Source organism: Corynebacterium frankenforstense, from assembly GCF_030211955.1.
In the GTDB taxonomy this organism is placed as follows: Bacteria; Actinomycetota; Actinomycetes; order Mycobacteriales; family Mycobacteriaceae; genus Corynebacterium; species Corynebacterium frankenforstense_A.
In genome coordinates this window covers 1-55,632 of record NZ_JASODI010000001.1, presented here as the reverse complement: position 1 = coordinate 55,632, position 55,632 = coordinate 1, and the positions used below count along the sequence as shown (strand labels likewise).

Annotated in this window: 54 protein-coding genes and 1 tRNA gene (1 of these 55 only partly in view); 24 read left to right on the top strand and 31 right to left on the bottom strand. The window is 72.0% G+C overall.

Annotated features, from left to right (window positions below; translation table 11 throughout):
* Nucleotides 1-318 carry the beginning of a Bax inhibitor-1/YccA family protein gene (locus QP119_RS00275; protein ID WP_284772861.1) on the bottom strand. It extends 552 nt beyond the left edge of the window, so only the first 318 of its 870 coding nucleotides appear in the window; it begins with the start codon at nt 316-318; the stop codon falls past the left edge of the window.
* Nucleotides 319-618: 300 nt separating this feature from the next.
* On the opposite strand from QP119_RS00275, the gene QP119_RS00270 reads away from it, so the two are divergent.
* Nucleotides 619-1,281, top strand: coding sequence for an Ltp family lipoprotein (locus QP119_RS00270; protein WP_284772860.1), 663 nt, complete (start codon nt 619-621; stop codon nt 1,279-1,281).
* A 24-nt stretch (nt 1,282-1,305) separates the two neighbouring features.
* On the opposite strand, the gene QP119_RS00265 is transcribed toward QP119_RS00270, so the two are convergent.
* The 7 genes from QP119_RS00265 to QP119_RS00235 all read right to left on the bottom strand — a co-directional run bounded on the left by QP119_RS00265 (nt 1,306) and on the right by QP119_RS00235 (nt 7,059).
* A tRNA-Leu gene (locus QP119_RS00265) sits at nt 1,306-1,379 on the bottom strand.
* 98 nt (nt 1,380-1,477) lie between these two features.
* Nucleotides 1,478-2,431 carry a Ppx/GppA phosphatase family protein gene (locus tag QP119_RS00260; RefSeq protein WP_284772859.1) on the bottom strand — a complete coding sequence of 318 codons (954 nt, stop codon included), beginning with the start codon at nt 2,429-2,431 and terminating at the stop codon, nt 1,478-1,480.
* Nucleotides 2,428-3,012 carry a DUF501 domain-containing protein gene (locus QP119_RS00255; RefSeq protein ID WP_284772858.1) on the bottom strand — a complete coding sequence of 195 codons (585 nt, stop codon included), beginning with the start codon at nt 3,010-3,012 and terminating at the stop codon, nt 2,428-2,430. The genes QP119_RS00260 and QP119_RS00255 overlap by 4 nt, the downstream gene beginning before the upstream one ends.
* Nucleotides 3,013-3,061: 49 nt before the next feature.
* Complete coding sequence (locus tag QP119_RS00250; protein ID WP_284772857.1) at nt 3,062-3,688, bottom strand: septum formation initiator family protein; 627 nt, start codon at nt 3,686-3,688, stop codon at nt 3,062-3,064.
* A 12-nt stretch (nt 3,689-3,700) separates the two neighbouring features.
* Nucleotides 3,701-4,399, bottom strand: a complete 699-nt coding sequence (locus QP119_RS00245; protein WP_284773049.1) for a metal-dependent transcriptional regulator — start codon at nt 4,397-4,399, stop codon at nt 3,701-3,703.
* Nucleotides 4,400-4,523: 124 nt separating this feature from the next.
* A complete protein-coding gene (gene eno, locus QP119_RS00240; RefSeq protein ID WP_284772856.1) occupies nt 4,524-5,801 on the bottom strand; it encodes a phosphopyruvate hydratase in 1,278 nt (425 codons plus the stop codon).
* Between the two features lie 466 nt (nt 5,802-6,267).
* Nucleotides 6,268-7,059 carry a lytic transglycosylase domain-containing protein gene (locus QP119_RS00235; protein ID WP_423777730.1) on the bottom strand — a complete coding sequence of 264 codons (792 nt, stop codon included), beginning with the start codon at nt 7,057-7,059 and terminating at the stop codon, nt 6,268-6,270.
* A gap of 189 nt (nt 7,060-7,248) precedes the next feature.
* Between QP119_RS00235 and QP119_RS00230 the strand changes: the two genes are divergently transcribed.
* Nucleotides 7,249-7,638 carry a hypothetical protein gene (locus tag QP119_RS00230; protein ID WP_284772854.1) on the top strand — a complete coding sequence of 130 codons (390 nt, stop codon included), beginning with the start codon at nt 7,249-7,251 and terminating at the stop codon, nt 7,636-7,638.
* 51 nt (nt 7,639-7,689) lie between these two features.
* Here QP119_RS00230 and QP119_RS00225 read toward each other — a convergent pair whose 3' ends face one another.
* On the bottom strand, nt 7,690-8,364 hold the full coding sequence (locus QP119_RS00225) for a MazG nucleotide pyrophosphohydrolase domain-containing protein (RefSeq protein WP_284772853.1): 675 nt from the start codon (nt 8,362-8,364) through the stop codon (nt 7,690-7,692).
* Nucleotides 8,365-8,568 (bottom strand): antitoxin, encoded by a 204-nt coding sequence (locus QP119_RS00220; protein WP_284772852.1) that lies wholly within the window; start codon nt 8,566-8,568, stop codon nt 8,365-8,367.
* Between the two features lie 79 nt (nt 8,569-8,647).
* Here QP119_RS00220 and QP119_RS00215 point away from each other — a divergent pair, with 79 nt between their 5' ends.
* Nucleotides 8,648-10,135, top strand: a complete 1,488-nt coding sequence (locus tag QP119_RS00215; protein WP_284772851.1) for an amino acid permease — start codon at nt 8,648-8,650, stop codon at nt 10,133-10,135.
* 3 nt (nt 10,136-10,138) lie between these two features.
* Here QP119_RS00215 and QP119_RS00210 read toward each other — a convergent pair whose 3' ends face one another.
* Nucleotides 10,139-11,530, bottom strand: a complete 1,392-nt coding sequence (locus QP119_RS00210; protein ID WP_284772849.1) for an FtsX-like permease family protein — start codon at nt 11,528-11,530, stop codon at nt 10,139-10,141.
* Nucleotides 11,527-12,228, bottom strand: coding sequence for an ABC transporter ATP-binding protein (locus QP119_RS00205; protein WP_284772846.1), 702 nt, complete (start codon nt 12,226-12,228; stop codon nt 11,527-11,529). The genes QP119_RS00210 and QP119_RS00205 overlap by 4 nt, the downstream gene beginning before the upstream one ends.
* Before the next feature lie 110 nt (nt 12,229-12,338).
* Between QP119_RS00205 and QP119_RS00200 the strand changes: the two genes are divergently transcribed.
* Together QP119_RS00200 and QP119_RS00195 are read left to right on the top strand one after the other, a co-directional pair.
* The gene (locus QP119_RS00200) at nt 12,339-13,094 is read left to right on the top strand and encodes a sensor histidine kinase (RefSeq protein ID WP_423777729.1); all 756 of its coding nucleotides are present in this window, start codon (nt 12,339-12,341) and stop codon (nt 13,092-13,094) included.
* Nucleotides 13,094-13,792 carry a response regulator transcription factor gene (locus tag QP119_RS00195; RefSeq protein WP_284772842.1) on the top strand — a complete coding sequence of 233 codons (699 nt, stop codon included), beginning with the start codon at nt 13,094-13,096 and terminating at the stop codon, nt 13,790-13,792. The genes QP119_RS00200 and QP119_RS00195 overlap by 1 nt, the downstream gene beginning before the upstream one ends.
* 8 nt (nt 13,793-13,800) lie before the next feature.
* Here QP119_RS00195 and mfd read toward each other — a convergent pair whose 3' ends face one another.
* From mfd to QP119_RS00170, 5 genes are all read right to left on the bottom strand, one after another.
* Nucleotides 13,801-17,478, bottom strand: coding sequence for a transcription-repair coupling factor (mfd, locus tag QP119_RS00190; RefSeq protein WP_284773046.1), 3,678 nt, complete (start codon nt 17,476-17,478; stop codon nt 13,801-13,803).
* A 54-nt stretch (nt 17,479-17,532) separates the two neighbouring features.
* A complete protein-coding gene (locus tag QP119_RS00185; RefSeq protein WP_284772841.1) occupies nt 17,533-18,186 on the bottom strand; it encodes a TetR/AcrR family transcriptional regulator in 654 nt (217 codons plus the stop codon).
* A gap of 233 nt (nt 18,187-18,419) precedes the next feature.
* Entirely contained in the window at nt 18,420-18,917 is a 498-nt protein-coding gene (locus QP119_RS00180) for a hypothetical protein (RefSeq protein ID WP_284772840.1), read from the bottom strand.
* Nucleotides 18,918-18,967: 50 nt separating this feature from the next.
* Nucleotides 18,968-19,525 (bottom strand): hypothetical protein, encoded by a 558-nt coding sequence (locus QP119_RS00175; RefSeq protein ID WP_284772839.1) that lies wholly within the window; start codon nt 19,523-19,525, stop codon nt 18,968-18,970.
* Between the two features lie 23 nt (nt 19,526-19,548).
* A complete protein-coding gene (locus QP119_RS00170; RefSeq protein WP_336620388.1) occupies nt 19,549-21,096 on the bottom strand; it encodes a multicopper oxidase family protein in 1,548 nt (515 codons plus the stop codon).
* A gap of 113 nt (nt 21,097-21,209) precedes the next feature.
* Here QP119_RS00170 and QP119_RS00165 point away from each other — a divergent pair, with 113 nt between their 5' ends.
* The 4 genes from QP119_RS00165 (at nt 21,210) to QP119_RS00150 (ending at nt 26,099) form a co-directional block, all read left to right on the top strand.
* A complete protein-coding gene (locus QP119_RS00165) occupies nt 21,210-22,466 on the top strand; it encodes an MFS transporter (RefSeq protein ID WP_284772838.1) in 1,257 nt (418 codons plus the stop codon).
* A gap of 170 nt (nt 22,467-22,636) precedes the next feature.
* Nucleotides 22,637-24,133, top strand: a complete 1,497-nt coding sequence (glmU, locus tag QP119_RS00160) for a bifunctional UDP-N-acetylglucosamine diphosphorylase/glucosamine-1-phosphate N-acetyltransferase GlmU (RefSeq protein ID WP_284772836.1) — start codon at nt 22,637-22,639, stop codon at nt 24,131-24,133.
* Nucleotides 24,134-24,140: 7 nt separating this feature from the next.
* The gene (locus QP119_RS00155) at nt 24,141-25,118 is read left to right on the top strand and encodes a ribose-phosphate diphosphokinase (protein ID WP_284772834.1); all 978 of its coding nucleotides are present in this window, start codon (nt 24,141-24,143) and stop codon (nt 25,116-25,118) included.
* 342 nt (nt 25,119-25,460) lie between these two features.
* Nucleotides 25,461-26,099, top strand: coding sequence for a 50S ribosomal protein L25/general stress protein Ctc (locus QP119_RS00150; protein ID WP_284772833.1), 639 nt, complete (start codon nt 25,461-25,463; stop codon nt 26,097-26,099).
* A 103-nt stretch (nt 26,100-26,202) separates the two neighbouring features.
* Here the strand turns inward: QP119_RS00150 and purU are convergent, their stop codons facing one another.
* On the bottom strand, nt 26,203-27,072 hold the full coding sequence (gene purU / locus QP119_RS00145) for a formyltetrahydrofolate deformylase (protein WP_284772832.1): 870 nt from the start codon (nt 27,070-27,072) through the stop codon (nt 26,203-26,205).
* A gap of 44 nt (nt 27,073-27,116) precedes the next feature.
* Here purU and pth (QP119_RS00140) point away from each other — a divergent pair, with 44 nt between their 5' ends.
* Genes pth (QP119_RS00140) through QP119_RS00125 form a run of 4 tightly spaced genes read left to right on the top strand, consistent with a single transcriptional unit; the run spans nt 27,117 to nt 33,010 of the window.
* Nucleotides 27,117-27,698 (top strand): aminoacyl-tRNA hydrolase, encoded by a 582-nt coding sequence (pth, locus tag QP119_RS00140; protein ID WP_284772831.1) that lies wholly within the window; start codon nt 27,117-27,119, stop codon nt 27,696-27,698.
* Nucleotides 27,699-27,757: 59 nt separating this feature from the next.
* On the top strand, nt 27,758-30,397 hold the full coding sequence (locus QP119_RS00135) for a GNAT family N-acetyltransferase (protein ID WP_284772830.1): 2,640 nt from the start codon (nt 27,758-27,760) through the stop codon (nt 30,395-30,397).
* A gap of 36 nt (nt 30,398-30,433) precedes the next feature.
* Nucleotides 30,434-32,143, top strand: a complete 1,710-nt coding sequence (locus QP119_RS00130; RefSeq protein WP_284772829.1) for a dihydroxyacetone kinase family protein — start codon at nt 30,434-30,436, stop codon at nt 32,141-32,143.
* 36 nt (nt 32,144-32,179) lie between these two features.
* Nucleotides 32,180-33,010 (top strand): fumarylacetoacetate hydrolase family protein, encoded by an 831-nt coding sequence (locus QP119_RS00125; RefSeq protein ID WP_284772827.1) that lies wholly within the window; start codon nt 32,180-32,182, stop codon nt 33,008-33,010.
* A gap of 25 nt (nt 33,011-33,035) precedes the next feature.
* On the opposite strand, the gene QP119_RS00120 is transcribed toward QP119_RS00125, so the two are convergent.
* Nucleotides 33,036-33,302, bottom strand: coding sequence for a hypothetical protein (locus QP119_RS00120; protein WP_284772826.1), 267 nt, complete (start codon nt 33,300-33,302; stop codon nt 33,036-33,038).
* Nucleotides 33,292-34,341 (bottom strand): NAD(P)H-dependent flavin oxidoreductase, encoded by a 1,050-nt coding sequence (locus tag QP119_RS00115; RefSeq protein WP_284772824.1) that lies wholly within the window; start codon nt 34,339-34,341, stop codon nt 33,292-33,294. The genes QP119_RS00120 and QP119_RS00115 overlap by 11 nt, the downstream gene beginning before the upstream one ends.
* Here QP119_RS00115 and pth (QP119_RS00110) point away from each other — a divergent pair.
* From pth (QP119_RS00110) to QP119_RS00100, 3 genes are read left to right on the top strand one after another with little or no spacing between them, the layout of a single operon-like run.
* Nucleotides 34,340-34,978 carry an aminoacyl-tRNA hydrolase gene (pth, locus tag QP119_RS00110; protein WP_284772822.1) on the top strand — a complete coding sequence of 213 codons (639 nt, stop codon included), beginning with the start codon at nt 34,340-34,342 and terminating at the stop codon, nt 34,976-34,978. The genes QP119_RS00115 and pth (QP119_RS00110) overlap by 2 nt on opposite strands.
* A gap of 6 nt (nt 34,979-34,984) precedes the next feature.
* A complete protein-coding gene (locus QP119_RS00105) occupies nt 34,985-36,628 on the top strand; it encodes a peptide chain release factor 3 (protein ID WP_284772820.1) in 1,644 nt (547 codons plus the stop codon).
* Nucleotides 36,628-37,014, top strand: coding sequence for a hypothetical protein (locus QP119_RS00100; RefSeq protein ID WP_284772819.1), 387 nt, complete (start codon nt 36,628-36,630; stop codon nt 37,012-37,014). The genes QP119_RS00105 and QP119_RS00100 overlap by 1 nt, the downstream gene beginning before the upstream one ends.
* Here the strand turns inward: QP119_RS00100 and QP119_RS00095 are convergent.
* Complete coding sequence (locus QP119_RS00095) at nt 37,011-37,673, bottom strand: hypothetical protein (protein WP_284772818.1); 663 nt, start codon at nt 37,671-37,673, stop codon at nt 37,011-37,013. The genes QP119_RS00100 and QP119_RS00095 overlap by 4 nt on opposite strands.
* Before the next feature lie 280 nt (nt 37,674-37,953).
* On the opposite strand from QP119_RS00095, the gene QP119_RS00090 reads away from it, so the two are divergent.
* From QP119_RS00090 to QP119_RS00080, 3 genes are all read left to right on the top strand, one after another.
* The gene (locus QP119_RS00090; protein ID WP_284772817.1) at nt 37,954-39,192 is read left to right on the top strand and encodes an NAD-dependent epimerase/dehydratase family protein; all 1,239 of its coding nucleotides are present in this window, start codon (nt 37,954-37,956) and stop codon (nt 39,190-39,192) included.
* The gene (locus QP119_RS00085; RefSeq protein ID WP_284772815.1) at nt 39,192-40,334 is read left to right on the top strand and encodes a glycosyltransferase family 4 protein; all 1,143 of its coding nucleotides are present in this window, start codon (nt 39,192-39,194) and stop codon (nt 40,332-40,334) included. The genes QP119_RS00090 and QP119_RS00085 overlap by 1 nt, the downstream gene beginning before the upstream one ends.
* A gap of 112 nt (nt 40,335-40,446) precedes the next feature.
* Nucleotides 40,447-41,055, top strand: a complete 609-nt coding sequence (locus QP119_RS00080; protein WP_284772814.1) for a TetR/AcrR family transcriptional regulator — start codon at nt 40,447-40,449, stop codon at nt 41,053-41,055.
* On the opposite strand, the gene QP119_RS00075 is transcribed toward QP119_RS00080, so the two are convergent.
* Complete coding sequence (locus QP119_RS00075) at nt 41,048-42,085, bottom strand: 3-hydroxyisobutyryl-CoA hydrolase (protein WP_284772812.1); 1,038 nt, start codon at nt 42,083-42,085, stop codon at nt 41,048-41,050. The genes QP119_RS00080 and QP119_RS00075 overlap by 8 nt on opposite strands.
* Nucleotides 42,086-42,164: 79 nt before the next feature.
* Between QP119_RS00075 and QP119_RS00070 the strand changes: the two genes are divergently transcribed.
* Nucleotides 42,165-42,971 (top strand): HAD family hydrolase, encoded by an 807-nt coding sequence (locus tag QP119_RS00070; protein ID WP_284772810.1) that lies wholly within the window; start codon nt 42,165-42,167, stop codon nt 42,969-42,971.
* 16 nt (nt 42,972-42,987) lie between these two features.
* On the opposite strand, the gene QP119_RS00065 is transcribed toward QP119_RS00070, so the two are convergent.
* The 9 genes from QP119_RS00065 to QP119_RS00025 form a co-directional block, all read right to left on the bottom strand.
* Nucleotides 42,988-43,575, bottom strand: a complete 588-nt coding sequence (locus QP119_RS00065) for a DUF1648 domain-containing protein (RefSeq protein WP_284772809.1) — start codon at nt 43,573-43,575, stop codon at nt 42,988-42,990.
* A gap of 1 nt (nt 43,576) precedes the next feature.
* Nucleotides 43,577-44,485 (bottom strand): polyphosphate kinase 2, encoded by a 909-nt coding sequence (ppk2, locus tag QP119_RS00060; RefSeq protein ID WP_284772807.1) that lies wholly within the window; start codon nt 44,483-44,485, stop codon nt 43,577-43,579.
* Between the two features lie 40 nt (nt 44,486-44,525).
* The gene (locus tag QP119_RS00055; RefSeq protein WP_284772805.1) at nt 44,526-44,849 is read right to left on the bottom strand and encodes a putative quinol monooxygenase; all 324 of its coding nucleotides are present in this window, start codon (nt 44,847-44,849) and stop codon (nt 44,526-44,528) included.
* Between the two features lie 19 nt (nt 44,850-44,868).
* The gene (locus QP119_RS00050) at nt 44,869-46,575 is read right to left on the bottom strand and encodes an alpha/beta hydrolase (RefSeq protein WP_284772803.1); all 1,707 of its coding nucleotides are present in this window, start codon (nt 46,573-46,575) and stop codon (nt 44,869-44,871) included.
* Entirely contained in the window at nt 46,576-48,417 is a 1,842-nt protein-coding gene (locus tag QP119_RS00045; protein WP_284772801.1) for an ABC-F family ATP-binding cassette domain-containing protein, read from the bottom strand.
* A gap of 6 nt (nt 48,418-48,423) precedes the next feature.
* Nucleotides 48,424-49,317 (bottom strand): 4-(cytidine 5'-diphospho)-2-C-methyl-D-erythritol kinase, encoded by an 894-nt coding sequence (locus QP119_RS00040; protein ID WP_284772800.1) that lies wholly within the window; start codon nt 49,315-49,317, stop codon nt 48,424-48,426.
* Nucleotides 49,318-49,325: 8 nt separating this feature from the next.
* Nucleotides 49,326-50,183, bottom strand: a complete 858-nt coding sequence (rsmA, locus tag QP119_RS00035) for a 16S rRNA (adenine(1518)-N(6)/adenine(1519)-N(6))-dimethyltransferase RsmA (protein ID WP_284772799.1) — start codon at nt 50,181-50,183, stop codon at nt 49,326-49,328.
* A gap of 3 nt (nt 50,184-50,186) precedes the next feature.
* Nucleotides 50,187-51,323 carry a transglycosylase family protein gene (locus QP119_RS00030; RefSeq protein ID WP_284772798.1) on the bottom strand — a complete coding sequence of 379 codons (1,137 nt, stop codon included), beginning with the start codon at nt 51,321-51,323 and terminating at the stop codon, nt 50,187-50,189.
* A gap of 213 nt (nt 51,324-51,536) precedes the next feature.
* The gene (locus QP119_RS00025) at nt 51,537-52,373 is read right to left on the bottom strand and encodes a TatD family hydrolase (RefSeq protein ID WP_284772796.1); all 837 of its coding nucleotides are present in this window, start codon (nt 52,371-52,373) and stop codon (nt 51,537-51,539) included.
* 32 nt (nt 52,374-52,405) lie between these two features.
* Here QP119_RS00025 and QP119_RS00020 point away from each other — a divergent pair, with 32 nt between their 5' ends.
* The 4 genes from QP119_RS00020 to QP119_RS00005 all read left to right on the top strand — a co-directional run bounded on the left by QP119_RS00020 (nt 52,406) and on the right by QP119_RS00005 (nt 54,486).
* Nucleotides 52,406-53,392, top strand: coding sequence for a zinc-binding alcohol dehydrogenase family protein (locus QP119_RS00020; RefSeq protein WP_284772794.1), 987 nt, complete (start codon nt 52,406-52,408; stop codon nt 53,390-53,392).
* A gap of 291 nt (nt 53,393-53,683) precedes the next feature.
* On the top strand, nt 53,684-53,806 hold the full coding sequence (locus QP119_RS00015) for a hypothetical protein (RefSeq protein WP_284772793.1): 123 nt from the start codon (nt 53,684-53,686) through the stop codon (nt 53,804-53,806).
* Nucleotides 53,764-53,907: a hypothetical protein gene (locus tag QP119_RS00010; protein ID WP_284772792.1), complete on the top strand. Its 144-nt coding sequence runs from the start codon at nt 53,764-53,766 to the stop codon at nt 53,905-53,907. The genes QP119_RS00015 and QP119_RS00010 overlap by 43 nt, the downstream gene beginning before the upstream one ends.
* A 6-nt stretch (nt 53,908-53,913) precedes the next feature.
* Nucleotides 53,914-54,486 carry a DUF981 family protein gene (locus QP119_RS00005; protein ID WP_284772791.1) on the top strand — a complete coding sequence of 191 codons (573 nt, stop codon included), beginning with the start codon at nt 53,914-53,916 and terminating at the stop codon, nt 54,484-54,486.
* The last annotated feature ends 1,146 nt before the right edge of the window (nt 54,487-55,632 follow it).

The window sequence follows — 55,632 nt, the reverse complement described above, 5'->3', positions numbered from 1 at the left end:
GAAGCCGCCGATGCCGCCCACGCCCGTCAGGATCAGGGTCAGACCCGGGTTGACCAAGGACAGGCCGAAGTTGATCAGGGCGAAGAGCACGATCACGCCGAGGGTGATGCCGGTCTTGGTCACCACGTCGTCGACGGTCATCGGGCGCTCGGAGTCCTGGCGGCCGCCGAAGGCCGGCTGACCGTAACCGCGGTCCTGGCCGGCCTGGGCGCCGTAGCTGTCGAACTGATTCTGGAAGCCCTGCTGGTAGGCCCCGGCGGACTGGTTGCGGTTGAAGTCGCTGCCGAGGTTCCGCATGACGGGGTTGGAACTGCGCACTCCGCGGTCCTCTCTTTCGTCGGTGTCGCCTGTTGTGCGACGTCGTCTTCTTCGTGTGATTTACGTGTGTTCGCGCGCGCCCTCCGGGCGCGTCCACTTTGTTCAACGCATCGGCCCCCGCGGAAGTTCCCCGCCGGCGGGCCCAGACGGGAGTCTCTCACGTTTCTGCCGCTCATGCTGGCGATCGCGGTCGGGACTCGAACACCTTTCCTAGCGGGCGGACAGTTCTGTCCCGGCCCTCTCCTAGGTTGTGTGCGTGGCGGTCACAGGGACCGTCCCCACTTTCCGGAAAGGAAAACCATGACCCAGCCCTCCCAGACTCCGGTCCACCCCAGCGCGAACTACCCCGGCGGCGCCCCGGCGGTCCTCGCACAGCAGCCCGTGAAGGAGGCGAAGCCCTGGTACAAGCGCTGGTGGGTCTGGCTGATCATCCTCGTCGTCCTGGCCGGCATCGGCATGGGCCTCGGCGACGACTCGACCGGGACGTCCTCGTCCCCGGCCGACTCCGAGACCACCGCTGCGGCCGCCGACGACGTCGAGACCGCGGACCCGACCACGGGCCTCGCCGGCACCGCCGCCGACGTGGACACCGACGCCGCGGCGCTCGGCGCCGGGGACGCCGCGTCCCCGGAGGCCGACTCCCAGCCTGCCGACGAGGCGGTGCCGGAGCAGGGCAAGAACGCGCTGCGCCAGGCGAAGTCGTACGCCAAGACGCTGCACATGAGCAAGGCCGGCATCTACGACCAGCTCATCAGCGAGTACGGCGGCCAGTTCCCCGCCGAGGCCGCCCAGTACGCCGTGGACCACGTCGAAGCCGACTGGAACGCCAACGCCCTGGCCAAGGCGCGCAACTACCAGGAGACCATGGCCATGTCGACGGACGCGATCTACGACCAGCTGGTCAGCGAGTACGGCGAGAAGTTCACCCCCGAGGAGGCGCAGTACGCCGTCGACAATCTCTGACGGTGACGGCGCACGCGCAGACGGTGCCCCCACTGGGAGTCGAACCCAGAACTCACGGATTTTAAGTCCGTTGCCTCTGCCAATTGGGCCATGGGGGCCGTGGGCGCCCCGCACGGGCGCCGGTCAATCCTAGCAACGCCCCGCCGCTCCCCCGAGCGGCGGGGCGTCGCCCTTTCCAGGCCTTCCCGGGCCTTGTCTAGCCCTCGGCCAGCCCGGCGATGATGCCGTCGAGGATGTCCTTCTCGGAGATCACGAAGCTCGTGGCCTGGGTGGACTCCTTGGCCAGGTCCATGATCTGCTCGACGATCACCGAGCCGGAGCCGATGACGTCGGCGCGGCCCGGGTGGATGACCGGGTTGGCCGCGCGCGCCGAGGATGACTCGGAGATGAGCATCTGGGTGATCAGCCGCAGCGCCGAGAAGTTCAGCTCGGAGCCGTGGATGGCGTCCGGGTCGTACTCCTCGAGGCCCTGCGCGAGCGCGGAGAGCGTGGTGAAGGTGCCGGCGCAGCCGACCACGGTGCGCACCTTCGACAGCGGCAGCAGGGTGCGCACGCGGTCCAGGCGCTCCTCGACGTAGTCGCGGGCGATCTCGATCTCGGTGGCCGTCGGCGGATCGGCGCGCATGATGCGCTCGGTCAGGCGCACGCAGCCCATCTGGGTCGAGTGCGCGGCCGCCACGCCGTTCTCGGCGTCGCCGACGACGAACTCGGTGGAGCCGCCGCCCAGGTCGATGACCAGGAAGGGGCCGCGGTCGGCGGCGAGGTCGCCGATCGCGCCGCGGCAGGAGAGCTCGGCCTCCTCCTCGCCGGTGATGACCTCGGCGCGCGCGCCCTCCTGGACCTCGCCCAGCAGCTCGGCGGTCATGTCGAAGAAGTCGTGGCGGTTCGTCGCGTCGCGGGTCGCGCTGGTGGCGACCATGCGGACCTTCTCCACGTGCTCGTGGCGCATGATCTCGACGAAGTGCGCCAGCGCCTCGCGGGTGCGCTCGATGGCCTCGGGGTCGAGCTCACCGGTGGCGTCGACGCCCTGGCCCAGGCGCACGATCTTCATCTCGCGGTGCAGGTCGCGGATGCGGCCCGCCGGGCCCACCTCGCTGACCAGCAGGCGGATCGAGTTGGTGCCGCAGTCGACGGCGGCCAGCCGGGTCATGACTCGACCTCGACGTCCGCGCCCTGCTCCGGCTCGTGGACCGGCTCCAGGTCGAAGTCGACCAGGTCGATGCCCAGGTCCGCACAGCTCGGCCAGTCGGCCGGCACTGCGGTGCCGCGCAGCCCGGCGTGGTCGGCGGCCATGGCGACCGTCTCGGTGCCCAGACGCACCCGCTGCGGCCCCTCGGCCAGCGCGTAGGCGGCCAGCACGTGCAGGCACTTGACGCGGTCGGGCATCCCGCCGCCGGAGAAGTCGGTGCCCAGGTCCTCCATCGCGTTGCGCACCTGAAGGTAGTGCTCGTGGGCGGCGCGGTAGTCGGCGGTCAGCTCGGCGTCCTCGCCGAGCCTGCGGGTCATCCAGACCATCACCTGCGCGACCTCGAGGCGCGAGCACTCCGCGGTCAGCCGCGGGTCGGTCAGGTAGTAGAGCGTGGGGAACGGGGTTCCGTCGGGCAGACGCGGTGCGGTGGTGACCACGGCGGGGGCGCCGTCCGGGGTGCGGTAAGGGACGTCGACGACGCCGCGCGGGGTACGCCCCAGCTGCTCGGCGACCGTCTCCAGGTCCGTCTGGCTGACTGTCATGGCAGTCATTGTGTCACGGCGCGGCGCGATCCTCGCCTTCGGCCGGGCGCTACCCCGCCGCCGGCGCCTCACCCTCGGCCGGGTCCTCGCCGTCCAGCGGCATGTGGGTGTCCACCTCGCCGCCGCCGATCGCGCCCTTCTCGTCGGAGGCCGCGGAACCGGCCTCCTCGGCGGGCACGGAGATGGAGTCCCACAGCTTGTCCAGCCAGCTGCGGTCCTGGGAGGCGGGCACCTCGCCGGCCACGGTCGAGGTCTGGTCCATCTCGGGGTCGAGGATGCGGTAGGCGGTCTCGCCCTCCCCGATCACGCCGAGGCGGCGGCGGGCCTGCTCGCGGGCGTAGGCCTCGGAGTTCCAGCGGCCCAGCTCGGCGTCGAGCTCGTCGACGCGCTCCTGCTTGGCGGCGATGGACTCGTTGAGGCGGGCGATCTCGGTGCGCCCGCTGAAGTAGTTGCGCGCGGGTGCGGCCACGGCACCGAGCACGATCAGCGCAGCCAGCGCGAGCACGGCCAGGTCGGCGGCCCCCATGCGCACCCGCGGCAGGCGCCGCTTCGGGCGCGCGGGCGCGTTGTCGCGGCTGGTGACCGGCACGCGGCCGCGCCGGGGGGCCCGCTCGCTCGTGCGGGTCTCCTCGGCGGCCTCGTCGGCCTCGTCGGTGCTGGTCTCGGCGGTGCTCATACCAGGGGGATTCTACTCCGCCGGCTCGCGTCGGACCTGGATGTGACCCAGCGCGTCGGCGGCGAGGGTGACGGCCTCGTCGCGGCCGTCGACGGCGATGCGCGCCATGCCGTCATAGGGCGCCGGCAGCAGCCGCACGCCCACTCCGGGGGCCACGCCGCAGTCGGTGAGGTAGCGCAGCAGCTTCGCGTCGCGGTCGCGCAGGCGCACCACGATGGCGGGCTCACCCTCCTCGAGCGCGGAGAGCGGCACACTGTCGACGGTCTCGACGGTGCCGTCGGAGGACGGGATGGGGTCGCCGTGCGGATCACGGGTGGGGTGTCCCAGCGCCTCGTCGATACGCTCGATGAACAGGTCGGAGACGGCGTGCTCGAGCACCTCGGCCTCGGCGTGAATCTCCTCGACGCCGTAGCCGACGACGCGCTCGAGGAAGGTCTCCACGAGCCGGTGGCGGCGCACCAGCTGCACGGCGAGCTCGCGACCCTGCTCGGTGAGCATGATCGGCTTGTAGGGGGTGTGGTCGATCAGCCCCATGCCGGCGAGGCGCTTGACCGCCTCGGAGGCGGTGGAGCGCTGCTGGCCGAGGGCCTCGGCCAGGTCGGAGAGCGCGACGCCGGAGGCGGTCGAGACGTCCCCGCGGCCCCAGTCGACCAGGTCGAAGATCTTCTTCAGGTAGTCCTGCGACCGGTCGGGCAGGTCCGTGACCTTCATCGAGTCCATGGAGGACAGACTATCAGCCCCCGGCACGGCAAAAACCCCGCCGGACCGCGCGGGTTCAACTCAGTGAACTCCCGCGGGCGACGGGGTCTGGTCCGGGGCCTCCCGGTTCCGGGTCTTAGCCCTGGAAGCGCGGGAAGGCGGAGCGGCCGGCGTAGACGGCGGCGTCGCCCAGCTCCTGCTCGATGCGCAGCAGCTGGTTGTACTTGGCCACGCGTTCGGAGCGGGCCGGGGCACCGGTCTTGATCTGGCCGCTGCCCAGGGCGACGGCGAGATCGGCGATGGTGGTGTCCTCGGTCTCACCGGAGCGGTGCGACATCATGGTGCGGTAGCCGTTGCGGTGGGCCAGGTCGACCGCGTCGAAGGTCTCGGTCAGGGTGCCGATCTGGTTGACCTTGACCAGCAGGGCGTTGGCGGCCTTCTCCTCGATGCCCTTCTTCAGGCGCTCGGGGTTGGTCACGAAGAAGTCGTCGCCGACGATCTGGACCTTGTCGCCGATCTTCTCGGTCAGGGTGGTGTAGCCGGCCCAGTCGTCCTCCTGCAGCGGGTCCTCGATGGAGACGATCGGGTAGTTGGCGATGAGCTCCTCGTAGACCTTGGCCATCTCCTCGGCGGAGTGCTCGCCGCCCTCGAAGTGGTAGGTGCCGTCCTTGTAGAACTCGGAGGAGGCGACGTCCAGGGCCAGGGCCACGTCGGCGCCCGGCTTGAAGCCGGCCTTCTCGATGGCCTCGACAATCAGGTCGAGGGCGGCGCGGGTGGAGTCGACGGACGGGGCGAAGCCGCCCTCGTCGCCCAGGCCGGTGGACAGGCCCTTCTCCTTGATGACGGACTTCAGGGTGTGGTACACCTCGGCGCCCATGCGCAGGGCCTCGGAGAAAGTCTCCGCGCCGATCGGGGCGATCATGAACTCCTGGACGTCGACGCCGGAGTCGGCGTGGGCGCCACCGTTGAGGATGTTCATCATCGGCACGGGCAGCACGTGGGCGTTCGGGCCGCCGATGTAGCGGTACAGCGGCAACTCGGCGGACTCGGCGGCGGCCTTGGCCACGGCGATGGACACACCGAGGATGGCGTTGGCACCGAGGCGGGACTTGTTTTCGGTGCCGTCGAGCTTGATCATGGCCTCGTCGATGAGGCGCTGGTCGTCGGCCTCCATGCCGGCGACCTCGTCGACGATCTCCTCGTTGACGTTCGCGACGGCCTTGGTCACGCCCTTGCCCTGGTAGCGGTCGCCGCCGTCGCGCAGCTCGTGCGCCTCGTGGACGCCGGTCGAGGCGCCGGAGGGCACACCGGCGACACCGTGGGCGCCGTTGTCCAGGAACACCTCAGCCTCAACGGTCGGGTTACCGCGGGAATCGAGAATCTCGCGGGCGAAAACGTGCATGATGTCAGCCACCGTGGCCTCCTATTGCCATCTCGTGAGCAGGAACAGCTTCTCGTTGAGACGCCTTGGGGTCCGAGGGTGCATGGGCACCGCGTCGGCCGCTGCACCGTTCGGTCGCAGTCGCCGGCCGAGCCCCGCGGCATCTTCAGGGGCCATTATTCCAAAGATTCGCCCGGAATGCCCGTTGGAACATGTCCGGTTCTGCCCGGTTCCCCCCGATTTTTGAATACATGCAGGTCCCGGGCTTGCATGTGCGGGAAATTGTGCGCGGATTCCCACCCCGCGGCCGCCGATCGACGGCACACACGGTCGTTTGAACGTGCAACCGGACGCCCGGTTGGGCACTCGCGGACACGATTGACGACGTCCCGCGGGTCACCCATCTGCATCCCTCCCCCGTGGCGCACCCTCACCCCGGTGGCGCGCCCTCACCCCGGTAGCGCGCCTTCACCCCGGCGGCGTGGCGGAGCCACGCCACCTAGTGCGCCGCGGGCTGACGCAGGGCGTAGGAGTTGGCGGCGTCGCGAACGTCCGTGAGGTACTCGCCGGACATGTTGTAGGACTTCACCGCGCTAACCCAGTCCTCGGGGTCGGAGAGGTCGCGCCCGTTGCACAGCAGCTTCGCCGCCGAGGCCGCGGCGTCGTCGATCTGGTTGGGGTCGGGGTGGCCGTCGCCGTCGGCGTCGATGCCGAAGCGCTCCCAGGACTCGGGGATGAACTGCATGGGGCCGACGGCGCGGTCCCACTCGGTGTCGCCGTCGAGCTCGCCGCCGTCGGTGTCGTGCACGGCGGCGAAACCGCCGCTGCCGTCGAGTGCGGGGCCGATGATCGGCGGGTTGGCGTAGCCGTTCTCGTCGAGCGAGCCGCCCGAGAGCAGCTTGCCGGAGTAGGTGCCGTGGCGGGTCTCCACCTGCCCGATGCCGGCCAGCGTGGTCCAGTTGAGGTTGCACTCGGGCCAGGCGTCGCGGGCGATGAGCTCGGCGTTGCCGTAGGCGCGCAGCGCGGCGGCCGGGATGCCGGTGTCCTCGGAGAGGTCGCCGGCCCAGTAGGTCAGCTTGTCGGCGGTGCGCCCCGGACCGTGAACGTCGATCTCGGCGACGGGCTCGCCGGCGGCCGGGGGCACGTCGTCGGGGATCGGCTGCAGCTGGCGGAAGGGCTGGGTGCCGCCGACGACCATGGACAGCGCCCAGCCGACCACGGCGATGACGAGGACGACCGCGAGCGCCGTCATGCACCCGCAGCCTCTGCCCCGCCGTCCCGTTTCGTCCATGGCGAGCGATCCTACCGCCCACCGCCGCACAGGCGCGCAACCCGCAGGCACGCGTCGCGGAGCCACCCGTCGAACCGGCCCACGCGACCTCCCGCTCCCCCGATATTCAGCCCCGGTTGCACAACATCAGCCACACGAAGATACTTATGCCACATCAATAACAGGAGAGGTTCCCGAAAGGACACCGCCGTGAAGAAGACCCTCGTCGCCGCCCTCGCCACCGCCGCCCTGGCCACCGGCGTCCTCGCCCCCGCCGCGAACGCCGCCGACACGCGCACCGGGCTGCTCGACCAGCTCAACGGCAACATCGCCACCGCCGACTGCCGCGTCGTGGACTTCGCGCTGCGCAGCACCGGGATGGTCGGCGAGAAGACCACCCGCTCGGAGCTCGTGAAGAACCTGCGCGGTGTCTCCGACGACACCACCCTGAAGCTGATCTCCGCGCAGTCGGTCACCGCCGTGGCCGACCGCGCCCTCGAGTGCGGCGTGGTCACCCCCGACCCGCAGGTCGCACTGAGCTCCCAGATCCCGGGCTTCGACAAGGCCTACGACACGCTGACCCTGCTGTCCTCCCTGTAATTCCGGGACGTGGGCCCGGGGTCCCTGAAGCCCCCCGGAACCGTCGGCGCGCTATACCGCACCGCCCTTCTCGCGCGCCTTGCCCGCTGCCCACGCGGCGTCCTGCGCGGCCTGGTCGACCACCCCGGTCGAGCCGTCGAAGAGGTAGGGCGCGCGCGAGCGGATCTTCGCGGTGAACCGCGCCGCGACGTCGCCGAAGTCCCACGCCCCGCGCCCGCGGGCGATCTCGGCGTGGAAGAGCACCTGCAGCAGCACGTCGGAGAGCTCGGCGAGCAGCTCGGCCTCCTCGGCATCCCCCGCCCCGCCGGCGTCCTCGGCGGCCTGCCAGGCGCGCGCCGCCTCGGCGTACTCGCCGGCCTCCTCGGCCAGGTACGGCAGCAGCGAGACGTGCGTCTGCCCGCGCTCCCACTCGCCGCGTTCGCGGGCCGCGGCGATGACCCGGCGCGCCTCGGCAACCGGGTCCGCAAGGCTCGCCGCCCGGAGGACCTGCTCCCCCGCCGCTTTCCGACGCCGCGCCTCCGCGTCCGTCTCGTCCAGAGTCACCCAGGTGCCCTCGGCACCCGCGCCGGCGTCAGCCGGCGCCTGCGCCGCAACCGCGTCAGCCATCGCGGCGACGTCGTGGGGCACGGCGTCGGAAATTGAGACGGGTGCGCACAGCGCACCCGAAACGAAAGCGGTGGCCGGAACCAGGTCCGGCCACCGCGCGTCAAGGACGAGGACGGTCAACTACTTCTCGCCCTCCGGCTGGTCGCCGCCGAGACGCTCGCCGATCTTGTCGCGGACGGTGTCGATCTTGTCGGCGTTGTCCTCGCCGAAGCGGTCCTTGGCCTTGTCGGCCGCGGTGTCCAGCGCGTCGTTCGCCTTTTGCTTGCCCTCGTCGGAGTTGAGGAACTCCTCCGCCTTGCCCTTGGCCTTGTCGAAGATGCCCATTGTGGTGTCCTTTCAGTCGGTCGCGATTAATGCGTCCCCGAGGTTACGTCACTGAGGCGCTCTGCGTAAGATTTGACCGATGATTATCGCAGGCGAAGACTCCCGGCGCCGGTCAGTGCCCATGTGGACCCTCGTGGGGCTGATCATCGGCTCCACCGTCGGCGCGGGTATCTTCTCGCTGCCGCAGAATCTGGCGTCCGTGGCCGCCCCCGGCGCCACCCTGATCGGGTGGGCCATCGCGGGCGTGGGCATGCTCTCGGTCGCGTTCGTCTTCCACGTGCTCGCCCGCCGCAAGCCGCACCTGGACTCCGGCGTCTACGCCTACGCGCGCGCCGGCCTGGGCGACTTCATCGGCTTCACCGCCGGGTGGGGCTACTGGCTGGGCAGCGTGATCGCACAGGTCGGCTACGCCACGCTGTTCTTCTCCACCATCGGCCACTACGTGCCGCTGTTCTCGGCGGACAACCGCTGGGTCTCCGCCAGCGCGGTGACGGTGCTGACCTGGGTGATCTTCGCCGTGCTCGCCCGCGGGGTGCACCAGGCCGCGGTGCTCAACGCGGTGACGACGGTGGCCAAGCTGCTGCCGATCTTCGCGTTCATCGTCCTCGCGGCCTTCATCGGGTTTTCCTGGGACCGCTTCACCCTCGGCTTCTGGGGCTCGGGCGACGGCGGCGTCGGCGACGTCTTCGAGCAGGTCCAGGGCGTGATGCTGTTCACCGTGTGGGTGTTCATCGGTGTCGAGGGCGCCAGCGTCTACTCCCGGCAGTCGCGTTCGCGTTCCGACGTCGCGCGCGCCACCGTGGTCGGGTTCCTCTCCGTGCTTGCGCTCCTGGTCAGCGTCTCCGTGCTCTCCTTCGGCGTGCTCTCGCGCGCCGAGCTGGCCGCGCTGCCGGACAACTCGATGGCCAGCGTGCTCGAGGCCGTCGTCGGCCCCTGGGGCGGCGCGCTGGTCTCGCTGGGCCTGTGTCTGTCCGTGTTGGGCGCCTACGTCTCCTGGCAGATGCTGTGCGCCGAGCCGGTGATGATGATGGCCGTCGACGGGCTGCTGCCGCGGCGCATCGGGGCGGTCAACGACTCGGGCGCTCCCTGGGTCGCCCAGCTGATCTCCACCACCGTCATCCAGATGTGGGTCATTGTCTTCTTCCTCAACGAGACGACCTACGTGCAGATGGTGCAGCTGGCCACGGTGCTCTACCTGCTGCCCTACCTCTTCTCCGCGTTCTACCTGGTGCTGCTCGCGGTGCGCGGCAAGGGCATCTCGCACCCGCAGGCCGGCGTCAGCTTCGACGACTCCGGCCCCGAGATCCCGCGCCGCGACAACCGCCGCCACCTGCTCATCGGGCTGGTCGCGCTGATCTACTCGCTGTGGCTCTTCTACGCCGCCGAGCCGCGCTACGTGCTCTTCGGCGCCCTGTCCGTGCTGCCGGGGCTGATCCCCTACGTGTGGACGCGCCGGCTGCGCGGGGAGCGGCTCTTCAACGGCTTCGAGTGGTGCGTGGTCGCGCTGATCTGCGTGGCCTCCGCGTTCGCCGTGTGGGGGCTGGCCACCGGCTCGATGGCGCTGTAAGGCTCACTCGCGGCGTCGGAAATTGCCCGCCGCGCGCACCCGGGTGCGCAGCGCCTCGCTGCCGGCCTGCGCCAGCGCGACGACCGCGAATCCCGCGACAGCGCCGAGCGAGGTGAACAGCAGGTTCTTCAGCTCGGGGTCCACGTCGACGGACCAGGAGATCGCCGGGCCGAGCCCGCTGGCCCCCAGCGCCAGCCCCGCGACGACGGCCACCACCAGCGGTTCAAAGACCTGCAGGAACGCCACACGCCGCAGGAAGGACCCGGGCGCGCCGAGCAGGTGCAGCGAGTGGTCGAGCCGCTGCTCACGGTAGACGGCCGCCGAGCGCTCGAGCAGGGTGGTCACCGCGGCGATCACGAAGGCGAAGCCGACGGTGAGGTAGCCGCCGGTGACCACGTCGGCGATCAACTTCAGCTCCGCCTCGTCGCCGTCGGCGAGGATCTCGACCGGCTGGACGGCGATCGCGCCCAGCAACGCGAAGAGGTAGGCCAGCACCGCCACCCCGTTCCAGGTGCGCGCGGGCTCGGCCACGATGCGCCGGCAGGCCGTGTGGTGCGCGACCCCGGGCAGGCGGGAGGCGACGGCCGCCAGGACCTTCAGGACCCATGTCATGGCGAGGTGGAACGCGGCGATCACCGCGAGCAGCAGCACCGGCAGGATGCGCCCGACGGTCTCGGGGTCGACCACACCGACCACCACGACGACCACGATTACGACGCCCACAACGGCCCAGAGCCGCCACTTGCCCATCCGGGCGGCCGGCGCCCTGCGGGCCACCCCCAGGGGGGTGACCGACACCCGCCGCAGCCCGGCGGCGACGCCCGCCGCCGCGAGGCCCAGCATGAGCAGGCACAGCGAGGCATACCCCCACCACGGCAGGATCATCTCGGCGGTGCGCAACGGGGTGAACTGGAAGGTAAACGCCTGCCACAGCGGCGCGGTCAGAAGCGAGAGCAGCGTGCCGAGCAGCACGCCGACGGCCGCCTGGGTGAGCGTCTCGACGAGTGCCACCGCCGTGACCTTCCGCGCGGAGAGCCCGAGCAGGCGCAGCACTGCCAACCGGCGCTCGCGCCCGCTGGCCCCCAGCACGGCGGCCCGCTGTGTCAGCGAGAACATCGCCGGGACGAGGAAGACGCAGGCCAGGCTCGTCAGGACGAGGTAGAAGTTCAGGATGACCTGGACCTGAGGCAGCTGGGCGAACTCCGGGGCCAGCTCGGCGCCGCCATGGGCGCGCTCGTAGAACATCCACGCCCCGCCGGCGATGGTGGCGGCCAGCCAGCTCATCACGGTGAACGCGGCCGTGGCCAGAAGCGGCATCAGCGAGGCTCCGCGACCGCCGTGGTCGCCTCTTAGGTTCGCGCGGGCGAGTGTGCCCGCGATCTGCGCGGGGTTCATCGGTTGCTCCGATCCGCGTGCACGATGCCGTCGCGGATCTCGACGAGCCGGCCGCACCAGTCGGCCACCCCGCGGTCGTGGGTGACCATCACCAGGGACGCACCGCGCTCGGCGGTCAGCGCGGTGAGCAGCTGGATGACCTCGTGGCCGGTGGCCTGGTCGAGCGCGCCGGTGGGCTCGTCGGCGAAGACGACCTGCGGGGAGTTCGCCAGCGCGCGGGCGATGGCCACGCGCTGGGCCTGCCCGCCGGACATCGCCGCCGGGCGGCGGTCGGCCAGCCCGCCGACGCCCAGCCGGCTCAGCAGATCGACGGCCTCGCGCTCGGCCGCGGCGCGCGTCGTGCCCGCCAGGCGGGCGGCCAGGGCGACGTTCTCGGCGGCGGTGAGCTCGTCGAGGAGCTGGCCGTCCTGGAAGACGAAGCCGAAGTCGTGCAGCCGGATCCGGGAGCGCCGCCGGTCGCCGGCCGCGCTCAGCTCGGCGCCGGCGAAGCGGACCTCGCCGGTGCTCGGCTGGAGCACTCCCGACAGGCAGTGCAGGAGGGTCGACTTGCCGGAGCCCGAGGGCCCCATGATCGCGACGGTCTCTCCGTGGCCGACGCTGAGGCTGATTCCGCCGAGCACGGGGCCCGAGCCGTAGTCCTTGGTGATGTCGCGTGCGACGAGCAGCGGCTCGTGCGCCGTGGTGCGTGTGTTTTCCATGACCTCCAGTCCAGCAGTCGCCCGCCGCGTGCACACTGGCCCGGAGCCGAGTCTTCCGGGTGGAGCTGGCTCCACCCCCGCGACGTCGGGCCCCGTTTAGGGTAGACGTCATGCTGGGTTGGGCACGCCGGAGCCGCGTTCTCCGGGACAGGGTGCAGGAGTCGCGCGAGGCGGCGTCGGCGGCGCGCATCGCCGAGCTGACCCGCTCGCGGCGCTCGGTGGCCGAGGCCTACGAGCGCGAGCGCCGCCGCATCGAGCGCGACCTGCACGACGGCGCGCAGCAGTACTTCGTCGCCGCCGCGATGGCGCTCGGCGAGGCGGAGATGCTCGCCGAGGAGGCCGGTACGGGCTCGGCTCCCGGGGAACTGGCCCGTGAGCTGGCCCGAGCCCGGAAACTGCTCGGCGAGGGCCTGACGGCGCTGCGAGCGACCGTGCACGGCATCCACCCGCAGGTGCTCGTCGACGAAGGCCTGGCCGCCGCCGTGGGCGCGGTGGCCGCCTCCTACGGCTCGCACGTGCAGGTGCGCGCGCCCCACCCGCTGCCGGAGCTGCCGGCGGCGGTGCTGGCCGCGGCCTACTTCTTCGCCTCCGAGGCGTTGACCAACTGTGCGCGCCACGCCCCCGGCGCACCGGTGACCGTGCTGCTGACCGCGGACTCGGAGCTGACCGTCTCCGTGGTCGACCGCGGCCCGGGCGGCGCCGAGGTGCGCCCCGGCGGCGGGCTGGCCGAGATGTCCGGCCGCCTGGAGGCCTTCGACGGCACCGTGACGGTGCACTCCCCCGCCGGCGGGCCGACCCAGGTCGTCGCGCGCATCCCGCTGCTGCTCCACCGCGGCGAACCCGGACTGATCGGAGAGGAATCCTGATGACCGCTCCCCTGCGCATCGCGCTCGCCGACGACTCCGTGCTCTTCCGCGAGGGCCTGGCGGGCCTGCTCACCCGCCGCGGCCACGAGGTGTGCGCCCAGCTTGCCGACGCCGCGCAGTTGCGCGCGTGGGCGGCCGGGCTCGGCGCCGCAGACGTCCCCGACGTGCTGATCGCCGACGTGCGCATGCCTCCCGGCATGCGCGACGACGGCCTGGTGGCGGCCCTGGAGGTGCGCGGCACGCACCCGGGGCTGGCGGTGCTGGTGCTCTCCCAGTACGTGGCGGTCACCCACGCCGACCGGCTGCTCGCCGAGGCGGACCGCTCGGCGGCGGGCACGGGCTACCTGCTCAAGGACCGGGTCTCGGACGTGCGCGAGTTCCTCGACGCGCTGTCGGTGGTCGCCGGTGGCGGCATGGTCATCGACCCGGAGGTCGCGGCCACGCTGCTGCGCCGCTCGCGCGGGGCGGGCGTGGAGCGGCTCAGCCCGCGGGAGACCGAGGTGCTCGACCTGATGGCGCGCGGGCGCTCGAACGCGGACATCGCCGCCGAGCTGGTGCTCTCGCCGGCGGCGGTGTCCAAGCACGTGGCGAACATCTTCCTGCGCCTGGGGCTCTCCCCGGAGCAGGACAATCGGCGGGTGCGCGCGATCCTGCACTACCTGCGCGAGACCGGCGGCCTGCGCGACCCCGAGGCCTGAGCCCCGGCTCACTCGCTGACGGAGACGACCCGCCTCTTCCCGGACTTGCTGTCCTTACCGTCAGCGCCCTTGCCGTCCTCATCGGCACCGCCGCCGCGGACGTCGGCGTGCTCGAGGTCGAACATCTCGCTGAGGAAGTCGGCCACCCACTGCAGCAGGTCCTCGTCGCGCAGCTTCGGGTCGGTCAGCTTGCGCCCGGCCTTCGGGAAGGGCAGCTGGATCGCCTTGGCGGCGGCCCGGTAGTTCGAGCCCGGGTAGAGCCGCTTGAGGCGCACCTGGCGCGAGTCGCTGAGCTCGACGGGGTGGACCTTGATGCGCGTGCCCTGCACCGCGATGTCGGTCACCCCGGCCCTGCGGGCCTGGTGGCGCAGCCGGGCCACGGAGAGCAGCCGGGCGACCTCCTCGGGCACGGGCCCGTAGCGGTCCTCCATCTCCTCGACGGCCAGCTGCAGGTCCTGATCGGACTCGGAGGCGGCCAGCTGGCGGTAGACCTCGAGGCGCAGCCGCTCGGAGTTGATGTAGCTCTCCGGGATGTGGGCGTCGACGGGCAGGTCGACGCGGATCTCCTTCGGGCCCTTGTCGGTGGCGTCGAGGGTCTTGCCCTCGGCCAGGGCGCGGTAGGTCTCCACGGCCTCGCCGACCAGGCGCATGTACAGGTCGAAGCCGACGCCCTCGATGTGGCCGGACTGCGCGGAGCCGAGCACGTTGCCGGCGCCGCGCATCTCGAGGTCCTTCATGGCCACGGCCATGCCCGCGCCGAGGTCGTTGTTCTGCGCGATCGTCGAGAGCCGGTCGTACGAGGTCTCGGTGAGCGTGGTGCCCTTCGGGTAGAGGAAGTAGGCGTAGCCGCGCTCGCGGGAACGCCCGACGCGGCCGCGCAGCTGGTGCAGCTGGCTGAGCCCCATATGGTGGGAGTTCTCCACGATCAGGGTGTTGGCGTTCTGGATGTCCAGGCCGGTCTCCACGATGGTGGTGCACACCAGGACGTCGTACTCGCGGTCCCAGAAGCCCTGCACGGTGCGCTCGAGGATCTCCTCGCTCATCTGGCCGTGGGCGACGACGATGCGCGCCTCGGGCACCAGCTCGCGCAGCTGGCGGGCCTTCTTCTCGATGTCGGAGACCCGGTTGTGGATGTAGAAGACCTGCCCGTCGCGCAGCAGCTCGCGCCGGATGGCGGCGGCGACCTGCTGCTCCTCCTCGGGGCCGACATAGGTCAGCACCGGGTGGCGGTCCTCGGGCGGGGTGAGGATGGTGGACATCTCGCGGATGCCGGACATCGACATCTCGAGGGTGCGCGGGATCGGGGTGGCCGAAAGGGTCAGCACGTCGACGTGGGTGCGCAGCGCCTTGATGTGCTCCTTGTGCTCGACGCCGAAGCGCTGCTCCTCGTCGACGATGACCAGCCCCAGGTTCTTCCAGTTCACGCCGGTCTGCAGCAACCGGTGGGTGCCCACCACGATGTCCACGGTGCCGTCGGAAAGCTCCTTGAGGATCTCCTTGGCCTCCCTGCCGGAGGTGAAGCGCGACAGCCCCTTGATGGTCACCGGGAAGCCGTCCATGCGCTCGGCGAAGGTGGCCAGGTGCTGCTGTGCCAAGAGCGTGGTCGGCACGAGCACGGCGACCTGGCGGCCGTCCTGGACGGCCTTGAAGGCCGCGCGCACGGCGACCTCGGTCTTGCCGTAGCCGACGTCGCCGACGATGACGCGGTCCATCGGCACCGGCTTCTCCATGTCCTCCTTGACCGCCTCGATGGCCGCCATCTGGTCCTCGGTCTCGACGAACGGGAAGTTGTCCTCCAGCTCGCGCTGCCAGGGGCTGTCGGCGGCGAAGGCGTGCCCCGGCGCGCTCTGCCGCTTGGCGTAGAGCTCGATGAGCTCGCCGGCGATCTCGCGCACGGCGGCGCGCGCCTTCTTCTTGGTGTTCTTCCAGTCGGAGCCGCCCATCTTCGACAGGGTGGGAGCCTCGCCGCCGGAGTACTTGCTCAACAGGTCGAGCGAGTCCATGGGCACCCACAGCTGGTCGGCGGGCTGCCCGCGCTTGGACGGCGCGTACTCGAGGACGATGTACTCGCGCCGCGAGGTCTCGTCGCCGGCCTTGATGGTGCGCTCGGCCATCTTGAGGAAGCGGCCGATGCCGTGCGTCTCGTGCACCACGTAGTCGCCGGCCTTCAGCGCGAGCGGGTCGACACGGTTGCGCCGGCGCGCCGGGCGGCGCTTGGCGCCGGCGATGTCGCCGACGCGGTTGCCGGTCAGGTCCGTCTCCGTGACCACGACGAGTGGGTGCGTGTGCTTGCCGACGCCCGCGTCGGCCACCGCCGGAAAGACCAGTCCGGCGTGCGAGAGTGCCTGGTAGATGATGATCTCGCCGGGCTCGGGTACCGCGCCGGGCTCGGCGACCCGGTTGGGGATGCCCTTCTCCGAGAAGCGCTCGGCCATGCGCTTGACCAGCCCGCGGGTGGGCGTGACGAAGGCGGCGCGCCCGCCGTGCCGGGTGTGCTCGTGGAGGCGGCCCATCATCTGGTCGATCTCGCCGAGGTCGCCGCGCGGGGCGGGGCCGGCCTCGAACTCGAGGGGCAGGGTGACCTCCTCGCCGGCGACGAACATGCCGGGCGGGGCGAAGGTCCACCACGGCAGGCCGCGGTCGCGGGCGGCGTCCTCGAGGGTCTCGACGTCGAGGTAGGACGCCGCGGAGGTGTCCACGCCCTCGGCGGCCACCGGCCCGGCCGCTCCCATGGCGGCGGCCTCCCAGCCGGCGGCGAGGAACTCGTTGTCGGTGGTCTCCAGGTCGTGGATGCGGGTGCGGATCTTCTCCGGGTTGACCAGCATCACGTGGGTTCCCTCGGGCAGCAGGTCGGTCAGCGGCACCAGCGGGGTGTCCGTCAGCGCCGGCAGGATCGCCTCCATGCCGTCGGCGTAGGTGCGCTCGGAGACGCGGGTGAGCAGCTCGGTCAGCGTGGGGTTGCCGGGGTGCTCGACGGCGAGCTTCTCCGCACGGGCGGCGACCTCGTCGGTGATCAGCAGCTCGCGGGCCGGGTAGATCTCGACGCGGCCGACCTCGATCTCGGAGATGGTGCGCTGGTCGGCCACCGAGAACTGGCGGATCTCGCTGACCTCGTCGCCCCAGAACTCGACGCGCACGGGGTAGTTTGCGGTCGTCGGGAAGACGTCGAGGATGCCGCCGCGCACGGCGAACTGGCCGCGGCGGGCGACCATGTCGACGTGCTCGTAGGCGCGGAAGACCAGCTGCTCGGTCAGGGCGGAGAAGTCGTGCTCCTCTCCCTCGGCGAGCACCAGGCCCTCGCGCCCGGCGGCGGTCTTGAGCACCGGCTGGCAGAAGCCGCGCGCCGGGGTGACCACCACCTGCGTGTCCTGAAGGTGGTCGAGGACGGCGGCGCGGCGGCCGACGATGTCCGCGCCCGGGGAGAGGCGCTCGTGCGGCAGGGTCTCCCAGCTGGGGAAGAGCGCGACCGTCTCGCCGAGCATCGCGCGCAGCTCGGCGGTCAGGTCCTCGGCCTCACGGCCGGTGGCGGTGACCACCAGCAGCGGGGTCTTACGGGCCAGTGCGCCCAGCGCCCAGCTGCGGGCCTGGTCGATGCCCGTGACGTGCAGGGTGGGGTCGCCGACGTTGGCGACCAGCCCGCGCATCTTCGGGTCCGTGGCGGCGACCTCGAGCAGCCCCGAGAGCATCGCCCCGGTCCCCTTCTCGGTTGTCTTCCCGTGTCCAGCGGCGGTGCGGGCCACCTAGATTCCTTCTTTCTCGAGTTCGGTGCGCAGTTTGGCGGCGGGTTCGGAGAGCGCGGGCTCCGGCTCCAGGCCGGCCAGCCCGTTCCAGCACAGGTTGACGATGTGCGCGGCGATCTCGTCCTTGGGCACCTCGCGGTGCTCGAGCCACCACTGCGCGGACATGGAGACCATACCGACCATCGCCTGGCCGTAGAGAACCGCGTGGTCACGGTTGAGCCCCTGGCGCTCGAACTTGTCGCCGAGGATGTGGGAGACCTGGCTGACGGCCTGGTTGAGCAGGGTCGAGTAGGAGCGCTCGCCGGTGGCCTGCCCCGCGCCGGCGTCGCGCACGAGGATGACGAAGCCGTCGGTGTCCTGCTCGACGTAGGTCAGCAGCGCCACGACGGCCTTCTCGATGCGCTCGCGGGAGCGTCCGCGCACGAGGGACTCGGTGATGACCTTCTCCAGGTGGTTCATCTCCCGGTCGACGACGACGGCGTAGAGGCCCTCCTTGCCGCCGAAGTGCTCGTAGACCACCGGCTTGCTCACGCCGGCGCGCGCGGCGATGTCCTCGACGCTGGTGCCGTCGAAGCCGCGTTCGGCGAAGGCCCGCCTGCCGATCTCGATGAGCTGCTCGCGGCGCTGCCTGCCCGTCATCCTCTGCCTGGCCATGGGTAACAGCCTATCGCGACTGACACACATGCTCCCCTGCGGCGACTGGGCGGCCGCGGTGGTGCGGTATCGTATGCACGAAGCGCACGGTCCCACCGCGCGCGGTTCCCCATGGTGTAATGGCAACACTACGGTTTTTGGTACCGTCATTCCAGGTTCGAGTCCTGGTGGGGAAGCTTTTCCGGGTCGCCGTAGCCGGCAGGGCCACCCCACGCCTGCGCCGGCCGCAGCGTTCACCGCAGCGAGCAGATGACCAGGCCGGCGTAGGCGGTCACCGCCGCCACCGCCCCGCCGATGACGAGGGCGCGCGACGCCGTCTCCGCGAACCCGCACCCCGCGGGGTAGAACATCCGCGGGTAGACGGCCCCGCTCTCGCAGCGGGGGTCGGGCATGTCGCCGAAGTCCGGCACGAACCCCAGCGCCACGAGCTGGGCGAGGAAGAACATGCCGGCCAGACAGGCCTCCCCGCGCCCCGGGCTCCGGACGCCTCCCGTGCGCCACGGCCGGTTCGCCAGCACGAGCAGGCCGACCAGGACCAGGTTGAGCACCGGCAGGCCGACGAGGCCGAACATGAGCAGCATCAGCAGTATCCAGCCGCCCAACCCCATGACGGCACGCAGGACGAGCACCAGCGGGCACACCGTGACCGCCGAGACCACCCAGCCGATCCAGAAGGCGGGTGAACCCGACGTCTGCCTGTGCCCGGGGCCCGGGCCCGTCCATCCGGTCATGGGACGGATGCTATATCAGTTCCTACGTATCCGTCTCCGGCTCGGCCGACTCAACGGCGTCCCCGCCCCGACGAATCAGTCGACCTGCCCCGCCGCTCGCGCCGGCGCCGCAGCACCCGGCGGGTGGCCAGGACCCGGAGGCCCACGTAGGCGGCGAGCATCAGCAGCAGCCCGCCGACGACCACCACACCGGTCGCCACCTCGGCGAAGCGGCAGCCCCCGGCCAGGAGCAGCACCGGGTACATCGAGCCCCCGGGGCAGGGGCGGTCCGGGGTGTCGGTGGCGTCGACCATGAACGCGAGCACCACGGCCTGGCCGATGAAGTACAGGCCCGCCAGGCGCCGCTCCCACGGCGTGAGACGCAGGCCCCGCCCCGCGCCGCGCGGGCGGTAGAGCAGAGCGAGACGGCCCAGCACGAGCAGATTGATCAGGGGCAGGATGGTCAGCCCGTACATCACGGTCAGCACCGTCATCCAACCGACCAGCCCGAAGAGCAGGCGCACGGGGACCACGACCAGCACCTGGGTCAGCGTCGAGGCCACCCAGGCGTTGCGGAAGCCGCGCCAGTCGGTCTCGGGCGCCTGCTCCGACCCCGTCACCTCATCCACGACCCGTATCCTTCAGCGATCCATCAGTGCGCGTGCGCCGCGTGGTCCTCATGGAGGCCCTCGGAGTAGGCCACCGGATTCAGCCGCGGCTCCTGGTCCAGCTCGGTCATGACGAACTGGCCCATCATCCCGGAGTCCTCGTGCAGCAGCATGTGGCAGTGGTACATGTAGGCCCACTCCGGGTCCGGGTAGTGGCCGAACTCGACCGCCAGACGTGCGGTGGCCCCCGGCGGCAGCTGCACGGTGTCGCGCCAGCCGGTCGTGGGCACGGGCAGGTCGGTGTCCTTCACCTCGAGGATGCGGAAGCGGGAGTTGTGGATGTGGAAGTTGTGGATCCAGTCGGTGTTCTCGTTGGTCACCGTCCACACCTCGGGCCCGTCGTGGTCGATGGCCAGGTCCACCCGGGACATGTCCATCGTGCGCCCGTTGATCTCGAAGGTGTTCAGCGCGAAGTCGCGCTCCGGCGCGCCCTTCACGTCCGGCTCCTTCGCGGCGGCCGGGTCGAGCACCTCGGGCACCGGGCCGACCGGCTCGGTAAGCGAGTCGGCCGCGGTGATCTCGAGCAGCTCGAAGGTGTCCTTGAGCCCGAAGTCCAGCGAGTACTCGTCCTCGGGCACGTCCATGTTCTCCTCGAACGGCACCGCCTTGAGCATCGTCGTCTCGCCCTCCTCGAGCTCCACGACGACCTCGGCGCGCTCGCCGGGGCTCATGCGCAGCTCGGTGAGGGTCTCCGGGGCGTCGAGAAGCCCGGAGTCCGTGGCCACCAGCTGGAATTTACGGCCGTCGTCGAAGGCGAGGTTGAAGAAGCGCATCGTCGCCGCGTCGAGCAGGCGCAGGCGCAGCCGCTTCGTGGTCGCCTCGAAGGTCGGGGCGGTGATGCCGTTGACCGTGGGCGTGTCGCCCTTGAGGCCGAGGTCCGGGTCGATCTCCTCGTTGAGCGAGCCGTCCTCGTTGAACTTCTGGTCCATCAGGACCACCGGGATGTCGTCGACGCCGTACTCGTGCGGCAGGTCGAGCCCGTCGGCGACGTCGTCGGCGATGACGATGCCGCCGGCCAGCCCGCGGTAGGCGTGCAGCTCGGTCTCCATGTGCGGGTGCGGGTGGTACCACAGCGTCGCCGCTGGCTGCTCGACCGTCCAACCGGGCTCCCAGGTCTCACCGGGCTCGATGCGCGAGTGCGGCCCGCCGTCGGAGACCGCCGGCAGCTTCATGCCGTGCCAGTGGATGGTGGTCATCGTGTCCAGGCCGTTGTGCACGTGCATGCGCACCCGGTCGCCGCGGCGCATGTAGAGCGTCGGCCCCAGGTGCCCGCCGTTGAAGCCCCACACACGGGTCTTCCTGTCCGGCAGCACGTTGACCTCGTGGGCGCCGGCGTCGAGGTGGAAGACGCGCTCGCCGCCGACCATCTCGCCCTCGTCGAGTGGCGGCACCGGCAGCGGACGGCGGTCCCCCTCGTAGCCCTGCGGCTGCGGCTGGTCGTCGCCGCAGGCGGTCAGGGCGGCGCCGGCGCCAGCGAGCACGACGGCCGCGGCGGCACCCTTGAACAGCGTGCGACGTCCGATGGGATTCACGGCGGATACTCCTTTCGACGGATACTGCAGGCCACTGTAGCCGTCCGCCTCTCCCCCGCACCCCCGGCGGTGGTCGCGCCGAACGTCCCGCCGCGCGGTAGCGTTATGCCCAAATGGACGAACGCGAACTCGAAGAACACAACGCCCGCCGCTTCGTGTGGGCCAACGGGCTGCAGAACGTCGGCGACCAGATCATCTCCCCGAAGTCGGTGCTGCCCTGGCTGTTCACCGCCGCCGGGGTGCCGGCGGCCCTCTCCGCCCTCCTGGTGCCGATCCGCGAGTCCGGCTCCATGCTCCCCCAGGCCGCCATCACCCCGTGGGTGAAGGCGCAGCGCTCGCGGGTACACGCCTGGATCCTCGGCGCGCTCGGCCAGGCCGCCGGTGCCGCCGGCATCGCCGCCGCGGCCGCGGCCCTGCGCGGTACGGCCCTCGGCGTGGTCGTCCTCGTCTGCCTGGCGGTGCTCGCCCTGTCGCGCTCGGTGTGCTCGATCTCCTCGAAGGACGTCCAGGGCCGCACCGTCTCCAAGGGCCGCCGCGGCCGCGTGACCGGACGCGCCACCGAGCTCGGCGGCCTGGTCGCCCTGATCGGCGGCCTCGCGCTCGGCCTGGCCGGCTCCGACCTGCCCGTCTGGGCGATCGCGGTGCTCTCCGGGGTGGCCGCCCTGGCGTGGGTGGTCGCCGCGCGCGTCTTCGCCGGCGTCGCCGACCCCTCCACCTCGATTGACGACGCCCCCGCCGACGAGACGTCGGCGGGAAAGGGCGGCGTGGACTGGCACTTCTTCTCCTCCTGCGCGCGGCTCTTCGCGGCCGACCGCCAGTTCCGCACCTTCGGGATCGTGCGCACCCTGATGCTGGTCACCGCGCTGTCGACGACCTTCCTGGTGCTGCTGGCCGGCGAGGCGGGCACCGACCTGACCGGCCTGGGCGCCTTCGTGACCGCCTCCGGGCTGGCCGCGCTGATCGGCGGCCGGGTCTCCGGCTGGCTCTCCGACATCTCCTCGCGCACCGTGATGTCATACGGCTCGGCGATCGCCGCGGTGATCCTGCTGGCCGTCGTCGCCGTGGACCACTGGGCGCCGGACGGCCTGCTCGCCTGGGTCGCCCCCGTCGCCTTCTTCGCCGTCACGCTGGTGCACACCGGCATCCGGGTCGCCCGCAAGACCTACGTCGTCGACATGGCCGAGGGTGACCGGCGCACCGAGTACGTCGCCGGCGCGAACACCCTGATGGGCGTGGCCCTGCTGGCGGTGGGCGCGGTCTCGGCCGGCGTCGCCGCCCTCGGCGCCGACGCCGCCCTGGTCTTCCTCGCCGTCCTCGGGCTCGCGGGCACCGTCGGTGCCCACCGCCTACGGGAGGTCTCGGAGCACTGAGGGGCACCGCGCGGCGTCGTCAAGCGAAACCGGATACGCCGCACAGTTATGCTTGCCCCTAGCCGGGCGACGCGACGCAGCCCACACGGGCGCCCCGCGCCGCCGACCCGCACAATCCCCGCACACATCGACCCGCGGCGCACGAAGCGCCGCACGGAGGTTTCCCGCCCGTGAGCGACACCACCCAGGATCTGGCCGTCATCGTCCTCGCCGCCGGCCAGGGCACGCGCATGAAGTCGCAGAAGCAGAAGACGCTGCACGCCATCGGCGGGCGCAGCCTGCTCTCGCACAGTCTGCACGCCGCGGCCGGGGCGGGGGCCGCCGAGGTCGTCGCCGTGGTCGGCCACGGCCGCGAGCAGGTCTCCCCCGCCGTCTACGAGGTCGCCGCCGAGCTGGGCCGCGGGATCCGCCAGGCCGTCCAGGCCGAGCAGAACGGCACCGGCGACGCCGTGCGCTGCGGCCTCGACGAGCTGCCCGACTTCGCCGGCACCGTGCTGGTCACCAACGCCGACGTCCCGCTGCTTCAGCCGGACACCCTGGCCGGCCTGGCCGCCGCCCACCGCGACTCCGGCGCCGCGGTGACCGTGCTGACCATGGAGCTGGCTGACCCGACCGGCTACGGACGCATCGTGCGCAACGAGTCCGACGAGGTCACCGCCATCGTCGAGCAGAAGGACGCCTCCGACGCCGAGCGCGCCATCCACGAGGTCAACTCCGGCATCTTCGCCTTCGACGCCGCGGTGCTGCGCTCCGCGCTCGGCCGCCTCGACACCGACAACGCCCAGGGCGAGCTCTACCTGACCGACGTGCTGGCCATCGCCCGCGGCGACGGCGAGAAGGTCGCCGCCCACCGCACCGACGACCCGGCCCAGCTCGCCGGCGTCAACGACCGCGTGCAGCTGGCCGCCGCCGGCCGCGAGCTCAACCGCCGTGTCGTCGAGCGCGCCATGCGCGGCGGCGCCACTGTGATCGACCCGGCCACCACCTGGATCGACGTCACCGTCGAGATCGGCTCGGACGTCGTCATCGAGCCGGGCTGCCAGCTGCGCGGGGCCACCCGCATCGCCGACGACGCCGTCGTCGGCCCGGACTCCACGCTGACCGACATGGTCGTCGGCGAGGGTGCCCACGTGGTGCGCACCCACGGCTTCGAGTCCGAGATCGGCGCGCGCGCCAACGTCGGCCCGTTCACCTACATCCGCCCGGGCACCACGCTGGGCGAGGAGGGCAAGCTCGGCGGCTTCGTCGAGGCGAAGAAGGCCACCATCGGCCGCGGCTCGAAGGTGCCGCACCTGACCTACGTCGGCGACGCGGAGATCGGCGAGGAGTCTAACATTGGCGCCTCGAGCGTCTTCGTCAACTACGACGGCGTCAACAAGCACCGCACCAAGGTCGGCTCGCACGTGCGCACCGGCTCGGACACCATGTTCATCGCTCCGGTGACCGTGGGTGACGGGGCGTACTCGGGGGCGGGTACAGTGATCAAGGAGGATGTCCCCGCAGGTGCGCTCGCGGTTTCCGCCGGACGGCAGCGCATCATCGAGGGCTGGGTGGAACGCAAGCGGCCCGGTACGCCGGCCGCCGACGCCGCCCGCGCGGCGCGCGAGGCCGCATCCGGCACGAACAACCCCACAGACGGCGGCGACCAGCAGGAAGGCGAGCGTTAACTCCCCCATGACTGCCCACTGGAAGCAGACCCACAAGAACATGATGCTGTTCTCCGGGCGTGCGCACCCGGAGCTCGGCACCCAGGTGGCCAAGGAGCTCGGCATCGAGCTGACCCCGACCACGGCACGCGACTTCGCCAACGGCGAGATCTTCGTGCGGTTCGAGGAGTCGGTCCGCGGTTCCGACTGCTACGTGATCCAGTCGCACACCCAGCCGCTGAACAAGTGGCTGATGGAGCAGCTGATCATGATCGACGCGCTCAAGCGCGGCTCGGCACGCACCATCACCGCGGTCCTGCCCTTCTACCCCTACGCCCGCCAGGACAAGAAGCACCGCGGCCGCGAGCCCATCTCCGCCCGCCTGGTCGCCGACCTGCTGCGCACCGCCGGTGCGGACCGCATCGTCTCCGTGGACCTGCACACGGACCAGATCCAGGGCTTCTTCGACGGCCCGGTCGACCACATGCACGCGCAGCCGATCCTGACCGACTACATCAAGTCCAAGTACGACATGGACAACCTCTGCGTCGTCTCCCCGGACGCCGGCCGCGTCAAGACCGCCGAGAAGTGGGCCAACACCCTCGACGGCGCGCCGATGGCCTTCGTGCACAAGACCCGCAGCGTCGACGTGGCCAACCAGGTCGTCTCCAACCGCGTGGTCGGTGACGTCGAGGGCAAGAACTGCATCCTCATCGACGACATGATCGACACCGGCGGCACCATCGCCGGCGGCGTGCGCATCCTCAAGGAGGCCGGCGCCAAGTCCGTCGTCATCGCCTGCACCCACGGCGTGTTCTCCGACCCGGCCCGCGAGCGCCTCTCCAAGTGCGGCGCCGAGGAGGTCATCACCACCGACACGCTGCCGCAGTCGACCGAGGGCTGGTCGAACCTGACCGTGCTCTCCATCGCCCCGCTGCTGGCGCAGACGATCCACGAGATCTTCGAGAACGGCTCCGTGACCCACCTCTTCGAGGGCTCCGCCTAGTTCTCTCCCCCGGTTCGCGGGCCTTGAGCCCGGGACCGTGGGACCACCCTGCCCCGCCGCCACGTGCGGTGGTGCGGGGCGGTTTCGTCGCGGGGGCAGTTTCGTCCGGCCGGGACCGGGTGGTAAGGTGCTTCAAGTCTCGGCGAGGGCACGGGGAGGACGACTCCCACGGCCGTTATCGACGCGATTGAACTTCCCATACTTCGGCGCACCTGCCCGCAGGTCGCGCCCGAGGCCTGCGGAGACTCGGCGAGAACGATCACCGGGTCGGCCGCGGGCCTTCCGTCATTTTCAGGGACACCGCCGGGCCGACAACAACGCTTCAACTAGGAGGACCCAGAAATGGCCGACTACAAGACTCTCCAGGCCGAGCCGCGCACCGAGTTCGGCAAGGGCGCCGCCCGCCGTCTGCGCCGTGAGTGGCGCGTGCCGGGCGTCATCTACTCCGGCGACACGGAGACCATCCACTTCTCGCTGCCGCTGCTCGAGATCCAGTCGCTGGTGCGCAACCACGGCGTCAACGCCATCGTCGAGATCGAGCTCGAGGGCGAGAAGCACCTGACCATGGTCAAGCACGTCGACCAGAACGTGCTGACCTTCGACATCGACCACGTCGACCTGCTCGCCATCAAGCGCGGCGAGAAGGTCGAGGTCGAGGTCCCGATCGTCGTCGAGGGCGAGCCGCAGGCCGGCACCATCGCCGTCCAGGACGCCTACGAGCTGCTCGTCGAGGCCGACGTGCTCAACATCCCGGAGGAGATCATCGTCTCCGTCGAGGGCCTGGAGATCGACACCAAGATCACCGCCGGCGACCTGCAGATGCCGGGCAACACCACCCTGGTCGCCGATCCGGAGACCCTCATCGCCTCCATCTCCTGGCCGGAGCCGGAGGAGGACGAGGACGCCGAGGACGAGGCCGCCGAGGAGATCGACGAGACCGACGCCTCCGACGTCGAGGCCACCGAGGAGGACGCCGACTAGTCGGCTTTCCCCTCCCCCTCGAGGACCCGCCCCGCGACCTTCCCGGTCGCCGGGCGGGTTTTCCCGTCTCGGGCCCGGACGCCCCGCCTTCGGGCCGGGCCTGCTAGTCGAAGACGACCGTGCGGTTGCCGTAGACGAGCACGCGGTCCTCGAGGTGGAAGCGCAGGCCGCGGGCGAGGACCTGCATCTCCGCGTCGCGGCCCAGCCGCGCCAGGTCCTCCGGGGTGTCCTTGTGGCTGACCCGGATGACGTCCTGCTCGATGATCGGGCCGTCGTCGAGGTCGCTGGTGACGTAGTGGCAGGTCGCCCCGATCAGCTTCACGCCGCGCCGGTAAGCCTGGTGGTAGGGCCGCGCCCCCATGAAGGAGGGCAGGAAGCTGTGGTGGATGTTGATCGCGCGGCCGGCCCACATCTCGCACAGGTCCGGCGGCAGGATCTGCATGAAGCGGGCGAGCACGATCGCGTCCGGCTCGTAGCCGTCGACGATGCGGGCGACCTCGTTGAAGGCGGCGCGCTTGCCCACCTGGTCCGCCGGGAAGGGCACGTGGTGGAAGGGGATGCCGTGGGACTCGGCGACCTCGCGCAGGTTCTCGTGGTTGCCCACCACGGCCACCACGTCCATCGGGTAGTCGCCCTGGGCGACCCGGCCGAGCAGGTCGCGCAGGCAGTGGCCCTGCCGGGAGACCAGCAGGACGGCACGCTTGACCTCGGCGGTGTCCCACAGCTTCCACTGCACGGACTCGCCGAACTCGGCGGCCACCGGCGCGAACTCCGCGCGCAGCTGCTCGACGGTCTCGGTCACGCTGTCGGCGCGCACGGCCTGGCGGGTGAAGAACCAGTCGGTGTGCGGGTCGAGGAAGTAGGAGGCCTCGGTGATGGTGCAGCCCCGCTCGGCGAGGAACTCCGCGAGGCGGGCGACGATGCCGACCCGGTCGGGGCAGCCGAAGGTCAGGACGTACTGGTGCTCGTTCATTCCCCCGATCCTAGCGGGGCGCCCGGCCTGCAATACTGGGGGCCATGAACGCCTCCGATCCCGCCCGCACCCCGGACTCGCCCCTGCTCGTCGTCGGGCTGGGCAACCCGGGCCCGCGCTACGAGGGCACCCGCCACAACCTGGGGTTCGCCGTCGTCGACGAGCTGGCCTCGCGCCTGCCGCAGGCGCACTTCGCCGCGCACAAGCGCTCCGGGGCGCTGGTGGCCGAGGCCCGCGCGCTGGGCCCCGGCGGGCGCCCCGGCCGCAAGGTGGTGCTGGCCAAGCCGGGCAGCTACATGAACCTCTCGGGCAGGCCGGTGCGCCAGCTCGCGGACTTCTTCCACGTCGCCCCGGCCGACGTCGTGATCGCCCACGACGAGCTCGAGCTCGACCTGGGCGAGGTGCGCATGCGCCGCGGCGGCGGCGACCACGGCCACAACGGGCTGCGCTCGGTGACCAAGGCGCTGGGCACCAAGGACTACACGCGGCTGTCCTGCGGCATCGGCCGCCCGCCGGGCCGGATGGACCCGGCCGACTTTGTGCTGCGCCCCTTCGCCAAGAAGGAGCGCGACGAGGTGCCGATCATCGCCGCCGACGCCGCCGACCTCGTCGAGAAGCTCCTCTGAGGCACCCTCCCCTGCGGTAACGTGGCCCACGTCACCCCGCCGCCGACCGAGGAGCCCTGATGACCTGCGAGACGCCCGACGGCTGGACCGCCGACGTCCTGCTCGCGGACGGCCGCCTGGCCACCCTGCGCACCACCCGCCCCGCCGACCGCGCCCTCCTGGTCGACTTCTACGCCGGGGTCTCCGAGCGCTCCCGCTACCTGCGCTTCTTCGCCTCGCACCCCGAGCTGACCGAGGCGGACCTCGACGCCTGGACCGCACCCGCGACCGCGGACCGGGTCACGCTGGTGGCCACGGTGCGCGGCGCGGTCGTCGCCGTGGCCGGCTACGCCGTCGTCGACGCACTTCCCGGGCGCACGGCGGACGTCTCCTTCCTCGTGCGCGACGACCAGCAGGGCCGCGGCCTGGCGGCGATCCTGCTCGAGCACCTCGCCGACCACGGCCGCGAGGCCGGGGTGGACCGCTTCTTCGCCGAGATGCTCGCCGAGAACCGCGCGATGATCCAGGTCTTCGTCCGCGCCGGCTACGACGTCCACCCGCGCCTCGAGTCCGGCGAGGTCGTCGTCGACTTCCCGCTGACCCCCACCGGCGACTCCCGCGAGGTCATGGCCCGGCGCGCCCACCGCGCCGAGGCCGCCGCCGTGCGCCGTCTGCTGCACCCGGACTCCATCGCCGTCGTCGGCACCGAGGCCGCACTCGGCCCCATCGCCCGCGCGATCGCCGAGGGCGGCTTCGCCGGTTCCCTGCAGTGCGCACTGACCAGCCCAGAGACGATTGACGACGCCCCGGTGCCCGCCGCCGGGCGCACCGCGCACGCGGTGCGCGGGTTGGACTCACCGGTGGATCTGGTGGTCGCCGAGTTCCTGCCCGATGAGCTCGAGGCGGTCTTCGACGCGGCCGCCGAGCTGGGTGCGACCGGGGTGCTCATGCTCGCCCGCGGCCGCAGCCCGCGCCTGGCCGGCGACGAGGCGCAGCGCTTCGTGGCCGCCGCCCGGCGCCGCGGCCTGCGCGCGCTGGGGCCGGCCTCCCTGGGGCTGATCGCCGCCGACGAGCACGTCCGGCTCAACGCCTCGCCGGCGCCGACGCCGCGGGCCGGGCACGTCGGCCTCTTCGCGCAGTCGGCCGGGGTGGCCGCGCTCGTGCTCTCCCGGGTGCTCGAGCGCGGCGTGGGCCTGGCCAGCGCGATGGCCACCGGCGCCTTCGCCGACGTCACCGCCAACGACGTCATGCAGTACTGGCTCGACGACCCGGCCACCGAGGTCTGCCTGCTCTCCCTGGACACCGCCGGCAACCCGCGCACCTTCTTCCGGGTGCTGCGCCGCCTGGCCGCCGCCAAGCCCACCGCGGTCTTCCTGCCCTCCCGGGCGCTGTCCTCGGCGCGCCACCACGAGGTCGACGGGCTGCCCGCCGCCCCGCCGGCGGCCGTCGACGCGGTCATCCGGCACACCGGGGCCATGGTGGTCCCCCACCGCGAGACGCTGGTGGACATCGCCCAGATCCTCGCCCGCCAGCCCGCCCCGGCGGGGCCGAACGTGGCCGTGATCGCCAACTCCGCCGGGCTGACCGGGCAGATGGCCCAGGCCGCGCGCCGCTACGGGCTCGTCCCCACCGCGCACACCGCCGAGGGCGACCCGGTGCCCGCCCTCCTTTCTGCCACCCGCGATGCGCTGGACTCGGGTGCCGACGCCGTGGTGGTCGCCGTCGTCGAGCTCGGCGAGCCCGTGCTGCAAAGCGCCCACAAGGGGCTCACGCGGCTCGCGGCGGACGCGCGGGTGCCACTGGTGGCCGCCTACACCGGCTTCGGCGAGCTGCCCGGCGCCGTGACCGGGGACGCCGGTCCGGAGGCCCGCGGCGAGCTGCCGGTGACGCCCACCTACGCCGGGGCGCTCGAGGCGCTCGCCCACATCGCGCTGCGCCGCAGCGCGCCGGCGTCGGGGACGGCGGACGCCGCCGGGGAGGCGGACGTGGACGTCGCGCGCGGCGTCGTCAATTCCGTGCTCGTGGACGCGCCCGCCGGCCGTGAGCTCACCGACGACGAGTGCCGAGAGGTGCTCGCCGCCTACGGTGTGGACGTGCTCGACTTCCGGCGCGTCGCGAGCCTCGACGAGGCCGTCGCCGCGGCGGAGGAGTTCGGCTGGGACGTGGTGCTCAAGGCGACGCACCCGGCGCTGCGCTCGCGGGCGGACCTGGGTTCGGCGATCCGCAACATCGGCGATGTCGGGCAGATGCGCGCGGCGTGGGTGGCGCTCTCCCGCCTGGCGCAGGCCGCGGGGGCGGAGCCGGCCGGGCTGACGGTGCAGGCGACGGTCGGGCCCGGGACCTCGCTGCGGGTGCGCGGCATCGAGGATCCGGCGCTGGGGCCGATGGTCTCGGTGGCGGTCTCGGGGCCTACCGCGGAGCTGGCCGGCGACGTCTCCTGGCGCGTGGCTCCCGTCTCGCCTAGCGATGCGCGGGTCATGCTCGAGGAGCTGGCCGCGGCCGACCTGCTGCGCGGCTGGTCGGGAACCCCGGCGGCCGCCCTGGAGCCGGTCGCGGAGGCGATCGCCGCGGTCAGCCGGCTGGGCGACGACCACCCGGCGCTCGTCGACGTGGAGCTGGTGCCCCTCATCGCGGGCTCCCGGCGGTACTGGGTCGCCGGGGCCCGTGCCCGCGTCGCGCCGCTCGCCCCGGAGCGCGACCCGCTCGCGCGGGCGCTGTGAGCACCTCACGCCGGCCGTTTTAGTTACCCTGGCCACATGAGCGACTCCGCCACCGAGTTCCACCGGTCCTTCCGAAACAACGCGGACGACCACCTCGCCGAGGCGCTCGGCGGGCTCGTCGCCGCCCACCCCGACGCCGAGTGGCACGAGGAGGGGTTCATCGCCCACGCCACCGGGCGCGACGCCAACCGCGTCGCGGTGCTCTCCGGCGGCGGCTCCGGCCACGAGCCGCTGCACGCCGGCTTCGTCGGGGCGGGCATGCTCGACGCCGCCGTGCCCGGGCGCCTGTTCACCTCCCCGAACGCGGTGCAGATCGCGGCGGCGACCCGCTGGGCCGACCGCGGCGCCGGGGTGCTGCACGTGGTCAAGAACTACACCGGCGACATCATGAACTTCGCCGCCGCCCGCCGCGCCTGCGCCGACACCGCGACCCGGGAGGTCGTCGTCGCCGACGACGTGGCCACCGACTCCCCCGACTCCGACGCCACCCCCGAGCAGAACGACGGGCCCGGGCGGCGCGGCACGGGCGCCACGGTGCTCGTCGAGAAGATCGCCGGGGCGGCCGCCGCCCGCGGCGACGACCTCGACACCGTCGCCGAGCTCGCCCAGCGCGCCGCCGACTCCTCCCGCTCCATGGCCGCCGCCCTGGCCCCGGGCCATCTGCCCACCACGGGCCGGGCGACCTTCGACCTGGGCCCCGGCGAGATGGAGCTCGGCGTCGGCATCCACGGCGAGCCCGGCAGGTCGCGTGAACGCGCGGAGGACGCCTCGAGCATCACGGCCAGGCTGCTCTCCCCGGTGGCGAAGGCCCTCTCCCTCGACTCCGGGGACGAGGTCTACCTGCTGGTCAACGGCCTGGGCGGCACCTCGCGCCTCGAGCTGGACCTGATGTACGGCCAGGCCGTCTCCTGGCTCGACGACCACGGCGTCACCGTCTCCCGCGGCATCGTCGGCTCCCTGGTGACCTCGGTGTCGATGGCCGGGGTCTCGGTGACGCTCATGAAGGCCTCCGCCGAGTTCACCGAGCTGCTCGACGCCCCCACCGGCGCGCCCGCCTGGCCGCACCGCATCGCCGGAGCCCCGGACGCCGGCGCCGCCCGCGGCGCCGGGGAGTACCGCCCGGCCCGCCTCGACTCGGGGATCGGACAGCCCGGCGACGGGGACGCCCCGGCCAACGAGTGGCTGAGCGCCTTCATCGAGCGCGTCCAGGGCGCGGTCGAACCGCTCGGCGAGCTCGACCGGATAGCCGGCGACGGCGACTTCGGCGCCAACATGTCGGCCGCCTTCGGCGATCTCGAGCTGCCCCTGCGCGGCGACGACGCCACCGTGCTCGAGAACCTCTCCCGGCGGATGTTCGTGCGCGCCGGCGGCACCTCCGGCGCCGTGCTCGGCACGCTGTTTAGCCAGCTCGCCGGCGCCGACGGACTCGCCGAGGGCCTGCGCCGCGGCCTGACCGAGGTCCAGGCCCTGGGCGGCGCCCGGGTCGGCGACCGCACCCTCGTCGACGCCCTCGCCCCCGCAGCCGACGCCGCTGAGACCGCTGAGACTGCGGAGACCGCGGAGGCGTTGCCGGAGATCTTCGCGGCCGCCCGCGACGGGGCCACCGGCACCGCGGGCCTGGCCGCGCGCAAGGGACGCGCCAGCTACATCGGCACGGGCACCGACGGCGTGCTCGACCCCGGAGCCGTCGTCGTGGCCTGGCTGTTCGGCGGCACCGGACAGCTCAGCGACTTCGACGCCGACTGACAAGGCCCCTCCCCCTCCCTCCCGAAAGGAACGACAATGCGTCTCGCCACCCTCCGAACCCCCACCGGCACCCGCGCCGTGCGCGTCGAGTCCGACACCACCGCGGTGCCGGTCCCCGGCCACGCGGACGTCGGCTCCCTGCTGCGGGAGGAGGACTGGGCTCAGATCGCCGCGGACGCCCCGGGCGCCCCGGTCGAGTTCGAGCCGAAGGACCTGGCTCCGGTGGTCCCCGCGCCGCGGAAGATCATCTGCGTCGGGCTGAACTACGCCAACCACATCAGGGAGATGGGGCGCACGCCCGCCGAGTACCCCACGCTCTTCATCAAGTTCGCCGACGCGCTGACCGGCCCGGCCGACGACGTCGTCGTGCCCGAGTGGGCCAACAAGGCGCTGGACTGGGAGGGCGAGCTGGCCGTCGTCATCGGCAAACGCACCCGCCGCGTCACCGCGGCCGAGGCCGGCGCGCACATCGCCGGCTACGCGGTGATGAACGACTACTCGCTGCGCGACTTCCAGAACCGCACGCTGCAGTGGCACCAGGGCAAGTCCCTCGAGGGTTCAGCCGGCTTCGGTCCCTGGCTGACCACGGCCGACTCCTGGCAGCGCGGCGGGGAGCTGGCGACCTGGCTCAACGGTGAAAAGGTCCAGTCCACCCCCACCGACGACCTCGTCTTCACCCCGGAGGACCTGATCGCCTACATCACGCACCTCTACCCGCTGGACCCGGGCGACGTCATCGTGACCGGCACCCCGGGCGGGGTGGGCCACGCCCGCGACCCGCGCCGTTACCTCACCGACGGCGACGTCGTGGCCGTGGAGATCGCCGGGCTCGGCCGCATCGAGAACCGGACCGTCTTCGAGCGCTGAGCCCCGCGCCGACTCCAGGCCGCGCCTACCAGCGCCGGGCGCGCTGCACCGCCGCCGCCGAGTAGTCCCCCTCGGCGCGCAGGCGGCGGTGCACCACCGGGCACGCGATGCACCGCGGGTGCGAGCGGCAGCACTTCGACTTCACGTGGACCCCCAGCGGGTTGTCCGGGCTCGGCGGCGCGAACGGGTTGCGCGCCTGGTGCCAGTCTTCGGGAGCGGCTGCGGCCAGGTCCGTCACCGACAGCCCGCGGCGGTAGAGCGCCCGCAGGCCGACGCGCTCCCTACGCCCCATCGTCGACCGCCCCACGGTCCGCCCCGTCGGCACCCGAGAGATACGCCACGACCTCGCCGGCCGGGGCGGACTTCGCGTCCCGGTAGTTCTCGCCGGCCAGGCAGTAGGCGAACTCCGGCTCGCCGCGCAGCGGCTTGAGCATCATGTTCAGCTGCGGGTAGCTCGGCGGCAGCTCGCGGTGGGCACGCGTGAACGCCGTCTCCAGTCCGCGCGCGTGCCGCCCCGAGAAGGCCCGCGTCGTCTCCGTGTCGGCCTCACCGGCGGCGAGCAGCTGACGGTTCGCCGCCGAGGTGCCGGCCTCCTCGGACAGCAGGAAGGCCGAGCCGCAGGCCACGGCGGCGACGCCGGGCCAGGTCAGCGCACGGGCGACGCGGCGCGGCGTCGTCAATCCGCCGGCGGCGACCAACGGCAGGTCGGTGACCTCGGCGACGGCGGCGACCAGCGCCGACAGCGGCCGCAGGTCCGGCAGCGTCTCCACCGTCCAGGTGGCGCGGTGCCCGCCGGCCTCGGGGCCCTGGACCACCAGCGCGTCCGCCCCGGCACGCGCGGCGGCCACCGCATCGCGCTCGTGGGTGACGGTCACCCAGGCCTCGACCCCGACCTCGCGCAGCGCCGCGGTCTCCTCGAGGGTGAAGCGTCCGAAGGTGCAGCTGACCACCGCGGGCCCGCGCCCGGCGCGCGCGGAATCGAGCACGGCGGCGAACTTGCCGTCCCAGCCGTAGTCGTAGTCGACCTCGGGCACCCGGGGCCGTTCCAGGCCGCGCTCGGCGAAGTACGGCTCGAGCAGGCGGGCGACCTCGCGGACCTGGCCCAGCGAGTGGTACGGGTTCTGGCGGGCGAAGAGGTTCACGCCCCACGCACCCGCGGCCGGGTCCACCTCCCCGAGCTGGGGGACGAACTTCTCCGCAGGCAGCGTGCCTCCGGCGAGAAAGCCCAGGCCACCGGCCCGCGCCACGGCCTCGACCAGGCGCGGGATCGAGGGCCCGCCGGCCATGGGCGCGGCGATGACGGGGACGGCCAGCTGGGAGAGGATGCTCATGCCCCCAGCATATGTGAAACGATGCTCTACCGTGAACGTCCTGCAGAATCTCCTCGCCCGCCTCCGTCCCGCCAAGCCCGCCCCGCAGCCGGCCGCCCCGGAGCGCGCCGACTGGCTCGTCGTCGGCCTGGGCAACCCCGGCGCGCAGTACGAGGCCACCCGCCACAACGCCGGGCACATGGTCCTCGACGAGCTCGCGGACACCGACCTCTCCGAGGCCGCCGGTGCGACGGTGGTGACCCTGCGCCCGCGCACCTACATGAACCTCTCCGGCGAGGCCGTCGCTCCCCTGGCCCGCCGCCTGGGCGTGCCGGCCGAGCGGGTCATCGTCGTCCACGACGAGCTCGACCTCGCCCCGGGCGTGGTGCGCGTGCGCGCCGGCGGCTCCGAGAACGGCCACCGGGGGCTCAAATCCCTGACCGGGCACCTGGACACCCGCGACTACCTGCGCGTGCGCGTGGGCGTGGGTCGCCCTCCGCAGGGCATGTCCGTGCCGGACTGGGTGCTCGCCCCGATTGACGACGCCGCGTCGGCCGACCTGGGTGCCGGAGTCGCCCTCGCCGCGCGCGCCGTGGAGCTCATCGTCTCCGAGGGGCTCACCGCCGCGCAGAACCGGATCCACCGGCGACTAGGCTAGATCCCCATGACCGACACCGCCGCGCAAGCCAGCCGCCGCCGCACCTTCGCCGTGATCGCCCACCCGGACGCGGGTAAGTCCACGCTGACGGAGGCGCTGGCCCTGCACGCGCACATGATCGCCGAGGCGGGCGCCGTCCACGGCAAGGCCGGCCGCAAGTCCACCGTCTCCGACTGGATGGACATGGAGAAGGACCGCGGCATCTCGATCGCCTCCTCGGCCCTGCAGTTCGAGTACGCCCCGGAGGGCGACGCGGCCGCCGCCGAGGACCCTTACGTGATCAACCTCGTGGACACCCCCGGCCACGCGGACTTCTCCGAGGACACCTACCGCGTGCTCATGGCCGTCGACGCCGCGGTGATGCTCATCGACGCCGCCAAGGGCCTCGAGCCGCAGACCCTGCAGCTGTTCCGCGTGTGCAAGGCGCGCGGCCTGCCGATCGTCACCGTGATCAACAAGTGGGACCGCCCGGGCCGCGAGCCGCTCGAGCTCGTCGACGAGATCGTCACCGAGATCGGCCTGCAGCCCACCCCGCTGTACTGGCCGGTCGGCGAGGCCGGCGACTTCCGCGGCCTGGCCCGGGTCAGCTCCGACGGCGAGGTCGACGAGTACGTCCGCTTCCTGCGCACCGCCGGCGGCGCCCACATCAGCCCCGAGGAGCACTACTCCCCCGACGCCGCCCTCGAGCGCGAGGACGGCGCCTGGGAGCGCGCGGTCGAGGAGGCCGAGCTGCTCGCCGCCGACGGCGCCGTGCACGACCAGGACCTCTTCGAGGCCTGCGAGACCTCCCCGCTCATCTTCGCCTCGGCGATGCTCAACTTCGGCGTCCACCAGATCCTGGACACGCTGTGCGCCCGGGCCCCGGCCCCCTCGGCCCGCGAGTCGGACCCGGCGGCCGTCGAGGCGGCCACCAGCGCGATGGACGCCGAGCGCGAGGTCGACGACGAGTTCTCCGGCGTGGTCTTCAAGGTGCAGGCGGGCATGGACCGCCGCCACCGCGACACCCTGGCCTTCATGCGCGTCGTCTCCGGCGAGTTCGACCGCGGCATGCAGGTCACCCACGCCCAGTCGGGCCGCTCCTTCTCCACCAAGTACGCGCTGACCGTCTTCGGGCGCACCCGCGAGACCGTCGAGACGGCCTACCCGGGCGACATCGTCGGCCTGGTCAACGCCGGCGCGCTCGCCCCGGGCGACACGATCTACGCCGGCCGTGCCGTGCAGTACCCGCCGATGCCGCAGTTCGCCCCGGAGCACTTCCGCACCCTGCGCGCGAAGTCGCTGGGCAAGTACAAGCAGTTCCGCAAGGCGCTCGAGCAGCTCGACGCCGAGGGCGTGGTCCAGATCCTGCGCAACGACGCCCGCGGCGAGGCCGCCCCGGTCATGGCCGCGGTCGGCCCGATGCAGTTCGAGGTCATGCAGGCGCGCATGGAGAACGAGTACAACGTCGAGACGGTCACCGACCCGATCCCCTACTCGGTGGCCCGCCGCACCGACGCCGAGAGCGTCGAGGGGCTCAACCGCCAGCGCGGCGTGGAGTGCTTCACCCGCACCGACGGCGAGCTGATCGCCCTGTTCGGCGACAAGTGGAAGCTCGCCTTCATCGAGCGCGAGCACCCCGAGTTCACCCTCGAGCCCCTGGTGGCCGACTGATGGGCCTGCGCGAGTGGTGGCGCAAAAGACGCCCGGCGCCGCTTGTCGACGCCCCGTCGGCCCCCGTCGAGCTGCCCGCGCGCACCGTCGCCGTGCACACGGCCGAGTCCATGGTGGTGGTCACCGTCGACGCCGACGCCGCCGCCGGGCTGCTGCCGGCGCTTGCCGACGCGTCCGCGCCCGTGCGCCTGACGGCGCCCGGGGCGCGGCCGGTCAGCTTTCTGCCCGCTCTCGACCCGCGCCAGGCGCCCACCCTCGACCCCGACGAGGGCTGGCTGATCCCGCTGACCGACCAGGTTCGCGCGGACCTGATCTCCCTGGTGCGCCCGGAGCCGGGCGCCTGGGAGATCCCGGGGATCAACCTCGGCGTCGTCGTCGAGGCCTAGACCAGGGCGAGAACTCCCATGCCCGTGAGCAGCACGGCGACCAGGTAGCCGGCGCAGCGGGCCATCAGGGTCGGCCGCGCGCGCATCCAGGCGAAGGCCCGGCCCGCGGACGAGTCCGGCCGGGCACGCACGAGGCCGACGAAGACGGCCGAGAGCGCCGGCAGGCTCAGCGCCAGCGAGGCGTAGCCGACAAGCCCCAGGTAGCGCTCGACGACCCCGAAGCCGCCGGCGCTGATCGCGGCGAGGCCGGCGTAGAAGGGCGCCGAGGTCGCCGACTGGATCGCGCCGAGCACCACGCCGACGAGCACCGTGGCCCGCGAGGGGCTCAGCAGCGGCTTCAGCACCCGGTCGACCATCGCGGAGTTGCCGCCGGGCTTCGCCCGCCAGGTCGCCACGAGCGAGGCCAGGCCGACGGCTATGAGCACGATGCCGAAGGCCGGCGACTCGAGGAAGCGGGCGACCACGTCGCCGAGACCGTCGAAGACGAGCAGCACGACCAGCGAGAGGCCGAAGACACCCAGCCAGTCGCCGGCGATGAGCAGTCCGGCGGTGCCCCGGTAGCGCCCCTCGCGCGGCAGCATGACGCCGAGCGCGACGACGACGCCGATCAACAGCACGTTGACGGAGTCGAGCAGGGCGAAGGAGACGGCGTGGAACAAGGCGATCCTCTCGGAGCGGGAGTGACCCGCCCAGCCTAGCCACCGGCGTCGTCAATCCGCACCTGCGTACACCACGCAAATGCTCGACAATTTCCCGCGAGTTAACCCGAATTCAACTTCGAATTCTTTTCCAGGCCCCGGAGTGGACATTCACCCCTCCCCGACCTGCGGGAAGTCCACCGGAACGCTTAGAATGTGCAAATAGCCTAAAAGGTTGCGCAGAAGCCCCCACAGGGCTCCCGCGCGTCATTTTGTCCGCTTAATTGTAGGGAGAAGCATCGTGAAGATTGTCGTACTCGGCGGCGACGGATTCTGCGGATGGCCGACGGCCCTCCACCTGTCGGACGCGGGACACGACGTGACGATCGTGGACAACTTCTCCCGGCGCGCCATCGACGAGGAACTCGGCGCGAGCTCGCTGACCCCCATCCGTCCGCTCGCCGAGCGCCTCGACGCCTGGGAGGAAGTCTCGGGCAAGCGCATCGGCTTCGCCCAGATCGACGTCGCCCGCGACTACGACGCCCTGCTCGCGCTCATCGGGGACGAGGAGAACGGCCCGGACGCGGTGGTGCACTTCGCCGAGCAGCGCGCCGCGCCGTACTCGATGAAGAACTCGCGCACCAAGCGCTACACGGTGGACAACAACACCAACGCCACCCACAACCTGCTGTGCGCCGTCATCGAGTCCGGCCGCGACGTCCACGTCGTCCACCTGGGCACCATGGGTGTGTACGGCTACGGCACCGCGGGCATGAAGATCCCGGAGGGCTACCTGACCGTCCAGGTCACCGCCGACGAGGACGCCGAGGGCAACCCCGCCGAGCCGCACCAGGTCAGCCAGGAGATCCTCTACCCGTCCAACCCCGGCAGCGTCTACCACATGACGAAGGTGCTCGACCAGCACCTCTTCGCCTACTACGCCAAGAACGACCGGCTGCGCATCACCGACCTGCACCAGGGCATCATCTGGGGCACGCACACCCCGCAGACCGAGCGCGACGAGCGGCTGATCAACCGCTTCGACTACGACGGCGACTACGGCACCGTGCTCAATCGCTTCCTCGTGCAGGCCGCGCTCGGCTACCCGCTGACCGTCCACGGCACCGGCGGACAGACCCGCGCGTTCATCCACATCCGCGACATGGTCCGCTGCATCGAGTTGGCCCTGGCCAACCCGCCGGAGCGCGGCGACCGGGTCAAGATCTTCAACCAGATGACCGAGACGCACCGCGTGCGCGACCTCGCCGAGCTGCTCGCGCGCATCTCCGACGCGCACGTCGCCCACGTGCCCAACCCGCGCAACGAGTCCGCCGAGAACGAGCTGCACGTGGTCAACGACGCCTTCCTCAAGCTGGGGCTCAAGCCCACGACGCTGTCCGACGGCCTGCTCCACGAGGTCGAGGAGACCGCCCGCCGCTACGCCGACCGCGTGGACCTGGACAAGATCCCGGCGCGCTCGCTGTGGACGCGCGGCAACCAGGCCGGCGTGCCCGAGGGCGCCCCGACCCGGCAGGCCTGATGCGCGTCACCCTGTTCACGGAGGTCTTCCTCCCCAAGGTCGACGGCGTGGTCACCCGGGTGACCCGCACCGTCGAGCAGCTGACCGCACTCGGCCACGAGGTGCAGGTCGTGGCACCGGGCACCCCGCCGCGCGAGTTCGCCGGCGCCCGGGTGGTGCGCGTGCCCTCGCTGCCGCTGTGGCCGGTCTACCCCGAGCTGAGCTTCGGGCTACCCACCCCGGCCCCGTTGGCCGCCGTGCACCGCTTCGACCCCGACGTCGTGCACGCCGTCAACCCGGTGTGGACCGCGGCCGCGGGCGTCCTCTACGCCCGGGCCACGGGGCGCCCGCTGCTGGCCAGCTACCACACGAACGTGCCCGACTACACGGCCGCGCTCGGCATCGGTTTCGCCCGCAGGCCCGCGGAGTGGGTCATCCGCGCCCTGCACAACCGCGCGCAGGTCAACCTGTGCACCTCCGCGCCGATGGTCGAGCAGGCCCGCGAGTCCGGCATCGAGCGCGTCGACCTGTGGCCCAAGGCCGTCGACACCGTCACCTTCACCCCCACCGCCGCCGAGCCGGCCGTGCGCGCCCGGCTCACCGACGGCCACCCCGAGGCCCCGCTGGTCGCCTACGTCGGCCGGATGAGCCGGGAGAAGAGCCTCGACCGCCTGCCCGGTGTCATGGCCGAGCTGCGCCGGCGCGTCCCCGGCGCACGGCTGGCCATGGTCGGCGACGGCCCGCACCTCGAGCGCCTGCGCGCCGGCTTCGACCCGGACTCCACCGTGTTCACCGGGTACCTCGCCGGCGCCGAGCTGGCCGCCGCCTACGCCGCCGCGGACGTCTTCGTCTTCCCGTCGACCACCGAGACGCTCGGCCTGGTCGCCCTCGAGGCCATGGCCTCCGGGGTGCCCGTGGTCGGCGCGCGCGCCGGCGGCATCCCCTTCGTCATCGACGACCCCGCCACCGGACGCCTGGTGGACCCGGAGGCCGGCGACGCCCGCTGGGCCGAGGTCATCGCCGGACTGCTCGACGACGCCGCGTCGCGTGAGCGCCTGGCGCGCGCCGCCCGCGCCGAGGCCGGGCGCCACTCCTGGCGTGCGGCCACCGGGCGCCTCGTCGGCTTCTACCGCCTCGCCGCCCGGCGCCGCGGCTCAAGTTAGCGTGCCCCCGCCACCCCCGGGGTTGGCGTTCCCCCCCTTCCCCCCGGGGCGGGCGGCATAATGACGACGCCGGGGAAGCTTTTCGTTCGGCACTACTATCGTTGTCGGACCGATGAGCGGGACGGAGTCGAAGATGGGTCTGCGGGAGACGAAGAAGGCCGCCATGCGCGCGGCGATGTCCGAGGCGGCGGCGCGCATCGCGTTGCGCCAGGGCGTCGAGGGGCTCACCGTGGCCGCCGTGGCCGAGGCCACCGGGGTCTCCACCCGCACGTTCCACAACTACTTCACCTCGCGCGACGAGCCGCTCGTCGAGGCGCTGGCCGCCCGCGTGGGCGCGATCGTCGAGCGGCTCAGCAAGATCTCCTCCGAGGTCTGCATGGTCGACGCCGCCGAGCAGCTGCTCATCGAGTCCGTGCGCGCCGACGTCGGCGACGGCCCCGAGGGCATGGCCGCGATCTTCCGCATCGCCGACTTCCTCGAGACCACCTCGGGTGCCGACCTGAGCGCCACCGTCGACGCCGAGCTGCTGCCGATCATCGACGAGTTCCGCACCCGCCACCCCCAGCTGGGCCGCTTCGAGGCCGGCGTGGGCCTGGACCTGCTGGCGACCACGGCCGCCAACGCGCTGGAGGCCTACTACGCCTCCGAGGCCCCGCGGGACCCGGAGCACGGGGTGGAGCTGCTCCGCCAGGCCTTCCGCATCCTGCGCGCGCTCAACTGAGCGCCGCGGCGAAGTCCGCCGCGTCCACCTCCGCGACCTCCGCCGGATTGAAGGCGGGCTCGCGGTCCTTGTCCACGAGCACCGCGCGCACGCCCTCGACGAAGTCCGGCCGGGCGCGCAGCACCGCGGCCAGGCGCCGCTCCCGCTCGAGGGCGTCGGCGAGGCCCGCCTCCGCGTTCGCGGTGAACAGCAGCGTGGTGGCCACCAGCGACGAGGGGCTGGCCTGCGCGGTCAGCTCCGCGACCCGCTCCCCCAGCTCCGCGTTCGCGGGACGCTCCAGCCGCTCGAGCACCTCCGGCCAGGTCTCGGCCGCGAAGGCGGCCCCGATCTGATCGGCCAGACCCACCAGGCGGTTCTCCCCCGCGGGCTCGGTGGCCAGCCGCCGCACGGCGGCGTCCACGCCCTCGGCGATGACGGCCCGACGCACCTCATCGGCGTCGGCCTCCCCGAGCGAGGCGGTCGACAGCCCCGTCCAGGCCATCTCCGCGGCGTTGAGCCGGAAGCCGGTCAGCGCGAGGAAGGCGCCCATCGCGCGCCCGCCGCGCAACTGCTGGAAGCGCCGGCTCATCCCGACGTCGGTGCAGAAGCCGATGGCCATCTCCGGCATTGAGGCGCTGGCCCGGTCGGTGGCCAGCACATGCGAGCCGTGCGCCGAGACGCCGAGTCCGCCGCCCATGGTCACCCCGTCGAGCAGCGCGACGTACGGCTTGGGGTACTCCGAGATCGCGAGGTTCATCGCGTACTCCTCGGCGAAGAAGGCCTCGATCTCCCCGTCGCGCCCGGCGAGCACGCCCTCGCGGGCGGCGCGCACGTCCCCGCCGGCGCAGAAGGCCTTGGGGCTGGCGGAGACCACGAGCACCTGGTCCACGGCGTCGTCGTCGCGCCAGGCGTCGAGCGCGGCGGTGATCTCCCGGACCATCCCGAGGTTCAGGCTGTTGAGCGCGCGCGGGCGGGTCAGCTCGATCAGGCCGGTAGACTCGACCCGGCTGCACCGCACCGGGGCATCGGAGGCGTTCGTCGTGTCCGTCATGCGACCAGTGTCGCACATCACCACTTCTGCCACGGGCGGCCCAGCGAAATTCTTCCCCGATCCCCCAGGAGGACACCCGGTGGCACCCCGCCTCGTCGCAGTCGACATGGACGGAACCTTCCTCGACCCGGACGGGCGCGTGCCCGCCGGCTTCGCCGAGCTGTATCCCCGCCTCACCGCCGCGGGCGTCGTCTTCACGCCCGCCTCGGGCCGCCAGCTGCGCACGCTGGCCGACATGTTCGGCGAGCTCGGCGCGCAGATGAGCTACATCGCGGAGAACGGCGCCGTCGTCGTCCACCACGGCGAGGTCACCTCCACCACCGCGATGCCGGCCGAACCCGTGCACGCCGTCATCGACGCCGTCGCGGCCTTCAACGCCGCAGGCGGCCACGCCCCGCTGTGGCTGCTGGTGTGCCGCCCCGAGGTCGCCTACCTCACCGACCCCGCCGCCGCCGGGGACCCGGAGGTGGTCAAGTACTACCACTCCGTCGAGGTCACCGCCGACCTGCACGCGGTCGCCGACGCCGGGGACGTCGTCAAGCTCGCGGTGTTCACCCCCGAGGACGCCGAGACCGTCGCCGCGCCCGCGCTGCGCGAGGCCGCCGGCGGGATGAGCGTCGTGGTCTCCGGCGCGCACTGGATCGACGTGATGAGCCCCGAGGCCGACAAGGGCCGCGCCCTGCGCGAGCTCGCCGGCTACCTCGGCTGCCCGCGCGAGGAGACGGTCGCCTTCGGCGACTACCTCAACGACTACGAGCTGCTGCGCGCCGCCGGCACCGCCTACGCGATGGCGAACGCGCACCCGAGACTCAAGGAGATCGCGGACCACATCGCGCCCTCGAACGCCGAGCACGGCGTGATCACCGTGCTCGAGGGGTACGTCTAGTGCCCCGGGGCCACGTCTAGTCCGCCAGCACGGCGAGCAGCGTGACCAGGCCCACGGGCACGAGCAGCGCGGCCAGGATCCCCCAGGCGGCGGGCCGGGCGAAGTTGAGCGTCACCCCGGTGCCGTCGGAGCTCTCGACGAGCACGCGCCCGTCGTCGCGGTCGAAGTAGACCACCCCGGAGCCCCGGAAGCCGAGGACCAGCCAGGCGAGCAGCGCCACCGTGCCGGCCAGGAAGAACCAGACGGAGGAGAACACCTGCCACACCGCCGCGTCGTCCCCGGCGGCGGTGCGCGTCAGCCCGTGCACGAAGAGCGCGCACACCAGGCTCATGCCCGCCATGAAGGACCCGATCGCGTGCTGGCGCCCCCGCACGCGGATCACCGCCGCACAGCCGGCCTGGACGACCAACAGGATCCCCGGGACCAGCGCGTGCAACCCGAGGAAGCCCGCCAGGGTCTTCGCCTGGAAGCCGTCGGGGCCGTCCGCGCCCCAGTGCACGGGCATGGGGTCGGGCACGGCGTCGAAGTAGGAGGCGGCGAAGGCGACGGTGGCCACGAGGACCAGGGCCGTCGCCGCGAGCCAGCCGGCGGCCGCACGCACCATGTCAGTCCTTCTTGTGCTTCTTGGCCTTCTTCTTGCCGGACTTCTCCGACTTGACCCTGCCCTTCTCCAGCTTCGTGGCCACGTCGGGCACGTAGCGGAACTCCTTGCGGGGCGGGCGCTCGTAGTCGTTGTCGGAGACGGGCCGCGAGGGGATCTCCGGCAGCGGCCGGTCGATCTTCTCGTAGGGCACGGTGGACAAAAGGTGCGAGATGACGTTGATGCGCGAGCGCTTCTTGTCCTCGCTCTCGACGGTGTACCAGGGCGCGGCCGGGATGTCGGTGTGGATGAACATCTCGTCCTTGGCCCGCGAGTAGTCCTCCCAGCGGGTGATGGACTGCAGGTCCATCGGGGAGAGCTTCCAGCGGCGCAGCGGGTCGTTGCGCCGGGAGCGGAAGCGGGCGATCTGCTCCTCGTCGGAGACGGAGAACCAGTACTTGCGCAGCATGATGCCGTCCTCGACGAGCAGGCGCTCGAAGATCGGCGCCTGGTGCAGGAAGCGGCGGTACTCCTCGGAGGTGCAGAAGCCCATCACGCGCTCGACGCCGGCGCGGTTGTACCAGGAGCGGTCGAAGATGACGATCTCGCCGGCGGTGGGCAGGCGCTCGACGTAGCGCTGGAAGTACCACTGCCCCTTCTCCCGCGAGTTCGGGGCGGGCAGCGCCTCGATGCGGCAGGTGCGCGGGTTGAGGTACTGGGTGATGCGCTTGATCGCCGAGCCCTTGCCGGCGGCGTCGCGGCCCTCCATGATGATCACGAGCCGCGCGCCCGTCTCGACGACCCACTGCTGCATGTCGACCAGCTCGGCCTGGAGCCGCTTGAGCTCCTTCTCGTAGGCCTTCTTGTTCAGCTTGGGCGGGTCAGTGGGCTCGTCGACGGTGCCGTGCTCGCCGGTGGTGGCTTGTGCGCTCATGTCACATAACCCTACCGCCCCGCCCGGAGGGGGTGAAACGTCAGTCGACCTTGAACTCGGCCATCGCGTCCCACTCGGTCTTGCCCTCGATCAGGGTGTTGATGATCTCCGGGGTACGGGTCAGGAGCTGCGGGAACAGCTCCTGGGCGGCCTTGAAGTGGTCGCTGCCCACGTGCGCCTCGGCGGCGTCGTCGTGGAAGGCCTCGATGAGGATGTACTCCTCCGGGTCGTCGGTGTTGCGGAACCAGTCGAAGAAGATGTTGCCCTCCTCGGCGCGCGAGGCGTCGGTGAAGTCGGCGACCTTCTCGCGGAAGTTCTCCACGTACTCGGGCTTCGGACGGAACTTGACGTTGATGAGGATCATGGGCCCGATGCTAATCCCTTCAGCTTGACGACGTCGCGTCCACGACCGCGCCGAGCGTGCGCTCGGCGTCGGCGACGCGCGCGGCGTCGTCAATCCCGCCGACGGCGGCGAAGCCGGCGACGAGGGCGTCGCCGTAGTTGTGGCCGTGGCCCTGCGGGACGTTCTGGCTGACCGGCAGGTCCGCCGAGACCTGCAGGAAGGTGACCACGGGCAACCAGGTCATGCCGGGCAGCCGGTCCACCCCGGCCGGTTCCTTGAGCCAGTCCGGCTCGGTGAACAGCAGCTGCGGCGACCACCAGACCACCGGGTCGGAGGGGTGCTGGATGTAGAGCATGCGCGTCGGGCCCCACTCGACGTCGTCGTCGCTCAAAGCCCCCACCTCTGCGGCGTCCTGGGCGAAGCGGACGACGAGGCCGGCGGAGTACTCGGGGTCGACCTCGCGGGTGCCCGGGTCGCGGCGGTCGACGAAGGTGCGCCACAGCGGGTTGAAGTTCGGCGGGCCGGTCAGGAGGATCCCGTCGACGGAGTTGGCGATGTCGCGCATGCCGGAGAAGGCGGACTCGACCGCCGAGGAGCCCAGCGACTCGCCGTAGAGGTAGAGGCGCGGGCGGTCGTCCTCGGGCAGCCTGTTCCACCAGTCGACGACGGGCGTGATCATCTCGCGGCCGGCCTCCTGCACGCGCTGGCCGCCGGCGAGGAAGTGGAAGGCCGAGGGCAGGTAGGAGTACTGCGCCGCGGCGACGGCGGTGTCGCCGCCGTAGAGCGCCTCGAAGGCCTGCGCGGCGTGCGGGTTGACCCACCCGGTGCCCGTGGTCATCACCAGCAGCAGCGCCTCGCGGTCGCGCGCGCCGGTGCGCTCGAGCTCGTCGATGAGCAGCCCCGCGCGCTCGCGCACGTCGGCGGCACTGCGCAGGCCCGCGTAGACGCGCACCGGCTCGCGGGCGGGACGCCCGGAGACGTCCTCGAGCTCTCCGGCGCGCAGGCCCCCGTCGACGAAGCTCATGCCCTGGGTGCCCAGGGTGTCGAAGGCGATCTCGGAGTCCGGGGAGCCGGAGCGCTCGGGTTCCTCCGGGGCGTGCACGCCGGGCTCGGGTTCCGCGTCGCGGCCGGCGAAGACGGCCTCGCCGACGCGCACCGCCGTGCCCGGGATGACGCGTTCGACGGCGAAGACGCACAGCAGCACCACGGCCGTCCAGCCGACCAGGCGCCGGCCGAGCCCGCGGCGGTCGCGTTCGGAGACCGGCAGCCGCGCGGTGATCGCGTGCGCCAGGCGGCGCAGTAGCCGGCCGAGGGCGACCATGGCCCAAAAGACCGCGAAGCCGACGGGCACGACCAGGAAGAAGGTCCACAGCGAGTAGGCCTCCGCACCGGTCAGCTCGGCGATGGCGTGCTGCCAGCGCACGGCGAAGAGCACCCAGCCGATGACGACGGCGACCACGAGGACCGTCTCGGCGACCTCGAGGCGCATGCGGGTGCGCTCGGAGAGCCGGTCAAGGCGCTCGAAGGCGCCGCCCAGGCGCGGGTGGATCCACCGCAGCCACACCTGGTGCACGCCGAGGGCGGTGACGTAGCCGATGCCCGCGGCGATGCCGGAGACCACGCCCTGGTAGAAGAAGTCGCGCGGCAGCAGCGAGGGCGTGAGCCCCAGCATGAACATCAGGCCCGCGCCGACGAGTCCCCACGGGTCCAGCCGGAAGCTGAACCAGAGCCGGGAGATCCGGCCCACCTAGCTCTCCATCTCCTCGGCGGTGGCCAGCCACTCGGTCTCGGCCTCCGAGTGCTTCTCGCGCACCGCGCGCAGCTCGCCGTCGAGCTCGGTCAGCCGCGCGGTGTCCGGGCTCTCGGGGTCCTGGGCCACCCGCGCCATCTCGGCCTCGAGCTCCTCGATGCGCGTGGAGTGCTTGGTCATCTCGCGCTCGAGGCGGCCGAGCTTCTTGGACAGCTCGTGGTACTCCTTGCCGCTCAGCTTCGGCGCGGGCTTCTCCTGCTCCTCCTGCTGGGCCGCACCACCAGCGCCACCGGCGCCACCGGCGCCGGAGAGGTCCACCGGGCCGTTTGTTCCGGCCCCGGCCGCACGGCGGGCGGCGAGGTACTGGTCGATGCCGCCGGGCAGGTTGGTCAGCTTGCCGTCACCGAAGAGCGCCCAGGTCGAGTCCGCGATGCGCTCGATGAGGTAGCGGTCGTGGGAGACGACGACGAGCGTGCCCGCCCAGCCGTCGAGGAGGTCCTCGAGCTCCTGGAGGGTGTCGATGTCCAGGTCGTTGGTCGGCTCGTCGAGCAGCAGCACGTTCGGCTCGGCCATGAGCACGCGGGTCAGCTGCAGGCGGCGGCGCTCGCCGCCGGAGAGGTCGCGGATGAAGGTGCGCTGCCGCTTGGCGGAGAAGCCGAGTCGCTCGGCCAGCTGCGAGGCCGAGAGCTCCTTCTTGCCCAGCTGCACGTAGGTGGCCACGTCCTCGACGGCGTCGATGAGGCGGCGGTCGCCGTCGAGGTCGTCGAGCTCCTGGCGCAGCCAGCCCAGCCGCACCGTCTGGCCCTCGACGCGCTTGCCCGCGGCCGGCGGGTACGCTCCGGCGAGCACGCGCAAAAGCGTCGTCTTGCCGGAGCCGTTGACGCCGACCAGGCCGATGCGCTCGCCCGGGCCCAGCCGCCAGGTCAGGTCGTCGACCAGCGTGCGCCCGTCCGGGGTCTCCACGCGGGCGTCCTCGAGGTCGATGACGCGCTTGCCCAGCCGGCGTCTCGAGAACGCGGTCAGCTCGACGGTGTCGCGCGGGGCGGGCACGTCGGCGATGAGCGCCTCGGCGGCCTCGATACGGTAGCGCGGCTTCGAGGTGCGCGCCGGCGCGCCGCGGCGCAGCCAGGCCAGCTCCTTGCGGGCCAGGTTGCGGCGGCGCTGCTCGGCGGCGTCGGCCTGCCGCGCGCGCTCGGCGCGCGCGAAGGTCCAGTCGTTGTAGCCGCCCTCGTAGACGTCGACGGTGCCGTCGTGGACCTCCCAGGTGTGGTTGGCCACTGTGTCGAGGAACCAGCGGTCGTGGGTGACCACGACCACGGCGATCCGGCGGGCAAGCAGGTGGTCGGCCAGCCACTGCACGCCCTCGACGTCGAGGTGGTTGGTCGGCTCGTCGAGCAGCACCAGGTCCAGGTCGCGCACCAGCGCCGCGGCCAGGCTCACGCGCCGGCGCTCACCGCCGGAGAGCGAGCCGACGGGGGTCTCCAGACCGAGCTCGGCCACGCCGAGCCCGCCGAGGACCTCGCGCACCCGCGCGTTCGAGGCCCACTCGAAGGTGGCCACGCCCAGCGGGGCGAGCACGACGTCGGCGACGGTGGCCTCCGGGTCGAGCTCGGCGCGCTGGGTCACCACGGCCATGTCCAGGCCGCGGTTGTGGCTCACGCGCCCGGAGTCCGGCTCGATGATGCCGGCCAGGATCTCCAGCAGGGTGGTCTTGCCGCCGCCGTTGAGGCCGACCACGCCGATGCGGTCGCCGGTCTGCACGCCGAGGCTGACGCCGTCGAGCAGGGTCTTGAGCCCGTAGGACTGGGAGACGTTCTCCAGGTTGATCAGGTTCGCCATAACGGCTCACCAGTCTAGGCCAACCACCCCGGGCTGCGGCCCCTCGGCCACGAACGCCGCGCGGCACAGGTTCGCGCCGGTCAGTTCGTCGGCCACGGCCTCCGCGTCCGTCCCCGAGGCGCACAGGAACGCCATCGTCGGGCCCGAGCCCGAGAGCATCGTGCGTAGCGCCCCGGCCCCGCGGGCGGCCTCGCGCATCCGGCGCAGGTCCGGGCGCAGCGAGAAGGCCGCGGCCTCGAGGTCGTTGTGCATCGCCTCGGCCAGCGCGCGGGCGTCGCCGGCGGCCACGGCGGAGAGCACCGCGGTGGCGTCCGTGCGCGGGCCCGGGAGCTTGCCGGCGTCGCGCAGCTCGTCGAGCTTGGCGAAGACCTCCGGGGTCGACAGCCCCTGCGCCGAGACCGCGAAGACCCAGTGGAAGGTGCCGCGGGCGAGCACGGGCACGAGCTTCTCGCCGCGCCCGGTGCCCAGCGCCGTGCCGCCGCGCAGGGTGAAGGGCACGTCCGAGCCCAGCTGCGCGGCCATCTCGAGCAGCGCGGCCTCGCCGAGCCCCGCGCCCAGCAGCCGGTCGGCGGCCACGAGCGCGCCCGCGGCGTCCGCCGAGCCGCCGGCCATGCCGCCGGCGGTCGGGATGCCCTTGTCGATGTGCACGCCCAGGTCCACCTCGCGCCCGGTGCGCTCGACGACGGCGCGCGCCGCGCGCGCGGCGAGGTTGGTCGGGTCGGCCGGCACGCGCTCGGCGTCGAGACCCGCGACGGTGACCTCCTCGCGCCCGGCGGTGACCGTCACGTCGTCGTGAAGCGAGACGGCCTGGAAGATGGTGGACAGCTCGTGGAAGCCGTCGGCGCGCCGCTCCCCCACCCCGAGGAAGAGGTTGACCTTGGCGTGCGCGCGCACGCTCACCGCGGACGTCACTTGACCCCCGCGAGGCGCACGAAGTCGGCCACACCGAGCTTCTCGCCGCGCTGGCGCGGGTCGATGCCGGCGGCGACCAGGGCCTCCTCGGCCGCGGCGGCCGAGCCGAAGTGGCCGGAAAGTGCCGCGCGCAGGGTCTTGCGGCGCTGGGCGAAGGCAGCGTCGACGAGGGGGAAGACGCGCGCCCGGGTGGCCTCGTCGGGCTCCCAGTCCACCGCGCCCGGGGTATGACAGGTCACGGCGACGAGCCCGGAGGCGACGTTGGGCGCCGGCCAGAAGACGTTCTTGCCGATCGCCCCGGCGCGGCGCACCTCGCCGTAGAAGGCGGCCTTGACGCTGGGCACGCCGTAGATCCGGGAGCCGGGCGCGGCGGCGAGCCGGTCGGCGACCTCCGCCTGGACCATCACGAGCACGCGCCGGATCGTCGGGAAGGTCGCCAGCATGTGCAGCAGCACCGGCACGGCGACGTTGTAGGGCAGGTTGGCCACCAGCGCGTCCGGGGCGTCGAGCTCACCGGCGCCGATGCGCAGCGCGTCGCGGTTCAGCACCTCGAGGTGCTCGGCTGCCTCGGGCGCGCGCCGGGCGACGGTGGCGGGCAACTCGGCGGCCAGGCGCGGGTCGATCTCGACGGCGGTGACGCGCGCGGCGGCGTCGAGCAGGCCGAGGGTCAGCGAGCCCAGCCCGGGGCCGACCTCGACGACGTGGTCGTCCGCACGCACGTCGGCGGCCGCGACAATGCGGCGCACCGTGTTCGGGTCGACGACGAAGTTCTGGCCGAGTTTCTTGGTGGGGGTCACGTCGAGACGCTCGGCGAGCGAGCGGATCTCGGCGGGCCCGAGCAGCTGCGCGGGCACGCGCTAGCGCAGCCCGAGCTTGGCGGTGCAGGCGGGCCAGGCGCCCCAGCCTTGCGCGGCCTGGGTCTTCTCCGCGATGGCGATCTGCTGCTCGCGGGTGGCCTGGTCGGCGGTCGGCGCGTACTGGGTGCCGCCGTAGGCCGCCCAGGTGCCCTGGTTGAACTGCAGGCCGCCCTGGTAGCCGTTGCCGGTGTTGATCGACCAGTTGCCGCCGGACTCGCACTGCGCGATGGCGTCCCACACGGAGCCGTCGGCGACGGCCGGGGCGTCGTCGGACTTGGTGCCGCGCTTGATCGTGGCCGGGGTGGCCGGGGCGATCTCCTTCTCGCGGAGGATGATGTTCTCGGTCTCGTGGCCGTCGACGGTGATGATCTTGCGGGTCACGGTGCGCTTGCCGGGGGTGCCCTCCTCGACGACGGTCTCCTCGCCCTCGGGGGCCTCCGGGTCGTCGACGTAGTTCGCCGGGACGTCGAACTCCTCGTCGCCGGTGACCTCGTTCTCCTCGACGCGGTCGATCTTGACGGTCATGCCCGCGGTGACGGCCTCGCCGGCGCCAGGCAGGACGCGGTCGTGCTCGCCGAGCTCGACGCCGCGGTCCTCGAGCACGTCGCCGACGGTCTTGCCAGCGGTGGAGAGGTAGGAGACGGTGCCGCCGTCGTTGAAGGCGATGATCTTCGGGCTGGTGACCTCGAGCTTCATGCCCTCGGTAACCTTGCCGTCGGTGTCGCCGGAGACCGAGGAGCCGGGGCGGATGCCCGGGACCTCACGCAGCAGGTCCTCGACGGTCGCGGCGGTGGAGGTCAGCTCGTGCTCCTGGCCGTCGACGACCACGGCGACCGGCTTGGCGGTGCGCACGGTGACAGTCTCACCGTTCCTCAGCTTCTCCGAGGGCGCCGGGTAGACCAGGTCCTCCGTGCCGACCTCGATGTCGGCCTGCTCGAGTACGCCGGCGACGTCGCCGGACATGCTGGTCAGCTCCATGGCCTCGCCGTTGACGTCGAGGGTGACGCTCTTCTGCGCGGCAGCGACGCCCACGCCACCAACCACGAGGGTGGCGAGCACGCCACCGGTGGCGAGCCGCAGCGGCACGCTGCGGCTGGCGTTGATCCGGGAGATCGGGGACTGGTGCTGTGCGGTCATTCGGTGCGGCATCCCTTGTCTGCGTCTGTGTGGTCTGTGGCGGCTGCGGGCCCGCCGTCCGCGAGCCCGTAAAACGTAGGTAACAGTACGGTAACGGTCCCGCAGTGTCCAGTCACCGTCCCGGCCGCGTCACACCCCCGTGGCAAGGATCACAGGGACACCCACCCCAGCAATCACAGCCACCTCACCTGCACCTCCGCCCCCTGGGCTGCCTCAGATCCCGTAGACGCGGTCGAAGGTCGCCGAGACCTCCGCCGCCAGCTCCGCCGGCTCCTGCCCGCGTGCCTCGGCCACACAGTAGGCCGTGTGCCCGACGAAGGCGGGCTCGTTGCGCGTGCCCCGGTAGGGCTCCGGGGTCATAAAGGGCGCGTCGGTCTCGATGAGCAGCTGGCCCGCCGGCGCCGCGGCCGCCGCCGCGCGCAGCTCGTCGTTGCGCTTAAAGGTCACATTGCCCGCGAAGCTGAGCACGTAGCCGCGCTCGATGGCCTCGTGGGCGACGTCCAGCGGCGAGGAGAAGCAGTGCAGCACGACCTCGCGCGGCTCCGGCGCGTCGGCGAGGATGCGCATCAGGTCCGCGTCGCCCTCCCGGTTGTGGATCATCAGGGCCTTGCCCGTGGCCACCGCGAGGTCGATGTGCCAGCGCAGCGCCTCCTCCTGCACCTCCAGCGGCGCGGTCTCCTCCGGCTTGTGCCGGATCCAGTAGGTGTCCAGGCCCGTCTCCCCGACCGCCACGCAGCGCGGGTCGCGCGCCATCTCCGCCAACCTGGCACGCGCGGCGTCGTCAAGCTCCCGCGCCCGGGTGGGGTGGATCGCGCACGCCGCCCACACGCGCGGGTTGTGCTGCGCCGCGACCAGCGCGTCCTCGGCCTCGGCGAGCCCGTCGCCGACGGTGCAGATCTTGCCGACGCCGGCGGCCACGGCGCGTTCGACGAAGGCGTCGACCTCGGCGCCGGTGCGCGCCCCGCAGCTGGCCAGGTGCGTGTGGGCGTCGACGATACCGGGCAGGGCCTCGGCGGGCAGCGGCGTGAGCTTGGGCTTCTTCTTCGACATGCTCCCGATTCTAAGCGGCTAGCCTTGGCGCCATGAGAGCCGTCGCCGTATTCGATTCCCTGCCCGTCGACGCCCCGGACACCTTCCGCGACGTCGAGATCCCCGAGCCCACGCCCGGACCGCACGACGTGGTCGTGCGCGTGGCCGCCGCCTCGCTCAACCCCATCGACACGAAGATGCGGATGCGCGCCGGCAGGCGCGAGGAACCGCTCGTGCTCGGCTACGACGCCGTCGGCACCGTCACCGCGCTCGGCGCCGAGGCCTCCCGCTTCGCCGTCGGCGACCGCGTCTTCTACGCCGGCACCAACAACCGCCCCGGCTCCAACGCCGAGCTCCAGGCCGTCGACGAGCGCATCATCGCCCACGCGCCCGCCACGCTCTCCGACGCCGACGCCGCCGCACTCCCCCTGGTCTCCCTGACCGCCTGGGAGGCGCTCTTCGACCGGCTCGCCGTCTCCACGCTCAGCCACGGCCGCCTGCTCGTGCTCGGCGGCGCGGGCGGGGTGCCCACCCAGGTCATCCAGCTCGCCCGCGCGCTCACCGGCCTCGAGGTCGTGGCCACCGCCTCGCGCGAGGCCTCCCGCGACTGGGTCCGCGGCCTCGGCGCACACCGGGTCGTCGACCACTCGCGCGACCTGGTCGAGCAGCTCGGCGAGAATTCGGTGAACTTCGTCTTCTCCTCGCGCACCGACGCCCGCGAGGCCGAGCTCGCCCAGGTGATGAAGGCGCAGTCGAAGCTGGTGCTCATCGACGACCCCCGCGACTTCACCATCGCCCCCTTCAAGTCGAAGGCGATCCAGGTCGGCTGGGAGTCCATGTTCGCCCGGCCCGTGCACGCCACGGCCGACATCGCCGCCCAGGGCGAGGCGCTGCGTCGCGTGGCCGACCTCGTCGACACCGGCCGCATCCGCGCGGTCACCGGAGAGGTGCTCCACGGCCTCGACGCCGCCACCGTGCGCCGCGGCCACGAGCTGATGGAGGCCGCGCGCGCCGTCGGCAAGGTGGCGCTCGTCTACTGAAGTTCTGCGGGGTCGCGGCGGGGGTCCCGGCGGGGGACGCAACGGGGGTGTGACGCCTGCGCGGCGGGGGCGTGACCCCCGTCGCGCAGGACGTCTGACCTGCGGAGGTGACACTTTTCTGACCGGGGGTAAGGCGTTGCCCAGAAAACAGTACGCATACACGGTTAAGGGTGCTCTAGCTTTGGAGTTGCCTGGCAACTCACTGGGTTGATCATCACTTCTCAGAGAAAGAGTCGTATGTCTGCTAGTGACACTCGCGGCGACGCGACACCGGTGGAGATTGACGCGAAGATGGCCAAGTGGGCCGATCTCTGCGCGAAGCTCTCGCTGGTCGTCATCGCCCTCGGCGCCGTGTCGGCGCGATCATCTAGGTGGCCGTCGACGGCGCACTCGGCGAAGACCTCGGCGCACTGACCTGGGTCGCCGGCGGCTCCGGCGCCATCGCCCTGATCTCCATTCGCCAGGCCCTGCTCGCGATCTCCATTCGCCAGGCCCTGCTCGCGGAAAGGATCTGACGCACCATGGAGCTGCAAGGAATCACCTACAACACCACGATGGGTCTCGTCGTCGGCGTCATCATGATCCTGGTGCCGATCTTCCTGCGCACCGCCCTGGCCCGCACGGGCCGCACCCTGTCCGGCTTCGGCTACGCCTTCGTCATCCTGGGCCTCTACCTGGGGGCCACCGGCCTGCACATGACGCTGACCTGGCCGCTCGAGCAGATCGACGGCGCCTTCTGCTGTGCCGTCGACAACGTGACCTTCGGTGAGCCGGCCGCGTTCTACGGCATCATCACCCTCATCGCCGGCCTGCACTTCGGCCAGCGGCGTCCGCCGGCAGTCGAGCCGATCGCGCGCATGCTCGAGGGCAGCCTGCTTGATCCGCTGACCGTGTTCACCATGAACTTCGGTACCGGTGTCGCGCCGATGCTCTCGCCGTTCGCGCTGACCAACAAGAAGGTACGCACCATCTTCATCTGCATCACCTGGTTCATCGGCATGACGTGGACGTTCCTGGGACTCACCCTCTTCTACGGGCACGTGGGCTTCTTCCCGTTCCCGTTCAACGAGCCGGTCCCGCCCCCGACGCTCTAGCCGTCGCGCCGTGACGCCCTCCCCTCCCGGGAGGGCGTTTTCGCATCTTCAGGGACTTTTTGTTCTTGTGGTTTCCGGTCCAGGCGCGCCGTTCCCCGTATTCAATTGCCGACGTCCCCGTGGTCACTGTCGGTGGAGTTGCTGCGGGTAGGTGCGGGTTGGCGCGGGAGCGTCTTCGTTGCAGCAATCTGCTGCGCCCATCCCCCGGCGCCCCTCTCTATCTCTCACTCCCCTGTGCCAGCCCCGACCGCAGTGATCTACTGCAAGCCCATCCGGTCCCGCCAATGCCGGCTTCGGGGCGTAGGCGCAGTGATCCATTGCAAGGCCCTCGACGTCAGGTCCTCGATGACCCCGATGAGGCTATGCAGTAACCCACTGCAAGCTCGCCTACCCCAGAGCTCTACCAACCGTTGGCCACCCGATGCAGTGACTCGCTGCAAACCCCGATAGCCCCGAGGGGCCGGCTGCCCCGATCCCGGATCGCAGTGACTTACTTCAAGCCTCGGCATGAGGAACCACTGAGTAGCGGTGCAGTGACCTACTGCAAGCCTCAGCAGTCCCCAGGATCCGTCGCCCGCCCAGCACCGATGCAGTGACCTACCGCAAGACCCACCCAGCCCCGCAGCAGCCGACTTCGGGAAGGCGGTGCAGTAATCCACTGCAAGGCCCTCGAGGTCAGGTTCTCAGTAACCCGATGAGGCGATGCAGTAACCCACTGCAAGGCCGCCCACCCCAGCGCCCTGCCACCGTTAGTCACCCGATGCAGTGACTCACTGCAAGGTTCCTTCGCGCCCCGGGCCCCCGGACCGGGGATCGCGATGCAGTGACTTACTGCAACCCCACCCGAGACCACCACAGCTTGGACACGAGGCGGTGGCTCGTCTGAAACTCACAGCCCACGTTCGAACACACAGGCTACCCATGTCCCACCCCTGCGCTACACTGAAACCCGAACACAAGGCACCACAAAGTGCCAGTACACACCACATAACCAGGGGGTAGAAAGGACCATGCGACACCACCGGGGACGACCCAAAGGCCACCACACACCATCGAACACTTTCGCCAAGAAGCTCGGCCGGCGCCAGGCCCGCCGCAGGATCATCCGCCAGGCGACCACCAGGCGCCAACGTGTCACCGCCAAGA

Coding starts and splice junctions, on each gene's coding strand:
- QP119_RS00200 (WP_423777729.1), top strand. CDS start 12,339: ATGCTGGGTTGGGCACGCCGGAGCCGCGTTCTCCGGGACAGGGTGCAG.
- QP119_RS00030 (WP_284772798.1), bottom strand. CDS start 51,323: ATGACCGCACAGCACCAGTCCCCGATCTCCCGGATCAACGCCAGCCGC.
- QP119_RS00100 (WP_284772819.1), top strand. CDS start 36,628: ATGGGCCTGCGCGAGTGGTGGCGCAAAAGACGCCCGGCGCCGCTTGTC.
- QP119_RS00130 (WP_284772829.1), top strand. CDS start 30,434: ATGAGCGACTCCGCCACCGAGTTCCACCGGTCCTTCCGAAACAACGCG.
- QP119_RS00220 (WP_284772852.1), bottom strand. CDS start 8,568: ATGGGCATCTTCGACAAGGCCAAGGGCAAGGCGGAGGAGTTCCTCAAC.
- QP119_RS00020 (WP_284772794.1), top strand. CDS start 52,406: ATGAGAGCCGTCGCCGTATTCGATTCCCTGCCCGTCGACGCCCCGGAC.
- pth (WP_284772831.1), top strand. CDS start 27,117: ATGAACGCCTCCGATCCCGCCCGCACCCCGGACTCGCCCCTGCTCGTC.
- QP119_RS00195 (WP_284772842.1), top strand. CDS start 13,094: ATGACCGCTCCCCTGCGCATCGCGCTCGCCGACGACTCCGTGCTCTTC.
- QP119_RS00045 (WP_284772801.1), bottom strand. CDS start 48,417: ATGGCGAACCTGATCAACCTGGAGAACGTCTCCCAGTCCTACGGGCTC.
- mfd (WP_284773046.1), bottom strand. CDS start 17,478: ATGCTCTCGGGGCTGCTCGAGGTCGCCGCCACGGACCCGAAGATGCGC.
- QP119_RS00165 (WP_284772838.1), top strand. CDS start 21,210: ATGGACGAACGCGAACTCGAAGAACACAACGCCCGCCGCTTCGTGTGG.
- QP119_RS00105 (WP_284772820.1), top strand. CDS start 34,985: ATGACCGACACCGCCGCGCAAGCCAGCCGCCGCCGCACCTTCGCCGTG.
- QP119_RS00150 (WP_284772833.1), top strand. CDS start 25,461: ATGGCCGACTACAAGACTCTCCAGGCCGAGCCGCGCACCGAGTTCGGC.
- ppk2 (WP_284772807.1), bottom strand. CDS start 44,485: ATGAGCGCACAAGCCACCACCGGCGAGCACGGCACCGTCGACGAGCCC.
- QP119_RS00185 (WP_284772841.1), bottom strand. CDS start 18,186: ATGGCCAGGCAGAGGATGACGGGCAGGCAGCGCCGCGAGCAGCTCATC.
- QP119_RS00255 (WP_284772858.1), bottom strand. CDS start 3,012: ATGACAGTCAGCCAGACGGACCTGGAGACGGTCGCCGAGCAGCTGGGG.
- QP119_RS00120 (WP_284772826.1), bottom strand. CDS start 33,302: ATGGGGCGTAGGGAGCGCGTCGGCCTGCGGGCGCTCTACCGCCGCGGG.
- QP119_RS00075 (WP_284772812.1), bottom strand. CDS start 42,085: ATGACGGACACGACGAACGCCTCCGATGCCCCGGTGCGGTGCAGCCGG.
- QP119_RS00205 (WP_284772846.1), bottom strand. CDS start 12,228: ATGGAAAACACACGCACCACGGCGCACGAGCCGCTGCTCGTCGCACGC.
- QP119_RS00260 (WP_284772859.1), bottom strand. CDS start 2,431: ATGACCCGGCTGGCCGCCGTCGACTGCGGCACCAACTCGATCCGCCTG.
- QP119_RS00235 (WP_423777730.1), bottom strand. CDS start 7,059: ATGGACGAAACGGGACGGCGGGGCAGAGGCTGCGGGTGCATGACGGCG.
- QP119_RS00005 (WP_284772791.1), top strand. CDS start 53,914: ATGGAGCTGCAAGGAATCACCTACAACACCACGATGGGTCTCGTCGTC.
- QP119_RS00180 (WP_284772840.1), bottom strand. CDS start 18,917: ATGACCGGATGGACGGGCCCGGGCCCCGGGCACAGGCAGACGTCGGGT.
- QP119_RS00025 (WP_284772796.1), bottom strand. CDS start 52,373: ATGTCGAAGAAGAAGCCCAAGCTCACGCCGCTGCCCGCCGAGGCCCTG.
- QP119_RS00270 (WP_284772860.1), top strand. CDS start 619: ATGACCCAGCCCTCCCAGACTCCGGTCCACCCCAGCGCGAACTACCCC.
- QP119_RS00215 (WP_284772851.1), top strand. CDS start 8,648: ATGATTATCGCAGGCGAAGACTCCCGGCGCCGGTCAGTGCCCATGTGG.
- QP119_RS00080 (WP_284772814.1), top strand. CDS start 40,447: ATGAGCGGGACGGAGTCGAAGATGGGTCTGCGGGAGACGAAGAAGGCC.
- QP119_RS00015 (WP_284772793.1), top strand. CDS start 53,684: ATGGCCAAGTGGGCCGATCTCTGCGCGAAGCTCTCGCTGGTCGTCATC.
- QP119_RS00155 (WP_284772834.1), top strand. CDS start 24,141: ATGACTGCCCACTGGAAGCAGACCCACAAGAACATGATGCTGTTCTCC.
- QP119_RS00245 (WP_284773049.1), bottom strand. CDS start 4,399: ATGAAGGTCACGGACCTGCCCGACCGGTCGCAGGACTACCTGAAGAAG.
- purU (WP_284772832.1), bottom strand. CDS start 27,072: ATGAACGAGCACCAGTACGTCCTGACCTTCGGCTGCCCCGACCGGGTC.
- QP119_RS00250 (WP_284772857.1), bottom strand. CDS start 3,688: ATGAGCACCGCCGAGACCAGCACCGACGAGGCCGACGAGGCCGCCGAG.
- QP119_RS00125 (WP_284772827.1), top strand. CDS start 32,180: ATGCGTCTCGCCACCCTCCGAACCCCCACCGGCACCCGCGCCGTGCGC.
- QP119_RS00210 (WP_284772849.1), bottom strand. CDS start 11,530: ATGAACCCCGCGCAGATCGCGGGCACACTCGCCCGCGCGAACCTAAGA.
- QP119_RS00065 (WP_284772809.1), bottom strand. CDS start 43,575: ATGGTGCGTGCGGCCGCCGGCTGGCTCGCGGCGACGGCCCTGGTCCTC.
- QP119_RS00055 (WP_284772805.1), bottom strand. CDS start 44,849: ATGATCCTCATCAACGTCAAGTTCCGTCCGAAGCCCGAGTACGTGGAG.
- pth (WP_284772822.1), top strand. CDS start 34,340: ATGCCCCCAGCATATGTGAAACGATGCTCTACCGTGAACGTCCTGCAG.
- QP119_RS00085 (WP_284772815.1), top strand. CDS start 39,192: ATGCGCGTCACCCTGTTCACGGAGGTCTTCCTCCCCAAGGTCGACGGC.
- QP119_RS00115 (WP_284772824.1), bottom strand. CDS start 34,341: ATGAGCATCCTCTCCCAGCTGGCCGTCCCCGTCATCGCCGCGCCCATG.
- QP119_RS00135 (WP_284772830.1), top strand. CDS start 27,758: ATGACCTGCGAGACGCCCGACGGCTGGACCGCCGACGTCCTGCTCGCG.